This window comes from Rhodococcus sp. NPDC057135 (genome assembly GCF_042670865.1).
GTDB lineage: Bacteria > Actinomycetota > Actinomycetes > Mycobacteriales > Mycobacteriaceae > Rhodococcus_F.
The window spans coordinates 1-51,342 of the sequence record NZ_JBHUUU010000024.1 but is presented as its reverse complement, the minus strand read 5'-3'; the positions used below and the strand labels follow the sequence as shown (position 1 = coordinate 51,342).

Sequence of the window (51,342 nt, the reverse complement as noted above, 5' to 3'; positions counted from 1 at the left end):
CTTCCGAGGTGTCTGCGGCGGCCCTTCTTTTCTGCCACAATCGACCCTATGGAACGCGAACCGGATTGGGCAGAAGTCGACGGCTATCTCGTTTCCACGTTGATAGGTGAAGATCCGGTTCTCGACGCGGCCCTCGCCGCGAATTCCGAGGCCGGTCTCCCGCCCATCGACGTGGCACCGAACCAGGGCAAGCTCCTCAATCTTTTGGCGCGAATGTGCTTGGCGCGCAATGTCCTCGAGATCGGAACACTCGGCGGGTACAGCACAATCTGGCTCGCTCGCGCGGTGGGTCCCTCGGGCCAGGTCATCACGTTGGAATTCGATCCCACCCATGCGGACGTCGCGCGGTCGAATATCGAGCGGGCCGGCGTGGCGGACCGGGTCGACATTCGCGTCGGCGCGGCTCTCGACAGTCTTCCGTCGATCGCGAAGGAGGAGTTGGGACCTTTCGACTTGGTCTTCATCGACGCCGACAAGGAGAACAACACCGAGTACGTGCGGTGGGCTTTGGCCCTCTCGCATCCCGGAACGGTCATCATCGTGGACAACGTGGTGCGTGGGGGACATGTGTCCAACCCGGATATCGACGACGAGCGCGTCAAAGCGAGTCGAGCAGTGTTGGAGATGATCGCGGCCGAACCGAAGCTCGACGGCACTGCCATTCAAACCGTGGGTTCGAAGGGGTGGGACGGGTTTGCCGTTGCAGTAGTGAACGAGTGAGCGCAGACTCGAAGCGGTGAGGATGCTGGGGGCAGCAAAAGCGGCGTGGCGGTGGGTGCGCAGTGCACCCGGTACGTATGTCTGGCTGTTGGCCTTGCTGTTCACCACACTGTTCCTGCGGCATCTGCCCGATAACGTCGAGGAACGATTTCTCGGCAAGCGCTCGACCAATCTGCATCACCTCGCCGAAGACCCGCTACGAGTCCTGTTTTCGAGCGCCTTCTGGCTCGAGGGTGGCGGATGGTTGGGATACCTGGTGCTGTTCACGATCTTTCATGCCACAGCTGAGCGTTGGCTCGGGACGTGGCGGTGGTTGTGTGTTGTCGTCATTGCCCACGTCGGAGCCACGTATATCAGCGAAGGTGTTCTGTACGAAGGTATTCGGCACGGCTACGTGGCGGAGTCCGCGGTCAACACTCTCGACGTGGGTGTGAGCTACGGTCTGGCCGGCGTCATGGGGATTCTGGTGTACCGCATCGTCGATCCGTGGCGGTACTTCTATCTCGCGGGTTTGTTGCTCTTCTACGGGGTACCTCTGATTTTTGCCACCAATTTCACCGCCATCGGTCACATGTCCGCGTTGTTGCTCGGGTTGGCGTGCTACCCGATCACGCGTGCTCGGGCCGGTACGTGGAACCCGATGGACCTGTGGCATTCGCGAAGAATCGCAGGTCTTCCATGAATCGCACCGCGGAAAGTTACCCGCTGGTAGTTTAGCGTCATCGACGAAAGGTAATGACGTGTCTGGCACCGATGGACTGCTCTTCAACCCCCATACTTACGACCCCGCTCAGTTCGATCCTGAGACCCGCCGCCTGCTCCGAGCCACCATCGAGTGGTTCGAGAGCCGCGGCAAGAAGCAACTCCTTCAGGATGACCTCGACGCCGTGTGGGTCTCCGACTTTCTCGAGTTCGTCGGCAAGGAGAAGTTGTTCGCGACGTTCCAGACTCCGGCGGCATTTGCCGACGGTGACGAGAACCGTCGTTGGGACGGTGCACGCAACGCAGCCTTGAGTGAGATATTCGGTTTCTACGGGCTCGCGTACTGGTACGCGTGGCAGGTCACGATCCTCGGACTCGGACCGATCTGGATGAGTGACAACGACGCTGCGAAGAAGCGCGCAGCACAGGAGCTTGCCGACGGTGGTGTCATGGCGTTCGGGCTGTCCGAGCGCGATCACGGGGCCGACGTCTACTCCACCGACATGCTTCTGACTCCCGCCGACGGTGACGTCGTCTTCCGTGCGAGCGGCGAAAAGTACTACATCGGAAACGGCAACGTCGCAGGCATGGTGTCCGTGTTCGGGCGTCGTACGGATGTCGAGGGTCCCGAAGGCTACGTGTTCTTCGTCGCCGACAGCGCACATCCGAACTATCAGCTCGTGGATAACGTTCTGCGCGGGCAGATGTATGTCAGCAACTTCCGCCTCGAGGACTACCCGGTGCGTGAGGAAGACATTCTGCACACCGGCGTCGCCGCATTCGAGGCCGCACTCAACACGGTCAACGTCGGAAAGTTCAACCTCTGCACCGGCTCCATCGGGATTACCGAGCATGCGTTCTTCGAGGCAATCACTCACGCGCAGAATCGAATTCTCTACGGCAACCCGGTCACGGACTTCGCCCACGTTCGCGCCGCCTTCGTCGACGCGTATTCACGTTTGGTCGCGATGAAGCAGTTCAGTGCGCGGGCGGTCGACTACTTCCGCAGTGCCAGCCTCGAGGACCGTCGCTACCTGCTGTTCAACCCCATGACCAAGGCCAAGGTCACCTCCGAAGGTGAGAAGGTGGTCGGGTTGCTGCACGACGTGATCGCGGCCAAGGGTTACGAGAAGTCCACGTACTTCCGCGAGGCAGCACAGATGATCGGCACACTGCCCAAGCTCGAGGGCACCGTTCACGTCAACGTCGGTCTGATCCTCAAGTTCTTGCCGAACTATTTGTTCAACGCGGCGGAGTTCCCGGAGGTCGTCACTCGCGACGACGCCGCCGACGACGAGTTCTTCTGGAACCAGGGGCCTACCCGCGGCGCTGCGAAGATCCAGTTCCACGAGTGGAAGCCCGTCTACGAGAAGCACTCTTCGATTCCGAACGTCGCTCGTTTCTACGAGCAGGCGATCGCGCTCACCGAATTGCTCACTGCTGCAGCGCCGGACGCGCAGCAGCAGAAGGATCTCGATTTCATGCTCAACGTCGGGCACCTGTTCTCCCTCGTCGTGTACGGTCATCTGATTCTCGAGCAGGCCGAGATCACCGGACTCGACGTCGACGTTGTCGATCAGATCTTCGACTTCCAGATCCGCGACTTCTCGGGATACGCGATCGCACTGCACGGAAAGCCCTCGTCGACGCCGGAGCAGCAGCAATGGGCACTGGCCGCGGTGCGTAAGCCCGTGGTCGACGGCGAACGCTTCGACCGGGTGTGGCAGCAGGTCAAGGCGTACGACGGTGCGTACGAGATGCGCGCATGACCGCCCCGGTGACGCGCGAGCAGTTGATGACCGTCGTGGAGGGATCTCCGAAAGCCGTCGGCGCGCATGACCGCTCGACGTGGGTTGCCCTCTTTGCCGGCGACGGGCAGATCAACGACCCTGTTGGTTCGCGTCCGCACAACGGTCAGGCGGCGATCGAAAGCTTCTACGACACGTTCATCGCCCCCAATTCGATCACTTTCCATGTCGAGCGCGACATCGTGTGCGGCCGGACGGTGTGGCGCGATCTGAGCCTCGCTACCGAAATGTCGACCGGAGTCGTTCTCGACGTTCCGATGCACTTGCGTTACGACTTGGTGGGGGAGCCCGATTCCTTGCGGATCGGAACCCTTTATGCGCATTGGGAATTGGCGACGATGTTGAGCCAGCTCGCTACTGCCGGTGTGGCAGGGGTGAAGGCGGCCGCGAAGTTGACCCCGCAGCTGCTCTCGAACCAGGGGATCGGCGGGGCGCTCGGGTTCTCACGCGGCATCTTCGGAGTTGGAGACAAAGGCAAGAAGGCAGCGTCACGGTTCCTCGATGCGGCCGCCGTGGGCCGGACGCCGCCGGTACCCGTCGAGCTTCCGGCGGGCACACAGTTGTCCAACGCAGATGTCAACGCCCTGCTGACGGGCGTGACGAAGAGCAAGATGTTGGTTGCCGGTCGAACTGTGACGGCGAGCGTCATCGTGTGCGGGGAACCAGCCATCGCACTGTTCGGCTTCGAGGCGAGCGGTCATCGCATTAACCGGGTGCGTTTCTTCACCGAGAGCTGATATCGAGAGCCCTCCACATGCAGGTCAGGCTCGGCGCGCCACTCCGGCGCGCCGAGCCTTTCGGGTTCCGGTTGTTGTCAGAGGGCCCCGAGGTCCGCGGACAGCCAATGCTGCGGGTCCATGAAGATCGCTACCTGCTCGCCCAACTGAGATCGTGCGAATTCGAGGTATCCGTCGACCTTGTCCGGAGTCAGGTAGCGCCGCGAGACTTCGACCAGCATCTCGTCGGTGCCCGGAACGATCTTGTCGACGGATCCGCTGACACTGACGTAACGGATTGTCGGGTCAAGCCTTTCGGCCATCAACGAGAAATGACCGGCCGACGAGATGAGCTGCGCTTTTCGCGAATCCTTTCCCGTGAGGATCCACGGTTTGCCGCCGGGTGAGTACAGGTACCAGATCGGGACGGTCAACGGGCCGCGCTCGGGACCGTCCGATACAGACAGCGCCCCGATGTGGGGCTCGGACAGAAACTGTTCACGCTCATTTTCGGAGAGTGCCATTCCTCGAGATTACCGCGACGTTTGACATGGCGTTGTGACTCCGTACACAATCGATGTGCTCATTATGAACAGGCGTTCGCAATACGAACAGATCAGTCCAGGCAAGCAGATCTGAAGCATCGGTGAATGCCCACAAGCAGTGAATGTCGAGGATCCGATGACCGCACCGCATACGCAGTCGAGTTCAACCACCGGTTCGCGTCGGGTGAGTGCCGCAATGTGGGTAGCACCGTTGTGTTGGATCGCTGTGCTCCTGGACGGATTCGACCTGGTCGTACTCGGCGCGGTGATTCCTTCGCTTCTCGACTATGACGCATGGGGATTGAGCACAGGCACGATTACGATGATCTCGACCTTCGGGCTCATCGGCATGACCATCGGCGCCCTCGTCATCGGCACCCTCACCGACGTCATCGGTCGACGCCGCGCACTGCTGTACGCCGTTGCTGCCTTCTCGATTCTCACTCTGTTGTGCGCAATTGCGCCGAACCCCTTCATCTTCGGTCTGCTGCGCTTCCTGGCCGGTGTGGGACTGGGTGGCGCCCTGCCGACGGCATTGGCTCTGGTCAACGAATTCTCGAAGAAGCAAGGCGGCGGGTCTGCGTCGACCATGCTGATGACCGGCTATCACGTCGGCGCCGTTGCCACCGCCGCGCTGGCGCTAGTTGTGATCGAACCTTTCGGTTGGCGAGCGATGTTCGTTGTCGGCGCACTTCCGGCCGTCGTCCTGATTCCGCTCATGCTGCGGTACCTGCCGGAATCTCCGTCGTACCTTCTCGCTCACGGAAAGCGTGCCGAAGCCGAGGAAATCGCTGCCCGCTACGGAGTCGCACTCGAGGCCGCGCCTACGTCTGAAGCTGGGCGCGCAGAAGCTGCCAATCCCGTTCGCGCACTGTTCTCTTCGAAGTTCCTGCGCAACAGCATCGCCATCTGGATCACCAGTTTCATGGGCTTGCTGCTCGTCTACGGATTGAACACGTGGCTTCCGACAATCATGCGTGAGGCCGGATACAACCTCGGGGCGTCGTTGACGTTCCTTCTGATCCTCAATGCCGGCGCCGTCGTCGGACTCTTGATCGCCGGGGGCGTCGCGAACAAGATCGGCCCGCGTACCGCCGCCATCGTGTGGTTCGCCGGAGCGGCATTGTTCCTGGCACTTCTGAGTGTGAAGGTGTCGTTCGGGATCTACGTGATGGTCTTTCTCGCCGGATGCTTCGTGTTCAGTGCACAGGTGTTGGTCTACGCCTTCACCAGCGCCAATCATCCTCCTCAAATTCGCGCGACAGCGCTCGGATGGTCGGCCGGTGTCGGTCGGGTCGGTGCGATCTGTGGCCCGATTCTGGGCGGAGTTCTCCTGGGTGCGGGTTACGCCGTGCCGTGGGGCTTCTACGCATTCGCGCTTGTCGGTCTGCTCGGTGCAATTTCGATCTCCTGCACACGGGTACGCATCTGAAATATCAGTTTCGCAGGTTGGTGCGCTACTGCTATCGTAAAACATGAGTATCAAGAGTAGCGCTATCGTCACGCCGCAGGCACTGCTACCGACGACATCGTCTCGATCCGGTTTGTGGTGGGGCTTGCTCGGAGTGCTGGCGTTCTCGTTCACCGTTCCGCTCACGAGAGTCGCCGTCGCGGATCTCGACCCCTTGTTTGTCGGTGCGGGCCGCGCCGTCGTTGCCGGAGTCCTTGCGATTGTGATGCTTTCGGTAACTCGCGCGACGCTTCCGACGCTTCGGCAATGGTTGCGGATCGCACTCGTGACCGTTGGCGCGGTTCTGGGGTTTTCACTGTTCACCACGTTTGCGTTGCAGACATCGCCGGCAAGTCACGCGGCGGTGGTGATCGGTCTACTTCCCGCGGCTACTGCGGTTTTTGCCGTCGTTCGAGGAAAAGAGCGCCCCAGTCCGGGATTCTGGTGGGCAAGCGCCGCCGGTGCGGTGTCCGTCGTAGGGTTCGTGGCCGTCGCAAACGGTGGACTCGGCTCGTTCCATCTCGCTGACCTTCTTCTGTTCGCCGCGGTTGTCTGTGCAGCGCTGGCATATTCGGAAGGTGCGTTGCTGGCTCGCGAGATCGGCTCGTGGCAGACGATTGCCTGGGCATTGATTCTCGGACTGCCGGTAACGATTGCGTTGACGGTGGTGTCCATGGCACAGGCCCCGGTCTCTGCCGATACGAACTCGTGGCTTTCGTTTGCCTACCTGGGGTGCGTGAGTATGTTTCTCGGGTTCTTCCCCTGGTACCGGGGCCTGGCGATCGGTCCCATTTCCACAGTGAGCCAAACACAGTTGGTTCAACCGGTACTCAGCATCGCGTGGTCGGCGCTGATACTCGGTGAGGCGTTGTCCCCCTCGATCATGGCCGGTGGCCTCGTCGTGATCGTGTGCGCCTGGCTTGCTTTGAAGGCCCGAGTGGCAGCGCCGCGTGCTGTGTCGGCACGCGACGCGCCTACTGCTGCAGTTGGCTCAGAAAAGCGGCCCGCCGCCGAAGGCACTGCGATGTGACGCCGGTTGTTTCCCGTTGGCGTCGGTGATCCCGTATTCGACAGCCGTTTCTGCGGTGATCAGAGTGTGACCGCTGCGCGCGTTCACTTCTGGATCGTTGGCCAACGCGGTGATGACCTGACCGACGAATTCGGGGGTTTCGGCCTCGGCCAGTGAGAAGCCTTCGAAGCTCTCGATTCCGCTCGCTTCCATGCGTTCGTTGCGGATCAATCCGAGCCAGAAGGACAGCGCGGTGACGCCGGTTCCCTTCAATTCGACGGCCATGTCCGCAGCCATCTTGTCCAAGCCTGCCTTCGACATGCCGTACAGCACCGAGTGCAGGTACCCGCGGGTCCCGAATGACGAGATGTTGCCGATCACTCCGCTGCCCCGGGGAACCATCAACTTGGCCGCTTCCACCGAAGCAACGTAATGGGCGCGTAGCCCGATCCCGATCAGCGAATCCCAATCGTCGATCGGCCTCTTCCAGAACGGATCAGCGAAGCCTGCATAGCCGGCCGGGTTGGCCCAGACGTTGTTGACCAGGAGATCGAGGCGCCCGGACTGTTCGTCGGCGATACGGGCAAACAGGTCGACGATCTGCTGATCGTCGCTGTGATCGCACTGCACGGCAATGCCGTGACCACCGCGCTCGGTGATCTCCGCTGCGGTGCGATCGAGCGGGCCGTCGGCGCCGACGGTTCCTCGTGCCGTCACGTACACCGTCCAGCCGTCGCTTCCCAGGGCGAGAGCAATGCCCTTACCGACGCTCCGGCTGGCACCGGTTACGAGCGCAACTTTTCCGTTCGTCGTCATCGCGGCCCACCCAACGAACCCTCGGCGATGTCAGCGTCAGGGGACAGGGGAGTGGTGATCGACCACGTCTCCGTGAAGTGGCATTGACTCATTTTCCACACACCGTCCTCGATCACGTATTTGTCGTCGTATTCCCCGGTCATCAACTTCTCGGTGCGTCCGACGGTGTCGACCTGGCGGAACTGCAGGGTCCATCGACCTACCGCGGAAGTCTCCGAGGTCAGTGCGATATCGGGATGCAATCCGTGATGCATGTCGAGGACCGCGTACCGGCCGTCGACCTTGCGGAGGGCGATCTTCTCGAAGATGTCCGCCATCGGCCCCGCGTCGTCGAACGCGCCGAGACGGCCGTAGTCGATCGACGCTCCGGAACGGATGAAGCTGTTGCGGAACTGAACTGGATCCTTGGCGTCACAAGCTCGCCAGTAGCCGTGCTTGAGCTTCTTGATTTCCTCGATCTGTTCGAGCGCGTCGAGGCGTTGTGCGAGATCCAACGTCGGTCCTTTTCGTCTGGGTTTCCCGGAGACATGTCGGATCGACTGTAGGGTGTCCTCAGTCACATGTGTGTAGTTTTTCCCAGTGACCGGTCAGGAAATGGTGTCGGTTTCGCTCGAGGATTCGTCGCCGGTGAGCGTGATCGCAGTCGAGTCGCTGAAGACGCTGCCCCAGAGCTCGCCGAGGGCCGGATCTTCTTCGGCGTGTTCGGGCGCCATCATTGCGAGCAGATTGTTGATCAGCATCCCGTTCGCGATGAACAAACGCGCTTGCTCGGGCGTGCAGCCGGTGCGCTCGCGCAGCAAGGTGTAGATGCCGGACATGGCGTTCCGGGACACGGCGGCGACATCATCGGTGCTGGTGGCGAAGCCGTGCAACATGACAAGCAGTAGATCTCGGTCGAGAACCAGTTCGCCGTAGGCGGATCCGAGTTCGGCCCAGAACTGCGGATTGCTCGGATCGATCGTGACCGTATCCAATTTGTCGTTGAAGGTGCGCACGATTTCGTCGAGCGCGCGCGTGAACACCGCGTGGAACAGATCTGCCTTGGTTCCGAACATGCGCACGACGTAGGGCTGCGAGACACCGGCTTCCTTGGCGACGGCGTCTGTACTGGTTCCGGAGTATCCGCCCTTTGCGAATGCTCGCGTTGCCGCGGCAAGGACGAGCGCGCGACGTTCCGGTGCGCTCATCCTGCGGGTACGTGGTTCAGCTGCACCGATCGACATGTTGACACGTTATCACCGGATAGCTTAGTTTCGACTTAAGTAATCATTCGATGCCTTAAGGCACCTTCACTCGAGGAATCACGATGACCGTTTTGACGAAGTCCGGATCGGACGCCGCATCCGGGTCGGAAAGCAGTGGAGGACGTAAGGTTCCGATCGCGATAGCGATGGTTGCTGCTTCTCTGCCTATGTTCATGGCCACCCTCGACAACCTCGTGATGACGAGCGCGCTGCCGGTGATCGAGAAGGAACTGAACGCGTCCGTCGGGCAACTCCAGTGGTTCATGAACGCGTACACGCTCTGCTTTGCGACGCTGATGCTTTCGGCGACGACGCTCGGCGATCGGTGGGGGCGCCGCAAGATGTTCGTGTTCGGGATCGGGCTGTTCACGGCGGCATCGATTGCTTCGGCGTTGTCGACGACACCGAGCCTGCTGATCGCGGCCCGAGCTTTTCAGGGCGCCGGCGCTGCCGCGATCATGCCGCTCTCGCTCACTCTCCTCGTGGCAGCGGTACCGGAAGCCAAGCGCGCCATGGCAATCGGCGTGTGGGGTGGAGTCTCCGGACTGGGAATCGCGATGGGTCCAGTTGTCGGTGGAGCAGTAGTCGACGGGTTCTCATGGCAGGGCATCTTCTGGATCAACGTGCCGGTTGCGATCGTCGCTGTTCCTCTCGCGTTGTACGCGCTGCGCGAATCGACTGGTCGCACACAGCCTCTCGATCTTCCCGGTGTCGCGCTCGCCGGGCTCGGCGTGTTTCTGGCGGTATGGGGAATCGTTCACGGCAACGACGAGGGCTGGGGATCCTTCGGAGTGGTGGCGTCGCTGGTGGGTTCCGCAGTTGCCCTGGCGCTGTTCGTTCTTCGCGAGATGAAGACGTCGCATCCGGTGATGCCCCTACGTCTGTTCCGCTCACGCAGCTTCTCGATGGCGAACGTCATCGGTTTGACCTTCTCGATCGGTATCTTCGGGGCGGTGTTCCTGCTGTCGCAGTACCTCCAGATCGTGATGGGCTACAGCCCGTTCCAAGCAGGCCTGCGGACGCTTCCGTGGACGGCAGCGCCGATGATCTTCGCACCTCTCGCCGGTTTTCTGGCACCGAAGGTCGGGCTCCGTTCGCTCCTGCTGACCGGGCTGTTGCTCCAGGCCGGAGCCCTGTTCTGGTTGGCCGCGTTGATCGGTCCGGACGTGACGTACGAGTCGCTGGTTCCGGCGCTGCTCATGGCTGGCATCGGCATGGGCTTGACCTTCGCGCCGAGTTCGACAGCTGTGCTCGTCGACATGGACGAACCCGATCACGGAACGGCCAGTTCGACGAATTCCACGCTTCGTGAGATCGGTGTTGCTCTGGGAATCGCAGTTCTCACCGCAGTTTTCCTCGCCGCCGGCGGTGCGCTCACTCCGCTGGGCTACGGCGATGCGCTGACACCCGCTCTGCGCGTCGGCGGTTGCTTCGTGTTGGTCGCGGTGGTCGCGGCGTGGTTCGTGCCCTCGCATCGCAAGGCCTGAAGAACTGCTGTGCGCCTTTGTTAACCGCCGGGGGTTAATAAAGGCGCACAGCAGTTATATGGTCGGGTCCCCCGGAAACGCTGAGGTGGCCGGAGCGGTTCCCAGTGCGGACCGCCAACCGGCACCGCGGATTGCCGCATCGGTGAGGCCGTCGATTCCGAACGTGCGGAGTTGGTCGGTGTCGACCTGTTCGACAAATGCCCGGTAGGTCACGGCAGTGTCGGCTTCGATCTGTGCAGCCAGTTGTGCCGCAGTAACGGCATCGGTGACCGGGAACGGAATCTCGTAGGCCGCCGCGGCCGTCGGCGGGGTCTCGCCGGCTTCGGTCGAGAGTGCGACCAGAGCATCGCGTCGAGCGCGGTGCGCAGCTGTGTGCGTGGCAACTTCGTTGACGCGGGCAGGGTTCGAAAATGCGGCGACTACCCCGTAAGCGAAGATCGCAGCATTCTCGGATTCGATGGCGGTCAGCAATGCAGAGCTCTCGGATCGACGGGTGTGGGAAGTGATCACGGAAGCAACACCGCAACCTGGGTTGAACACGACGCGCTGATCGAGCCGAGCAAGCCTGCGCGATAGCCGGACATCGTCCGTGCCAGGTCCGCGGCACTGCGCGCCGAATCGGCCAGCGAGGTACTCAGCGTGTCGACGCCCGCAGGAGCGTTCGCGGCCGAGGTTGACGGCGATGCAGTGGTCGTAGCGGCGCCGCCGCCCGCTGCCCGCGCAATCTCGGCGTCGAGTTCGAGTGCATGCGCTGTTCGTTCGGCGCTGATCGTCGTCAGCGAGGCCGACTTGTCCGGTGCAAGAGCGATCGCGGCGGTTGCCGCTGCTGCGTCCGAACGAGCTCTCTCGGCCTGGGCCGTCAGCTGGTCGACTTCTGCAGCCGCCTCCGCTGTGCCGTCGTCGGTGCAGGCGGACAAGGTGAAGGCTGCAGCGCCCAACGCTGCTGCGGTTCCCGTCATCTTGATCGCACTCCGCCGGGAGAGTGGGGTAGTGGTCATGGGCGTCAGCACCAGTCCATCGTGCCAGGTGGTCGGCCGATCGTTCGAATCCGCGGGTCGTGTTCAACTGTGACGTGCGTCGGGCACTCTGGTCACGGAGACGCGCAATGAGCGGTACTCTTGGATGCTTGCAGCATGTGGCACCTGGTGTCTTTTCATGCTCGCAGCCGCCCACGTCGACCGTCGACACAAGTCGGACAATCGACGACAACTGAAATGAGGAGTTCACGAGATGCCGGTGCCATCCAGGGAGAGGGTGATCGAGCTGATCTCCGAACTCGTGCACGCCCAGGGTTACGACGTCGAAGACGTAGTCGTGACCAATGCGGGCAAGCACAGCGCGGTGCGCATCATGGTCGACAGCGATGCCGGGATCGAACTCGATGCCGCCGCAGAGATCAGCAGACTCGTTTCGGAACTCTTCGACAGTCTCGAGGAAATCGGTGAAACGCCGTACACCCTCGAGGTGACCTCGCCGGGAATCGATCGTCCGCTGACGCTCGAGCGTCACTGGCGTCGAGCCCGGGGACGTAAAGCGCGCATCGATCTGGCCGGCGAGACCGTAGTGGGCCGTATCGGAACGTTGAACGACGATTCGGTTGCGGTTGTCATCGGTGGGCGCGGCGGACTGAGCGTGCGAGAGATTGCACTGGCCGACGTGCAGAAGGCAGTCGTTCAGGTGGAGTTCTCCAAGCCCAGCGAGGCGGAGTTGGAACTCGCGGGCGGCATCCCGGAGGGCCGTGCAGTCCCGTCGGATGCGACTGATGTCGGTGTCGACGGCGCTGAAGACGACGAAGCAGAATTAGAAGACGTAGAAAACGAAGAAGGGTTCGACAAGTGAATATCGACATTGCAGCGTTGCGAGCGATCGAAGCCGAAAAGGGTGTCTCGATCGAAACTGTGATCGCCACGATCCAGACCGCGCTGCTGACGGCGTATCGCCACACCGAGGGGCACAAGCAGAACGCTCGGATCGACGTCAACATCAAGACCGGTTCCGTGCGAGTGATGGCGCACGACACCGATGCAGATGGCAACATGATCGGCGAGGAGTGGGACGACACTCCTGAAGGATTCGGCCGGATCGCGGCGACAACCGCACGCCAGGTCATCCTGCAGCGCCTGCGCGACGCCGAGCACGAGCGCAGTTTCGGTGAGTTCTCCACCCATGAGGGTGAGATAGTCGGCGGTGTCATCCAGCGTGACACGCGAGCGAACTCTCGTGGAATGGTCGTCGTTCGCATCGGCAGCGAATCCAATGGCGCAGAAGGGCTGCTGCCGCCGGCAGAACAGGTTCCCGGCGAGAACTACGAACACGGTGAGCGCATCAAGTGCTACGTCGTCGGAGTTGCTCGCGGCGCCCGTGGCCCACAGATCACCCTGTCGCGGACCCACCCGAACCTGGTACGCAAATTGTTCGCCCTCGAGGTTCCGGAGATCGCGGACGGCAGCGTCGAGATCATCAACGTCGCGCGTGAAGCGGGACACCGTTCCAAGATCGCCGTTGCCTCACGCGTGCAGGGACTCAACGCGAAGGGCGCGTGCATCGGCCCGATGGGTCAGCGCGTCCGCAACGTCATGAGCGAACTCGCGGGGGAGAAGATCGACATCATCGACTTCGACGAAGATCCGGCGACCTTTGTCGGCAACGCACTTTCCCCGTCGAAAGTGGTCTCCGTCACTGTCGTCGATCCCGAAGCTCGTGCGGCCCGTGTCATCGTGCCCGATTTCCAGCTTTCGCTGGCCATCGGAAAGGAGGGCCAAAATGCCCGCCTGGCTGCGCGGTTGACGGGTTGGCGTATCGACATTCGTAGCGATGCGGCACCCGCTGGAGATGCGTCCGAGCGGCCCGCCACGTCCAACGGATAACGGTGGAATGCAGTGATCGAGACGGTTCGGCGGTAGAGTGGACAATGGTTCGACGTGAGTCCTCGGATTCTGCGCGCGTGAAACCCGGTTCGCCGGTCAGAACGTGTGTGGGGTGCAGGGAACAAGGGTCGGCTGTCGATCTGTTGAGGGTCGTGGTTGGTGAGCAGGGGCCGGAGGGTTCCCCGCTGATCCCCGACGTATCGCGAAGGCTCCCCGGTCGAGGTGCATGGCTGCACCTGGATCCGAGTTGTCTGAGCCTGGCAGAGCGGCGCCGAGCATTCAGCAGAGCACTGCGAGTGTCCGGAAATCTGGACACGTCCGCTGTCGACCAACTGGTCGACGCAGTTCACACAAAAGCAGTACCTCTCGAGAAGAACAGGCACAAGCACTCATGAGCACACCGTGAAGCACCAACGATGAACGTCCATCGGCGATAACCCGAGGTCGTGCGGGACCCACATCTGTGGGATGCCTCCTGCTCGACCTCATCAGTGAGGAGAGCAGTGGCAGGCAAGGCCCGCGTGCACGAGTTGGCTAAAGAACTCGGTGTCACCAGCAAGGAACTACTCGCAACGCTCAAAGAGCAAGGCGAGTTCGTGAAGTCTGCGTCATCCACAGTGGAGGCGCCCGTCGCCCGTCGTCTGCGGGAGTCATTCCCGTCGGCTGGCGGAGCAGAAACCAAGACCGAGACCGGCGCATCCGCTCCGGCCCGCCCCGCGGCAAAGCCCGGTGCACCGTCGCCGTCAGCTGCAAAGCCCGGCGCCCCGCGTCCCGGCCCCAAGCCGGCCGCACCCGCACCGGCCGCTCCCGCAGCACCGGCACCGGCAGCCCCCGCGGCTCCCGCAGCCGCTGCTCCGGCAGCACCGTCGGCGCCGGTCCCCACCCCGACGTTCAACGCTCCGAAACCAGCACAGCCGGCACGCCCGGCTCCGGCTGCTCCCGCAGCGTCGGCACCGGCAGCCCCCGCGGCTCCGGCCGCACCGTCCACCGGCGCAAAGCCCGGCGGACCGCGTCCGGGACCGAAGGCACCTCGCGTCGGTAACAACCCGTACTCCTCGGCTCCCGCCGAGCGTCCGGCACCTCGTCCGGCTCCCGGCGCACCGCGTCCGGGTGCAGGCCAGGGCGGTTCTCGTCCGGCTCCGGGTCAGGGCGGTCCCCGTCCGGCTCCCGGCCAGGGTGGACCTCGTCCGGCTCCGGGTCAGGGCGGTCCCCGTCCGGCTCCCGGCCAGGGTGGACCTCGTCCGCCTGCAGGCCAGGGCGGACCCCGTCCCAGCCCCGGCTCCATGCCTCCTCGCCCGAACCCGGGTGCAATGCCTGCTCGTTCCGCTCGTCCCGCGCCCGGTGGCGGCGGACGTCCGGGTCGTCCCGGTGGCGCTCCCGGTGGTCGTCCGGGTGGCGGCGGCGGTGGATACCGCGGTGGCGGCGCTCCCGGCGCCGGTGCCGGTGCAGGTGCTCCCGGTGGAGCAGCTCCGGCCGGTGGATTCCGCGGTCGTCCCGGCGGCGGTGGCCGTCCCGGTCAGCGCGGCGCAGCGGCAGGTGCATTCGGTCGTCCGGGCGGAGCAGTTCGCCGTGGACGTAAGTCGAAGCGGGCGAAGCGCGCCGAGTACGAAAGCATGCAGGCTCCCGCAGTCGGCGGCGTCAGGCTGCCACGCGGCAACGGTGAGACCATCCGTCTCGCTCGCGGCGCATCGCTGTCGGACTTCGCGGACAAGATCGATGCGAACCCCGCAGCACTCGTGCAGGCGTTGTTCAACCTCGGTGAAATGGTCACGGCAACTCAGTCGGTCAACGACGAGACGCTGGAGCTGCTCGGCGGCGAAATGAACTACGTCGTGCAGGTCGTCAGCCCGGAGGACGAGGATCGTGAGCTGCTCGACAGCTTCGACCTCACCTACGGCGAGGACGCCGGCGGAGAAGAGGACCTCGAGTCCCGTCCGCCTGTGGTCACCGTCATGGGCCACGTCGACCACGGTAAGACCCGTCTGCTCGACGTGATCCGTAAGGCGAATGTCCGTGAGGGCGAAGCCGGCGGCATCACACAGCACATCGGTGCCTACCAGGTGCTGACCGAGCTCGAGGGCAACGAGCGTCTCGTGACGTTCATCGACACCCCGGGTCACGAGGCCTTCACGGCCATGCGTGCTCGTGGTGCCAAGGCCACCGACCTCGCGATCCTTGTTGTCGCAGCCGACGATGGCGTCATGCCGCAGACGGTGGAAGCGATCAACCACGCCCAGGCGGCCGACGTGCCGATCGTGGTCGCGGTGAACAAGATCGACAAGGAAGGCGCGAACCCGGACAAGATCCGGCAGCAGCTCACCGAGTACGGACTGGTGGCCGAGGAATACGGCGGAGACACCATGTTCGTCGACATCTCGGCGAAGCAGGGCCTCAACATCGACGCACTGCTCGAAGCAGTGCTGTTGACGGCCGACGCTTCCCTGGATCTGCGCGCCAACCCGGACATGGACGCTCAGGGTGTTGCCATCGAGGCGCACCTCGACCGTGGCCGCGGCCCCGTCGCTACCGTGCTCATCCAGCGCGGAACGCTGCGGGTCGGCGACTCGATCGTCGCCGGTGATGCTTACGGCCGCGTCCGCCGCATGGTGGACGAGCATGGTCAGGACGTTCACGAGGCACTGCCTTCACGTCCGGTCCAGGTCATCGGCTTCACGTCGGTCCCCGGTGCAGGCGACAACCTGCTCGTGGTCGACGAGGACCGTATCGCTCGCCAGATCGCAGACCGGCGCAACGCACGTAAGCGCAACGCGCTTGCAGCGAAGAGCCGTAAGCGCATCAGCCTCGACGATCTCGATGCAGCTCTGAAGGAACATTCACAGCTGAACTTGATCCTCAAGGGTGACAACTCGGGAACTGTGGAGGCCCTCGAAGAGGCTCTCCTCGGAATTCCGATCGACGACGAGGTGCAGTTGCGCGTCATCGACCGCGGTGTCGGTGGCATCACGGAGACCAACGTCAACCTGGCTGCTGCGTCCAACGCGATCATCATCGGCTTCAATGTCCGCGCCGAAGGCAAGGCAACGGAGCTGGCGAACCGCGAGGGCGTCGACATTCGCTACTACTCGGTGATCTACCAGGCCATCGACGAGGTCGAGAAGGCACTCAAGGGTCTGCTCAAGCCGGTGTACGAAGAGGTCGAGCTGGGCAAGGCAGAGATCCGCGCCATGTTCCGTTCGTCCAAGATCGGCAACATTGCCGGTTGCTTGGTCACGTCGGGCAGCATCCGTCGCAACGCCAAGGCACGTCTCATCCGCGACAGCAAGGTCGTCGCCGAGACGGTCACCATCTCCTCGCTCAAGCGGGAGAAGGAAGACGCAACCGAGGTTCGCGAAGGCTACGAATGTGGTTTGACCGTCACCTATTCCGATATCAAGATCGGTGACGTTCTCGAGTGCTACGAGCTTCGCGAGAAGCCGCGCGACTGATTATGTCGACACGGGCGTTGGGGCGGACGCACGTGTGTACTAGCTGACATGGACTCTCCCGGACTTGAACATTCAAGTCCGGGAGAGTCCATTCGGCTCTGTCTAGGGGGAAAATGTTTGTAGGGGCACTGGAGTTCGACATCCTTTTCGGGGATGTCCACTCACTCAAGGAAAAGCGTTCGATGCTGTCGCCGATCCTGACGGAACTCCGTCGATTCGGCGTGAGTGCAGCGGAGGCGGGGGAGCAGGGACGCCTGCGTCGTGCGCTCGTGGGCGTCGGTGTGGTCAGCTCGTCCGTCGATCACCTGCACGATGTTCTCGATCATTGTGAACGGGCAGTGGCCGAGCGTCCGGAGATTCAGTTGCTGGCAGTGCGAAGGCGTATCTTCGGCCCGGAAGACTGAGCGTCACCGATCAGTGGCAGTGAGCCACGCTTCCAGACGGCGTACCGAATCGAGTTCGTCGGCAAGGGATTCGGCGTCTCCGGGACCCAGTGTGACGGCGTCCACCGCATCGCGTATTTTTCGCGCAATCTCGGTTTCGCCCAGCGCAATGGCGATCTCGGCGCGAGCGGTCAGCGCTTTCACCAGATCCACCGCGTCGGCGCCAGGGAATCGGCGTAGGCCGACGTCCAGAACCCGAGCGGCAGTGCGATCGTCGTTCTTGAATTCCCGAAGAATGCGGGCGTTGTCGACGACCCTTGCCAACCCTTTCAACGACTTCGATCCGCCGTACTCGAGGTCTTCGGGTTCGTCACGCTGAATGAAGATGATGTTGTTGCCCGAGGGATCGACGACGGTGAACCAACTCTGACCCGGCCGGAAGCGCGTGATTCGAGGCGCGCCCTTGGCGAGGACCTTGCCGTAGCTCGACACGTCCGAGCACGGGAGAAGTGGGACGGTGGTCTCGTTCTCGACTACGGAATCGATATCGGTCACAGGACTCTCCTCGATGCGATCAGGTGGGGCTGATGTGTCGATGCTCACGCCCGATGCACCCGGTTGCCGTGGAGATCGACGACGGCCCTGCCAGCGGTGTGAATGTGGTCGAGGACCTCTGCGTATGGTGATTTGGTTGCCGGGTAGCCGATGGACGAGACTGTTGTCGGTAATAATTCTTGTTAACCAGAACTTTGATCGATCGAGTCACCTCGATTCGAGTGGCCAGGTAGAGGAGACTGACAGTCATGGTAGATCCAGCCCGGGCACGCAAGTTGGCAAAGCGTATCGGAACCATCGTCGCGACGGCGATCGATCACGAGATCAAGGATCCGCGACTCGCATTTGTGACCATCACGGACACCAAGGTCACGAACGATCTGCACGACGCGACGGTGTACTACACGGTCATGGGCGAGAAGGTCGATTCCGCGCCTGATGTGGAAGCCGCAGCCGCAGGTCTCGAGAAGGCCAAAGGTGTTCTGCGCTCGAAGGTCGGTGCCGGAACCGGAGTCCGCTTCACACCGACTCTGACGTTTGTCGCCGATACTGTTCCCGACACCGCGCGTCATATGGAAGAACTGCTGGCCCGTGCCAAGGCCGCCGACGACGAGGTCGCCAAGGCGCGTGAGAACGCTCAGCCCGCCGGAGATGCAGATCCGTACAAGGAGCCGCGAGCAGCTGCAGACGAAGACGAGGCGTCGCCAGATGTTCGTGAAGCCGACTGACGCGCACCGAGAATGACGATCACCGCACTTTCGGACGTCGACCCCTGCGAGGCGAAGTTCGCTCAGGTGGCCGAGGTTCTCGAAGCAGCACACACGGTGACAATTCTCTGCCATGTGCAGCCGGATGCGGACACGATCGGTAGCGGACTTGCACTCGGCCTCGTTCTCGAGCGTCGGGGCGTTTCGGTGCAGGTCGCGTTCAGTCGGCCGTCGGCGCTGCCCGAGTCGATGGGTGATTTCCCAGGTGTTCACTTGCTCGTGGCGCCCACCGATGTTCGGGAAAGCGTCGATGTTCTGGTGACCGTGGATGTCGGGAGCGAGGGCCGGCTCGGTGAGTTGGCGAGTCGACTCGCCGGCGCGAATCGCACGATCGTCCTCGATCACCATCGCTCCAATTCCGAATTCGGAACCATCAACGTCGTCGACGAAACCGCGGCTTCGACGACGGCACTCATCGCACGCTTCTTCGATGCGTGGGGAGTCGCGATCGATCGCGATCTTGCGCACTGTCTCTATGCCGGACTGGTCACCGACACCGGCTCCTTCCGGTGGGGAGGTCCGCTTCCGCACGTACTCGCGGCGCGTTTGCTGGCGACCGGCATCGACGGCGACGCGATTGCGCGCAAGCTGCTCGACACCCATCCGTTCGGGTGGTTGCCGATGCTGGCTTCGGTGCTCGGGTCCGCGGTGCTGGTCCCGGAAGCCGCGGACGGCCGTGGGCTGGTGTACGCGGTGATCCGACGCAGTGACATCGGTGATCTTCGTTCCGAGGAGATCGAGAGTGTCGTCGATATCGTGCGAACCACTTCGGAAGCCGAAGTTGCCGCGGTACTCAAGCAGTCGGTCTCCGGAAGCTGGTCGATCTCGTTGCGGGCAAAGTCGGCGATCGACGTGTCGGCTGTCGCTGAAAGTCTGGGTGGCGGCGGGCATCGGCTGTCGGCCGGATATACCGCGACCACTTCCAGCGACGAGATTGTTGCCGCGCTTGTCGCGGCACTCGGCTGAATCCGCGGCATTGAGCGAATCCGACGCCACCTCGGCGGGATCTTCAGCAGCTGATTTCGACGTCACTGGACGACGAATCTTTTCCCTGGCGTTTCCGGCACTCGGGGTGCTGGCGGCCGAACCCCTCTATCTGTTGTTCGACATCGCCGTGGTCGGCCGACTCGGGGCGCTTCCGCTGGCCGGGTTGGCGGTCGGTGGTCTGATCCTGTCGTTGGTGAGTACGCAGCTGACCTTCTTGTCGTACGGGACGACGGCGCGCGCGGCACGGCTGCACGGAGCTGGCCGCCACCGCGACGCGGTAGGCGAGGGCGTTCAGGCGACCTGGCTGGCGGCCGCGATCGGCTTGGCCTTGGTAGCGATCGTGCAGGTGATCGCCGGCCCGCTGACTTCGGCGGTGGCCGGGACTCCCGACATCGCCGCGGCTGCGGAAAGTTGGCTTCGGATAGCGGTATTGGGTGTTCCGCTCATCCTGGTAGCCCTGGCCGGCAACGGCTGGATGCGCGGGGTTCAGAACACGGTGCGTCCGCTGCGGTTCGTCCTTGTCGGCCTGGGTATTTCGGCGGTCTTGTGCCCAATTCTCGTTCACGGTTTGCTCGGTGCTCCGCGTATGGAGCTCGAAGGGTCGGCTGTCGCGAATCTGGTTGGCCAGAGCGTTTCGGGTGTCCTGTTCGCCTGGGCGCTCTTTCGTGAACCGGTCTCCGCCCGACCGCATTTTGCGATCATGCGGGCGCAGATGCTGATGGGCCGTGACCTGATTCTGCGCAGCCTCGCATTCCAAGCGTGTTTCGTCTCTGCGGCCGCGGTGGCGTCGAGGTTCGGTGCTGCCGTCGTGGGTGCGCACCAAGTTGTCCTCCAACTGTGGAACCTGGTTTCGCTCCTTCTCGATTCCTTGGCCATCGCCGCTCAGACGCTCATCGGAGCGGCGCTCGGCGGCGGATTCGCAGCCGCGGCGAAGAAGATGACCTGGCGGATCACCGCATGGTCGACGGTATTTGCCGTGGTGCTCGCGATCTTCTTTGCCGCTGGCCACTCCGTGATCCCCGGACTCTTCACCTCTGACGCCGAGGTGCTCGGTCAGATGTCGATCGCGTGGTGGTTCTTCGTCGCGATCATGCCCGTAGCGGGAATCGTGTTTGCACTCGACGGTGTTCTACTCGGCGCCGGCGATGTGGTGTTTCTGCGCAACGCGACCATGCTCTGCGCAGTTCTCGGGTTTCTGCCCGCGATCTGGCTCTCCCTCGCCTACGACTGGGGTCTGGCCGGAATTTGGGCAGGGCTTACCGTGTTCGTAGTACTTCGGATGGTCGCGGTGTCGTGGCGAGCGTTTTCCGGCAAGTGGGCAGTGACAGGCCCGGCGACGGCGAGGCGCGGAAGTTCAACTGAGGAAGCAGAGGGATCGTGGCAGCAAAGTTGATGGCGGTGAGCGACATTCATGTCGGTCACAACGGCAACAAGCCGATGACGGAAGAACTGTTTCCGGATTCGCCTGACGACTGGCTCATCCTCGCCGGTGACGTCTCGGAGAAGACGGACGACATCCGGTGGGCGTTGAAGCTCCTTCGCAGCCGATTCGCAAAGGTCATCTGGATTCCGGGCAATCACGAGCTGTGGACGACCGCCAAGGATCCGGTTCAGATTCACGGAGCGCCGCGGTACGAATACCTGGTCAACATGTGCCGCGAACTCGACGTCATCACGCCCGAGGACCCGTTCCCGGTCTGGGAGGGGGACGAGGGGCCGGTCACGGTCGTCCCGATGTTCCTTCTCTACGACTACTCGTTCCTGCCCGCAGGTGCGCGGGACAAGGAACACGGGCTCGAGATCGCGCGGGACAAGAACGTCGTCGCCACCGACGAGTTCCTGCTCTCGCCGCAGCCGTATGCAACGCGCGACGCGTGGTGCCGGGCGAGAATCGAATACACCCAGGCACGGCTGGACGCGCTCCCCGAAGGCACAAGAACCGTTCTCGTGAACCATTTCCCGATGGTCCGGCAGCCGACGGACGTGCTCATGTATCCGGAGTTCGCATTGTGGTGCGGAACCACTGCGACGGCCGACTGGCACGTGAAGTACAACGCGGTGTGCTCGGTGTACGGACACCTGCACATTCCCCGAACCACGTACTACGACGGCGTCCGCTTCGAGGAAGTCTCACTCGGATACCCGCGCGAATGGCGTCGGCGCGGTCTGCCGGAGAAGCTGTTGCGTCAGATTCTTCCCGTGCCGGAGTACCCGCCGGGAACGCTCAACAAGTGGGGTGGCCACTTCAAGGTCACGCCCGAGCAGGAAGCCGAAGTCGAGCGCATGCGCGCCGGACGCTGAGAGGTATCGCTACGTGATCGAACAGATTCTTCCCGGTGGGGTCGCGACGGCCGAGGCCTTCGTCGATCCGCCCGGTCTGGTACCGCATCCCAGCGAGGAGGCATTGATCGGCCGCGCCGTCGAGAAGCGTCGTCGCGAGTTCGTGACTACTCGGCACCTTGCGCGTCAGGCGATGGGCAAGCTCGGTGTTCCGTCTGCTGCCGTCATGCGCGGCGAGCGTGGTGCCCCGCTGTGGCCGCAAGGAGTGGTCGGGAGCCTCGCCCATTGCGACGGCTACCGCGGCGCTGTCCTGGCGTACTCCATGCAGGTCCGCTCACTCGGGATCGACGCCGAACCGCACGGCCCGCTGCCGGACGGGGTGTTGCCCGCGGTCAGCATCGAGGCGGAACGAACGTGGCTGGGTGCCCAGGAGGCCGGCGGTCCGGTGCATTGGGATCGAGTGCTCTTCTGCGCGAAGGAAGCCACGTACAAAGCATGGTTTCCGCTCACCGGGCGTTGGCTGGGGTTCGAGGACGCCCACATCACGTTCGAGACGGATTCGGACACTTCCGGAACTTTCACTTCACGTCTGCTCGTCCCCGGTGAGGCGACGTCCGGTCCGCCGCTCACCTCTTTCGACGGCAGGTGGTTGGTGTCGGACGGGCTCATCCTGACGGCAATTTCGGTGCAGTGAGCGCGACTGGCAGAATCGGCACACGTGTCAGCTCGTGAAAAGCCTTCCTCCGGTCTTGTCGGCGCCGGAATCCTGATCGTCGACAAAGAGGCAGGTATCACCAGCCACGACGTGGTCGCTCGATGCCGCAAATTGTTGAACACCCGCAAGGTGGGACATGCCGGGACGCTGGATCCCATGGCGACCGGCGTCCTTGTTCTCGGCGTGGAGCGTGCGACCAAGTTGCTCGGACTCCTGGCGCTGACCACCAAGGCGTATTCGGCGACCATTCGCCTCGGTGCAGCGACGGACACGGACGACGCCGAGGGTGAGGTCCTGACTTCCGCAGACGCATCGCAGGTGACGGACGCGGAGATCGCGGCGATCGTGGCCACGCTGACCGGAGACATCAAGCAGATCCCGGCGAGCGTGAGTGCTATCAAGGTCGACGGTCAGCGCGCACACGCACTGGTGCGAGCCGGAGAAACCGTCGAACTCGCGCCTCGCCCGGTAACGGTGTCGACTTTCGAGGTTCTGGCGCGGCGAGATGTCCCGGGAGGATTCGTCGATCTGGATGTCGACGTGGAGTGCTCGTCCGGTACGTACATCCGCTCGCTCGCACGTGATCTCGGTCGTGAGTTGGGCGTCGGCGGTCATTTGACGGCACTGCGCCGCACCCGCGTCGGGCCGTTCACTCTCGAACATGCGCGCACGCTCGAAGATCTGGCGCAGCAGCCGGGTGTGAGCCTCGACATCGATCAGGCCGCGCAGACGGCCTTTCCGCATCGGCAGATCACCGCAGAAGAAGCCGAGGCGATCAGCCAGGGGCGCTGGCTCGAGCCGATCGGTATCAAGGGGATCTGTGCGGCCATCGATCCCACCGGTCACACGATTGCGCTCCTGCAGGAGAAGGGTCGACGCGCCAGCTCGGTGATGGTCGTGCGGCCGGCGACGCTGCGCGGATGATCGTTCGCGAGCGTGTCGACGGCGACCTCGACGGTTGCGTCGATGTGCTGAAGCGGGTCCACGAGTGCGACGGATATCCGAGCACATGGCCGCTGAACCCGCACCGCTGGCTCAGTTCGCCCACACTGGTGCAGGCGTGGGTCGGTGAGAGTGACGGCCGTGTTGTCGGTCATGTCGCCGTCGACAGCGAGGTCGGCGGTGCGCCGGCAACCGCGGGATCGACGGCCGTGTCGCGATTATTCGTTCATCCCTGCGTGCGCGGGAAGGGCCTGAGCGGTGCGCTACTCGACGCCGTGACGGATTTTGCCGCCGAGAGGCAGTTGGGACTGGTGCTCGACGTCGTCGATGACGCTCTGCCGGCGATCGCGCTGTACGAGCGTCGAGGTTGGGTGTACGTCGACGAAAGGCTCGCCGACTGGATTCGGGCAGACGGCGTCCGGCCTGTGGAACGTCGATACCGGCTGCCGCTCTGAGCGGTTAGACAAGCCAAATTGCTTGAGCGACTGGGCTTCCCAAGTCGATGGTGTTCGGGCTGTCGCCGAGTCGCACGGATACGGTACCGGCGAAATCGCGGCGCTCCTCGACGGTGATCTCGACATCGAGACTGACGCCGACGGAATCGAAGTACCGGAGCATTTCGGGATCGGAATCGGAGATCCGGGCAACGCGGCCCCGTTCGCCGTTGGCGAAGTCGCTGAGCTGTCGGGCCGGGGGAGTCGGTACCGAACCATCGGTGGCGGGAATGGGATCACCGTGTGGGTCGCGTTCGGGGAAGCCGAGTTTGGCGTCCATCCGGGAGATCATCAAATCGGAAACGGCATGCTCGAGGACTTCGGCCTCGTCGTGGACTTCGTCCCAGCCGTACCCGAGTTCCTGAACCAGGTAGGTCTCGATCAACCGGTGGCGCCGGACCATCGACACAGCAGCGGCGCGGCCGCTGTCCGTCAAGGCGATGGAACCGTAGCGGGCGTGATCGACCAGGCCCTGGTCCGAGAGTTTGCGGATGGCCTCTGACACGGTCGAGGCCGAGACGCTCATCTTCTCGGACAGGAGCTTGGTGGAAACCCGTTCGTGGGACCACTCCTGGATCGTCCAGATGACCTTGAGGTAGTCCTGAGCCACCGACGAGAGCGCGAGCGTGTCGATTGCCGCGTCGTGCGCCGAAGTGTTGTCGCTGTCCGACGCCGATGATGCTTCCGAGGTTCCGGTCTTGTGAGCTGCCACAACGCTTAGCTTAGGCTACGAAATCCGGAACTTCCGTACGTGAGCGGCAGCACAGCGGTGATTCGCTGGGCGGGTCCGAACGTGACCCGCCGCTAGTGGACCCGTAGGCTGCCAATCGTGCTGAGATGGCGTGGTCTCGACGAAGTTCCGGCCGATTGGGGTCGTTGTGTGCTCACTATCGGTGTGTTCGACGGTGTGCATCGTGGGCATGCCCAATTGATAGCGAGAGCGGTTACCGCTGCCCGCAAACGTGGTGTTCCGAGCGTGTTGATGACGTTCGACCCGCATCCCATGGAGGTTGTGCGGCCGGGTAGTCATCCAGCCCAGTTGACGACGCTGCAACGGCGTGCGGAATTGGCTCAGGATCTGGGCATCGACGTCTTCTGCGTGATGCCGTTCACCGCTGATTTCATGAAGCTGACGCCCGAGCGCTACGTCCACGAAATTCTCGTCGAACGCCTGCATGTCGCCGAGGTGGTGGTGGGGGACAACTTCACCTTCGGCAAGAAGGCGCTCGGAAACGTTGATCTTCTGCGTGAGATGGGCGCTCGCTTCGGCTTTGCCGTCGACGGCGTCCAGCTGCTCGCCGAGCATGCGGTGACGTTCTCGTCCACCTATATCCGCTCGTGCGTCGACGCGGGCGACATGGAAGCGGCTACCGAAGCTCTCGGCCGTCCGCATCGTGTCGAAGGTGTGGTCGTGCACGGTGACAAGCGTGGACGCGAGTTGGGATTCCCGACGGCGAACGTTGCATCGCCGATGTTTTCGGCCATTCCGGCCGACGGTGTGTACGCTGCGTGGTTCACGGTGCTCGGCGCCGGTGAGGAACTCGGAACTGTCGTTCCCGGTCGTCGATACCAAGCCGCAGTCTCCGTAGGGACCAATCCGACGTTCTCCGGCCGGACCCGCACCGTCGAGGCATACGTACTCGACACCGAAGCCGACCTGTACGGGCAGCATGTCGCGGTCGACCTGGTTTCGCGGATTCGCGGGATGGAGAAGTTCGACTCGATCGAGTCGCTCGTCACGGCGATGAACCGGGACGTCGAACGCGCACGCGAAATCTTGAGTGAGGATGCAGAGCGCAGCGTGGGTTGAGCCCCTCGTTAGTGGCGGCGGCCACATTCGCTGCCGGCGTGCGAATGCGCCGCATTACTGCTGGTAGGATCTTCTCTCGGTGCGTGCTGCGGTTTGCGGTGGCCGCGCCCGATCTAGTTCCTTTCACGCAAACGTCATTACAGGAGTGAATCAAGTGGCATTGACCACGGAAGAAAAGAAGGTCGTTCTCGGCGAGTACGGCTTGCACGAGACCGACACGGGATCGCCCGAAGCTCAGGTGGCAATGCTCACCAAGCGCATCACCGATCTCACCGAGCACCTCAAGACCCACAAGCATGACCACCACTCACGTCGTGGACTGCTCTTGATGGTCGGTCGCCGTCGTCGTCTGCTGAAGTACGTGGCAAAGACCGACGTCGCTCGCTACCGCACGCTCATCGAGCGTCTCGGCCTGCGTCGCTAGATTTTTTTTACGACGCTGATCGAAAGCAACACGGCACGCTTCGGTTTGCCGAACACTCCGTCAGCCGGCGAAGCCACGCATATACTGGGCTTCGCTGGCTTTCGGCGTTAGCTGCCGCAAGGCAGTTTCCGCTGTCGGCGCACATGCACAGTTGCCTATGCACAGTTGTGCAGAGCGAAGTCAGCACACCGTATGCACCAGAGAACGTGGTGTCGGTTGTCGGTAGTGGTTCTCCGGACCGGGCAAGTGCCCGAAAGCTCCGGCGGACTTCGATCGACGGCCGCCCGAACGTCGTGACGTCCCGAGGCAGAAATCGCTCGCATAGTAGGAGCGTCTGCAATTCAAGAGGGGGACGTCCCTCGGTGCGCAGTTTCCACCAGGAGGGTGGAAACGCCCGCGCGGGTACGGCGAAGACGAGAGGGAAGTGAAGAGAAAAGAATGACAGACAATTCCGTAGTAGAGGTCGACGAAGGCGTGTTCGAATCCACCGCCGTGATCGACAACGGGTCTTTCGGTACCCGCACCATCCGTTTCGAGACCGGACGCCTTGCTCAGCAGGCCGCCGGCGCCGTCGTCGCTTACCTGGACGACGAGACCATGCTGCTGTCCGCCACGAGCGCCAGCAAGCACCCCAAGGAGCACTTCGACTTCTTCCCCCTGACGGTGGACGTCGAAGAGCGCATGTACGCAGCGGGCCGCATCCCCGGTTCGTTCTTCCGTCGTGAGGGACGCCCCTCCACCGACGCGATCCTGACCTGCCGCCTCATCGACCGGCCGCTGCGTCCGTCGTTCGTCGACGGTCTCCGTAACGAGATCCAGGTCGTCGTCACGGTCATGAGCCTCAACCCGCAGGATCTGTACGACGTCGTGGCCATCAACGCCGCTTCCGCGTCGACGCAGATCGCGGGCCTGCCGTTCTCCGGCCCCGTCGGTGGCGTGCGTGTTGCACTCATCGTCTCCGAGGACAACAAGGCCGGCCAGTGGGTTGCATTCCCGACGGTCGATCAGCTCGAGAACGCCGTCTTCGACATGGTCGTCGCCGGCCGCGTCGTGTCCGGCAGCGGTGACAACGCCGACGTCGCGATCATGATGGTCGAGGCCGAGGCCACCGACAACGTCATCGCGAAGATCGCCGACGGCGCTCAGGCACCGACCGAGGCCATCGTCGCCGAAGGCCTCGAGGCCGCCAAGCCGTTCATCGCACGCCTGTGCGCTGCACAGGCAGCACTGGCATCCAAGGCTGCAAAGCCCACGGGTGACTACCCGGTCTTCCCGGCGTACCAGGACGACGTTTTTGCTGCCGTCGAGGCCGCTGCGTCCGAAAAGCTCAATGCCGCACTGACAATCGCCGGCAAGCAGGAACGCGACGACAAGACCGACGAGGTCAAGGTCGAGGTTCTCGAGCAGGTTGCACCGAACTTCGAAGGCCGCGAAAAGGAACTGGGAGCAGCGTTCCGCTCGCTCACCAAGAAGCTGGTTCGCCAGCGCATCCTGCGCGATCAGTTCCGCATCGACGGCCGCGGCGTCACGGACATCCGTTCGCTCTCTGCCGAGGTTGCGATCATCCCGCGCGCACACGGCTCCGCACTGTTCGAGCGCGGCGAGACCCAGATCCTGGGCGTCACCACTCTCGACATGGTCAAGATGGCGCAGCAGGTCGACTCGCTCGGTCCCGAGACCAGCAAGCGCTACATGCACCATTACAACTTCCCGCCGTACTCCACCGGTGAGACGGGCCGCGTCGGTTCGCCGAAGCGTCGCGAAATCGGTCACGGTGCACTCGCCGAGCGCGCTCTCATGCCGGTTCTGCCCAGCGTCGAAGAGTTCCCGTACGCGATTCGCCAGGTCTCCGAGGCTCTGAGCTCCAACGGCTCCACCTCGATGGGCTCGGTGTGTGCTTCCACGCTCGCGCTGCTCAACGCCGGTGTGCCGCTGCGTGCTCCGGTTGCCGGTATCGCCATGGGCCTGGTTTCCGACCAGGTCGACGGTGAAACCCGCTACGTGGCTCTGACCGACATCCTCGGCGCCGAAGATGCCTTCGGCGACATGGACTTCAAGGTCGCAGGCACCAAGGACTTCGTCACGGCTCTGCAGCTGGACACGAAGCTCGACGGCATCCCGTCGCAGGTCCTCGCCGGCGCTTTGTCGCAGGCGAAGGACGCCCGGACCACGATCCTCGAGGTCATGGCGGAAGCCATCGACACCCCGGACGAAATGAGCCCGTTCGCTCCCCGCGTGACGGCCATCAAGGTCCCCGTCGACAAGATCGGTGAGGTCATCGGCCCCAAGGGCAAGATGATCAACTCCATCACCGAGCAGACCGGTGCCAACATCTCCATCGAAGACGACGGCACCGTGTTCGTCGGCGCCACCGATGGACCGTCTGCACAGGCCGCGATCGACATGATCAACGCCATTGCCAACCCGCAGCTCCCCAAGGTCGGCGAGCGGTTCCTGGGCACGGTCGTCAAGACCACCGCCTTCGGTGCCTTCGTTTCGCTCCTGCCGGGACGCGACGGACTGGTGCACATCTCGAAGCTGGGCAGCGGTAAGCGCATTGCCAAGGTCGAAGACGTGGTCAACGTCGGATCCAAGATCCGCGTCGAGATCGCCGACATCGATGCTCGCGGCAAGATCTCGCTGGTCCCGGTCGAAGAGGGCAACGACGAGGCTGCCGCTCCGGCCGCCGACGAGGCTGCTTCCGAGTAGATCTCACTTCGTACTCTGATGCGGCCCCGCGCGGATTTCCGTGCGGGGCCGCATCTGTACTGTCTGTAGACACGAGCCTGTAGATACCTGATTCACCACTTGTACCGAGGACTGCTGAACCTTTTCATGGCAAAGACCACTCCCAACACCACGCGCAGCCGCAGCGCTGTGCTGAAATCGCCGATCGATGCGAAGTCTCCTGAATCGGGAGTGCAGCGCACGGTCCTTCCCGGCGGGCTGCGCGTCGTCACCGAATTCATCCCCGGTGTGCGTTCGGCCTCCGTCGGCGTGTGGGTCGGAGTCGGCTCCCGCGACGAGCAGCCGAGTGTGGCCGGCGCCGCGCATTTTCTCGAGCACCTGCTGTTCAAGTCGACGCCGTCACGGACAGCGTTGGACATCGCGCAGGTCATGGATGGTGTGGGCGGCGAACTCAATGCATTCACGTCGAAGGAACACACTTGTTTCTACGCGCACGTGATCGACGACGACCTTCCGATGGCGGTGGACCTTGTCGCCGACGTCGTGCTGCGCGGGCGTTGCAGAACCGCGGACGTCGACGTCGAGCGGCAAGTAGTGCTCGAAGAGATCGCGATGCGCGACGACGATCCGGAAGACTTGCTCGGCGACGCGTTCCTGACCGCGTTGTTCGGCGATCATCCTGTCGGTCGTCCGATCATCGGTAGCGTCGAATCGATCGAGTCGATGACGCGCAATCAGTTGCATTCCTTCCATGTTCGGCGTTACACGCCGCAGCGGATGGTGCTGGCCGTAGCGGGAAACGTCGACCACAAGCAGGTTGTGACGCTCGCTCGCCGTGCATTTGCCGGGCATCTCGAGCGTGGGGTCAAGCCGGCGCCGCGGCGCGAAGGCACTTTGCGTTTGCGAACGATGCCTGAACTGAGCTTGACCCATCGCGACAGCGAGCAGGTCCACCTTGCGCTCGGGGTTCGTGCGTTCGGCCGGCACGAGGGCCATCGCTGGGCGCTGTCGGTTCTCAATGCCGCAGTTGGTGGCGGGCTGAGTTCTCGTCTCTTCCAAGAGATTCGGGAGAAGCGGGGGCTCGCGTACTCCGTCTATTCCGGCGTCGACACCTTCGCGGACACCGGAGCGTTCTCCGTGTACGCGGGTTGCCAGCCGGAGAACCTCGGGGAGGTCGCCACGGTGATCCGCGAGGTGCTCGCGAACGTGGCGAGGGACGGAATCACCGATGCCGAGATCGCCCGCGCCAAGGGATCGCTGCGCGGCGGATTGGTTCTGGCACTGGAAGATTCAGGCTCACGCATGAACCGTATCGGTCGCAGTGAGCTGAACTACGGCAACCATCGCAGTGTTGCGCAGACGCTCGCGACCATCGACGCAGTCACCTCCGAAGAGGTGCTCGAGGTGGCGCAGGTGCTCTTGACGAGGCCGTTTGCAGCCGCCGTCGTCGGCCCGTACAAGCGGGTTCGTGACCTCCCCGCGTCGGTACGCGGGATCGTGGGCAAGTAGCTCGAACAATCGAAATCGGGGTGTGCAGTTGAAGATCCGTGGTGCAGTGCTCGAAGAGATCGGCCGGGAGCGTCCCTTTGCGGAATCGACCCCGATTTCGATTTCGGAGCTTGATCTCGAATCCCCGGGCCCCGGCGAGATCCTCGTCAAGATCGAAGCTGCCGGGCTTTGTCACTCCGACCTCTCCGTGGTCGACGGGAATCGTGTTCGTCCCGTGCCGATGTTGTTGGGGCACGAGGCGGCCGGTCGGATCGTCGAGCTCGGGGAAGGAGTCGATTCGCTGTCGGTTGGCGCCCGCGTCGTGATGACATTTCTTCCGCGGTGCGGTGATTGTGCGGGATGCGCCACCGACGGGCGGATGCCGTGCACGGTCGGCAGCGCCGCCAACAACGACGGCAGTTTGCTCGGCGGCGCGCAACGGCTGCGGCGCTCCGGTGAGGACGTCAAGCACCACCTCGGCGTATCGGGTTTCGCGACGCATGCGGTGGTCAACGCCAAGTCGGTAGTTGCCGTCGACGACGACATCCCGGCGGAGATCGCAGCCGTCCTCGGTTGTGCTGTGTTGACCGGCGGGGGAGCGCTGCTCAACGCGGCCAGGCCTCGCCCGGCCGACACGGTGATGGTGGTCGGCTTGGGCGGAGTCGGGATGGCCGCCATCCTGACGGCGCGCGCACTCGGGGTCGAAAACGTCATCGGGGTCGACGCACTGGAGTCGAAGTTGGCCCAGGCCCTGGAACTGGGCGCGACCGAGGTCTTCACACCGTCCGGCCTGTCCGAGAGTGGCGTTCGCGCAGACATCGTCGTCGAGGCCGCGGGAAATGCTCGGGCCTTCGAGACCGCGGTGGCTGCGACGGCAGCGGGTGGCACGACCGTCACGGTCGGGTTGCCGGCGCCTGACGCGCGCTCGTCGATCTCACCTCTCGGGCTGGTCGCCGAAGCGCGGACCATCATCGGCAGTTACCTCGGATCCGCCGTCCCGGCTCGCGACATCCCGATCTACGCGCAGTTGTGGCGAGACGGGAAGCTACCGGTCGAGAAGCTGATCTCCTCGCGAATCGAATTGGCCGACATCAACTCTGGTATGGACGAACTGGCGGACGGAAAAGCAATCCGACAGGTCATTATTTTCGACTCGGAGTAGCGCCACGCTGGCGTTATGCAGCGTTTATGCGCCTGCGACGAGATGAAAATCCACGCGAGCCGCCCGGGAAAATCGTTACCTCCTGTAACGCTCCTCTCGTACTGGACGACTACTCGAATGACGTTGCGTGACGCCCCGGGGGTCGGTCGTACGTTTTCCAAAAGCTGATTGGGGAGAAGATATGCCGGTTCGTGGGTTCTTTTCGCGACATCGAATACTGGCGGGTGCAGTAGCGCCCGCAGCGCTCGGCGTGGCCGCGTTGGTGGCGGTCGCAGTTGCCGTGGATTCTCCGCAATCGCAGACGATCGAGACCGAGTTGACCGCGTCTGTCACCGAGTGCCACGACACGGTCGGGATCGGTGTTGCCGGTCGCGGTGACACGCCGGTCGAGGGCACGACGAAGATGCTCGTCGGTGCGGATGGAAAGACACTCCTGCCGGCGGCGCTCACAGACGACTACAGCAGCCATTGGGTAGACGGGGTACTCAAGGCACCCGCCGGTTCGGTCAAGGACGGCTCGTACGCCTCCGTCTACATCGCGTACCCCGCCAACATGGACAGTTACGAAGAAGCCGTGACTACGGGCGCGGACAATACGCGAGCTGTCATGAAGGCGATCAGCGCCGCGTGCCCGAACACGAAGTTCTCGATTGTCGGGTACAGCGAGGGTGCTGACGTCGTGCGTCGCGTCGCGATGGACATCGGCTCGGAGTCGAGTACCTCCGGCATCAATCCGGACAATGTTGTCGGTGTTGTCATCTTCGCCGACGCTGGTCGACTCGCGGGCGAGGGCCCGTTCCCCGGCGCGAAAAACCCCTACACGAATCCTGACGGTTTCAACGAGAAGTATCAGAACGGCAAGAACACCGCTTCCGGATCCGGGGCACTGCCGGGAACCAGCGGAGATTTTGGTGCCTTGAAGGGCAAGGTTGCGTCCTTCTGCTCTGACGGCGACCTCACCTGCGCAGCCCCCGAGAACATTTCACTCCTGATCCTGGCGGCAAACGTCGGTCGGCAGCTCAACGTCGATCAGTTGCAAGCTCAGAATCTGACGCCCGCCACGGGCATGGATATCGCGACGGTGATGGGACGCGTGATGTTCGACGCGTTCAACGACATCTCGAGCAATCCCACCTGGATGCAGAGCGACGAAACCTTCCTCCAGGTCTTGCTGAAGGTGTCCGACCCGGCATACAAGCCTAGCGAGGCCACCACGACGCCGGTCGCGAAGGATTCGGTTTCCACTGAGGAAGTGTCGCCGTTGGCGTACCTGCCACAGAAGTTGTTCAAGGAAATCGTCGGCCTCATCGCCACGAACCAGAACACGATCCCCGTAGTCATGAACGACCCGTACGGCCTGACCTTGGGTCCGGACGTCGGTCACCACTTCGACTACTGGCGTGATTCGGATGTTGGAAACGGAAAGCCCCTGACATCAGCGGAGTACGCAGCCGCGTGGCTGACCTATCTGGCCAAGCAGGCTCAGGACGGCAAGCCGGTCGATTCGTCGGCGAAGCCGACCGCCGAAGAAATGGCGAATGCCATCGATGCCTTGGCTGCCTCACCTTCGGTTACCGACTCGGCCAAGACCACGACAACCACGGGTGCAGCGGTACAACCCGCACCCGCTGGTTCGGAATCTGCACCACCGGTACCCGCGGCTCCGACGACGACATCCGTTGCCCCGGCTGCGACGCCGAGTGTGACTTCAACCGTGGCGCCGTCGACTTCAGTCGAGTCAAGTGCGCCGCCCGCCGCGACCGCGACCGCGACAACGACAACGACAACGACGCAAACTGCGGCCGGGTAACCGTCAGGTTTCCGTTCGTCACACGAATAACGCTGTCACAGGCTGCGATCCGCAATTAGTTGCGGATCGCAGCCTGTTTTCGTGTACGGGTTACGTACAGCGACCGTTGGTGCTTATCGTGGAAGGGAGGTTTCCGGATCACGAATCGTGGGTTTCACCGTGCACGAGCTGTCTATTGCGCAGAGTGTGGTCGAAGCCGTGTGTGAGCGTGCCGGCGAGCGACGAGTATCGAGCGTGCGGCTTGAAGTAGGGCAACTCTGCGCGGTGGTTCCACACTCTCTGTTGTTCTGCTTCGACGTCGTCACCGCGGGTACTCACGCCGAAGGTGCCAGCTTGCACATCGATCAGATTGCAACCAGCGCGCGATGCAAAAGCTGCGGCGTGACGTTCTCGCCGCCCGACATGTTCTTGCTGTGTGAATGCGGCAGTGCTGATGTCGAGGTGCTTGCCGGCCGAGAGTTGCGGATCCTGTCGATGGAAGTGAGCTGAGCATGTGCGCGACGTGTGGGTGCGGGGACACCACAGGACCCCGGGTGTCGGTAGTCGCAGACGGCAAACACGAGCAGGAACAGGGTCATGGGCACGGTCACGGGCATGACCATGAGCATCACCATGAACACAGCCACCCCGACCACACTGTGATTCTCGAGCAGCAGGTGCTTGCCAAGAACGACGGCATTGCCCTGCACAATCGTGAGTGGATGCGGGCGCGCGGAATCACGGCGCTCAACATCATGAGTTCGCCCGGCGCGGGGAAGACGACGTTGCTGGCGCGAACGATCCGCGAACTCGAACGGCAACGACCTGTCGCAGTGATCGAAGGTGACCAGGAAACCCGCCTCGATGCCGAACGGATTCGCGAGACCGGCGCGTCGGTGGTCCAGGTGAACACCGGGGCGGGCTGTCACCTCGATGCCGAGATGATCGACCGCGCACTACGTGCCTTGGATCCCGCAGACGAGTCGCTGCTTCTGATCGAAAACGTCGGAAACCTGGTGTGCCCCGCGCTCTTCGACCTGGGCGAGGAAGGCAAGGTTGTCCTAATTTCGACACCGGAGGGGGATGACAAGCCGAAAAAGTACCCGCACATCTTTGCCGTCGCGGACCTGGTCGTGATCAACAAGATCGACTTGCTCCCATACGTCGAGTTCGACGTCGATGCCTGTGTTGCACAGGCGAAAATCCTCAATCCTGCTGTGCGCGTAGTTGTTTTGTCTGCAACGACAGGTGAGGGCATGAACGAGTGGTACGAGTGGATCGCTAGGCGTTCGGCGATTTCTCCGGTGGCCGTTGACAACTGATCTGCTCGGGTAGTTAATGAAATGAGTGGGTGCCACGCAAGTGGGCCGAGGTTCGACTCCGGTGGCGTCAGCGTTTCGGTGCCGCGGCAATTCGAGGCCATAGCGTGTCAGGCCAGTCGCGGCGCTGAGAGTCAAGGCGCAAGTGCACCCGTGAAAGCTGCTGACATGGACACACAAAAATCGACTGCTGGCACCACGGCGGAACCTGCCTCCGAAAGCGCAGCGACCTCCCGAAGCGCAGCGGCGAAAGCGGAAGAAACTTTGATCCACGTGCTGTGGATCAATGCCGGGCTCAGTTGCGACGGTGATTCGGTGGCGCTGACTGCCGCCACGCAACCCAGTATCGAGGAGATCGCGCTCGGTGCGTTGCCCGGCCTGCCTCAGGTAGCGGTTCATTGGCCGCTCATCGACTTCGAATGCGGACCGCAGGGTGGCGCTGACGATTTCCTGGAGTGGTTCTGGAAAGCCGACCGGGGAGAATTGGAACCCTTTGTTCTTGTTGTCGAAGGATCGATACCGAACGAGAAACTTCACGACGAAGGGTACTGGTGTGGTTTCGGGAACAATCGCGAAACCGGCCAACCGGTCACCACGAGCGAATGGCTCGACAAGCTGGCACCGAAAGCCACTGCGGTAGTTGCTGTCGGCACGTGTGCGACATACGGCGGAATACATGCGATGGCCGGCAATCCGACCGGTGCGATGGGTGTGCCGGACTATCTCGGGTGGACCTGGAAATCGAAGGCGGGCATCCCGATCGTGTGCGTTCCCGGGTGTCCCATTCAGCCGGACAACCTCTCCGAGACCCTGACCTATCTTCTGTACATGGCCACTGACCAGGCGCCGATGATTCCCTTGGACGAATCCCTGCGCCCGCAGTGGCTTTTCGGTGCCACCGTTCACGAGGGCTGTGACCGTGGCGGATACTACGAACAGGGCGAGTTCGCGACGGAGTACGGGTCACCGAAGTGCATCGTCAAACTCGGGTGTTGGGGACCGGTCGTGAAATGCAATGTCCCCAAACGCGGTTGGATCAACGGAGTTGGCGGGTGTCCCAACGTCGGCGGGATCTGCATCGGGTGCACGATGCCGGGGTTCCCCGACAAGTTCATGCCGTTCATGGATGAACCGCCCGGCGGCAAACTCTCCACCAATGCGGTGGGAATGTACGGGTCCGTGATTCACAGTCTGCGCCGGATCACCGGTCACACGTTGGACAAGGAACCGCACTGGCGCGAGCGCGGGTCGAAGTTGCTCACCGGAGCAACGCGTACGTGGTGACCGACCGGATACATTCAAATCAGTTCGTGAGCAACGTCTCTGGGAGGCACTGCAATGACGGCCATCGTTCCCGAACCCACCTCGACTGCGGACCGCGACGGTCTTGTCGAGATGGCGTGGGACCCCATCACCCGAATCGTCGGCAGTCTGGGCATCTACACCAAGATCGACTTCGCCAATCGCGAAGTGGTGGAGTGCCACAGCACGTCGTCGATTTTTCGTGGGTATTCCCTGTTCATGAAGGGGAAGGACCCGCGCGACGCGCATTTCATCACCAGTCGTATCTGCGGCATCTGCGGTGACAATCACGCCACGTGCTCGTGCTACGCACAGAACATGGCGTACGGCGTCAAGCCGCCGCATCTGGGCGAGTGGATCGTCAATCTCGGCGAGGCCGCCGAGTACATGTTCGACCACAACATCTTTCAAGAGAATCTGGTCGCAGTCGATTACTGCGAGAAGATGGTCTCCGAGACGAATCCCGGTGTGCTGGCGCAGGCGGAGAACACGCGCTGCCCGCACGAGGATCAGCATGGTTATCGCACGATCGCCGACATCATGCGGACCCTCAATCCGTTCACGGGTGAGTTCTATCGGGAGGCGCTGCAAGTCTCGCGTTCGACCCGTGAAATGTTCTGCCTGATGGAGGGTAGGCACGTCCACCCGTCGACGCTCTATCCCGGTGGCGTCGGCACGGTCGCAACGATCGAACTGATGACGGACTACATGTCGCGGCTGATGCGGTACGTCGAATTCATGAAGAAGGTCGTGCCCATGCACGACGACCTGTTCGACTTCTTCTACGAGGCGCTGCCTGGTTACGAAAAGGTAGGCCTGCGGCGGACCTTGTTGGGTTGTTGGGGTTCGTTCCAAGACCCCGAGTACTGCAATTTCTCGTACAAGGACATGACCGACTGGGGCCGGAAGATGTTTGTCACTCCCGGTGTTGTTGTCGACGGCAAGCTGGTCACAACAGATCTGGTGGACATCAACCTCGGTATCCGAATCATGCTGGGCTCCTCGTATTACGAGGACTGGAGTGATCAGGAGATGTTCGTCAAAACCGATCCGCTGGGTAACCCGGTCGATCGCAGGCACCCGTGGAATCAACACACCAATCCCCACCCGCAGAAGCGGAACCTCGAGGACAAGTACAGCTGGGTCATGTCACCGCGATGGTTCGACGGAAAAGACAATCTCGCTCTGGACACCGGCGGGGGAGCATTGGCTCGTCTGTGGAGCACCGCTCTTGCCGGCCTGGTCGACATCGGATACCTCGAGTCGACCGGGCACAGTGTGAAGATCAATCTTCCGAAAACAGCGTTGAAGGGTCCGGTCTCGCTGGAGTGGAACATTCCAGAACACGGCAGCAACACTCTCGAAAGGAACCGTGCGCGAACCTATTTCCAGGCGTACGCAGCGGCCGCTGCCCTTCATTTCGCCGAGAAGGCGCTTGTCGAGATCCGTGCCGGCCGCACCAAGACGTGGGAGTCGTTCGAGGTCCCGGACGAGGGTATCGGCTGCGGATTCACCGAAGCCGTCCGCGGAGTTCTCTCACATCACATGGTGATTCGTGACGGAAAGATCGCGAACTATCACCCGTACCCACCGACCCCGTGGAACGCGAGCCCGCGCGACAGCTACGGAACCCCCGGTCCGTACGAGGATGCCGTGCAGGGTCAGCCGATCTTCGAGGAGAACGATCGAGATCACTTCAAGGGCATCGACATCATGCGGACCGTGCGCAGTTTCGATCCCTGTCTGCCGTGCGGCGTCCACATGTACCTCGGCGGCGGTAAGACCCTGGAGAAGTTGCACTCGCCGACGCAGTCCGTGACCGGGGAGTGATCGATGGAACAATCGGCCGACTACTGGCGCGGAGCAGGTGAGCGTATCGAGACGTTGTTGCAGGCCAATGCCGGTGCAGGCCCGGTGGCCAAAGATCGCGCCGAGCAACTGGTGCGTGAGGTCGTGCAGTTGTACGGCGCAGCACTCGAACGCACCGTCGCGCTGGCGAATCCGGCCACGATGGATGCGATGGTTCGCGACGATCTGGTGTCCAGCCTGCTACTGGTGCACGGACTTCACCCGCACGACGTGGAGACCCGCGTCCGCACTGCGCTCGACAGCGTCCGTCCGTACCTCGGTTCGCACGGCGGCGACGTCGAACTGATCGAGGTGGCGGGCGGCGTGGTGCGACTACGGCTGCTCGGGAGCTGTAACAGCTGTCCTTCGTCCTCGGTCACCCTCGAAACCGCCGTTCAGGATGCGGTGCAGGCGGCGGCACCCGAGACCACCGGAATAGACGTCGAAACACCCGACCCGCACGAGGTGAAGTCGGGTGTGATCTCGGTCGAGTCCCTGTTCTCGCACGTACACGCCGACGGGGGAGGTGCGCACTGGGTGGAGGTCCCCGAATTCGCCGAAGTCGACGTGGGCGAGGTCGCGGGGTTCCGGGTATCGGGCACCGATCTGTTGGTCTGTCGCTCCGGTGACGATCTGTACGCGTATCGCGACCATTGCCCGGTGTGTGAGCACTCGATGGCGGGGGCTGTGCTCGAACGCATGATGGGCCGACCTGCCCGAGACGCCGCCGTCCTCACCTGTCCGACGTGCTCTGCCCATTTCAGTGTGTACGGAGCGGGAGCGCGGGTGGGCACCGGCTCCGAGCACCTGGCGCCTGTGCCGGTGTTGATTCGCGACGGGGTGCTCTCGGTCGCGCTTGCTGACGATTCAGCGATACCGGTGACCTAGCCGTGAACGCAGCCCGGTCATGAAAGTCACTGTGGGAGAGGTGCTCACACGAATCGCCTCGACGCGTGCCGTTCCGACCGGACCGCGGTGTGAGATGTGTGCGGCGGGCATAGGCGACGAACACCAACACGTCGTGGACGCACAGGTCCGGAGCCTGATGTGCGTGTGCCGTCCCTGCTATCTACTTTTTGCGCCGGTCGACGCGGACCTTCGATACAAGGCGGTTCCCGATCGGTATCTCGAATTTCCGAACTTCGACCTCGGACCTGGCCGGTGGGAGTCTCTGGAAATCCCCGTCGGCCTGGCATTCTTCTTTCGAAACTCACTCCTCGACAAGTACATAGTCTTCTACCCGGGGCCGGCCGGAGCTACCGAATCCGAGTTGCCCATCGACTCGTTCGAGACTGTGCTCGCGGAGAATCCGGGGCTTTCGCAGATGCGGGCCGACGTCGAGGCGTTGATCGTGTCGGTGCCCACGTCAGGACAATCGCCGAGATGCTTTGTTGTTCCCATCGACGCCTGTTACGAACTGGTGGGACGGTTGCGCACTGTGTGGCGCGGATTCGACGGTGGCCAGGATGCCGCACGCGCAGTGGACGAGTTCTTCGGGCGCGTCGAGGCGCGAAGCAGGTCGGCATGACTGTTCTCGACTTCTCGGTCGACGACGTGGAGGTGGAACCGTACGCGGTTACGCCGAATCTGACGGTGAGATTGAGGATGTCGGAATCCACCGGCGCGACCGTCCGTGCGGTGGCTCTGCGCGCGCAGGTTCGAATCGAACCGCACCGCCGGCCGTACTCAGACGCGGAAGGCGAAGGTCTGCGCGATCTCTTCGGTCCGCGGGAGCGTTGGTCGAGCACTCTGCGCACCTTCCTGTGGATGGAATGCTCCACGGTCGTTCAAGGATTCACCGGAACCACGGTCGCGGCCTTACCCATGGCGTGTACGTACGACTTCTCGGTGACGGCGTCGAAGTACCTGCACGCACTCGGTGACGGAACGATTCCGATCGTGGTTCTACTGAGCGGAACCGTATTCACCGACGGGCAGCGCGGTTTCTCGGTCCAGCAGATCCCGTGGGACAGATCTGCTGCCTACGAATTGCCGGTCGACGTGTGGAAACAGCTGATGGCCACGCATTATCCGGCCTCTGGTTGGGTACGCCTCGACCATGAGACGATTGCCGATCTCGTGCGATTCAAGGCAGCTCACGGCCTCACGGACCTCGATTCAGCCGTGCGGCAGTTGCTGACGGCGAGCCAGGTGCAGCGATGACCCGAACGGAGATGGATCACGACGTTCGGGCCGTGGCCGACGCTGTCCTGTACGAGGGATATCTTCTCTACCCTTACCGGGCCGGCTCGGCGAAGAATCAATCCCGTTGGCAGTTCGGGGTTCTCGGACCGCCAGGCGCCGCCGAGGTCGGAGTCGGCGAGGAACCGTCGATGTCCGCCCAATGCCTGCTCGGCGAATTCGAGGGGAGGGGCCCTGCTGCCGAACCCGTCGAAGTGACTGCGACTGTGAGATTTCTGCATCACCAGTCGCGGACGGTTGAACGACTCGGTGCCGGCGGCGCGTGGATCCCGGTCGATCGGTTGGTAGTCGACGAGCGCGAGTCGATCTCGTGGGACGAAGCCACCGAATCCGAGATCGTGTTGGGTCCGTGGGGTCTGGACGAGCTCGAGGCCGGCGTCGAAGAAACCTTCTGTGCGGCGGGGGTTGTCGACGGAGAGACTTTGTCGGACTCTCGGGGCAGGGTGGTCGGACGGATCGTTCGGACGCGGCTTCCGGTGAATGGCTTCTTGGCAGTGAGCGCCTCCGCCGGGGGCGGACGCACGGTGATTTCCGTGAAGATCATGAACGCCACGAGCGTCGACGCAAGGGACAAGGGCACGGCCACTGCGCAATCGATGCTCGGCACTCACGTCATTGTGCACTGCACAGGCTCGAGGTTCCTGTCGTTGTTCGAAGACGCAGATCACTCGGAGTCGCTGCGGCAAAATCGCTGTTATCCGGTGCTTGCGGGGACCGAGGACCCCTCTCACCCTGGTACGTCGCCCACCGTTCTGGTGTCACCGATCATCTTGTACGACTTTCCCGAGATTGCGCCGCAAAGCGAGGGATCTCTCTTCGATTCGACGGAGATCGACGAAATTCTCACCCTGAGAATCCTCGCCATGACCGACGAGGAAAAGGCGCGGGCGCGGGCAACCGACTCCAAAGCTGCCGACATCATCGACCGATGTGAGCGCTTGACGGACGATGATCTAGCCGGCCTGCACGGTGTGCTGCGAGATCCGCACGCCGGTTCTGATCTGATACCCGAGGTGCCTGACGGCGTGGACTGGTGGACCCCGGAAGCCGACACCAGTGTTCAACCACGCACCGACGCAGTTCTGATCAACGGCGTCCGCGTCTCTGGTGGAAGTACAGTTCGGCTTCACCCCTCACGTCGCGCCGATGCTCAGGACCTGTTCTTCGACGGCCGGATCGCCCACGTCGCCACCATTCATGAAGACGTGGACGGCGACATTCATGTTGGGGTGACACTCTTGGACGATCCGGCCGCCGATCTGCACAACTGGTACGGCCGCTACCTGTACTTCGCGCCGGACGAGATAGAGCCGATTCCGCGAGACAGCGCGAGTTGACGTACTTCAGAGCTATCGGACTTCACAGCTATCGAGAGGAGAACTCGCCATGAGGAACATGGGATTGCTGTCGACGGCACTTCTCGGCGCCACCGCGATCGCAGCCGCGGTCGTTCTGGTGGTGTCGATGCCGGACATCCAGCGTTATCTGCGAATGCGGAAGATGTAAAACGCTGTGCGCGTGCTGATTGCAGGTGTCGGAAACATATTTCTCGAAGACGACGGATTCGGCCCCGAAGTTGTTCGGGCGCTGCAGCATGAGATTCTCCCGTCGGGAGCTCGCTTGGTCGACTACGGGATTCGGGGCGTGCATCTGGCCTACGACTTGTTGGAGTCGTGGGACGCGCTGGTGCTGATCGACGCCTTACCGGTGACCGGAGTTCCGGGGAAGCTCGCGATCATCGAAGTGGACCCCGAAAGTGAAGGTCCGCAAGGAGGTTTCGACGCGCACTCGATGCATCCGAGTTCGGTGTTTGCCAGTCTGCAGGCCCTCGGCGGAACACTCCCGCGGACGTTCGTGGTGGGGGCACACGCGAAATCGACTGGCGACGGAATCGGATTGAGTGCAGAGATGCGTGATTCGGTCGGGCAAGCCGCCTCTGCGGTGATGGCACTCGTCCGGTCGATCGACGTGGATTGTGATGCCACCACATTGGGGCCGGAGGTGTGAGTCATGTGTCTGGGGATTCCGGGACGGGTACGCGAACTACTGGACGGATACGGCGGTCAACTCGCCCTCGTCGACGTGGAAGGTGCACCACGCAAGGTCAACATCGGAATGCTCGACGAAGGCGCCGTCACGGCAGGTGACTGGGTGGTGATCCACATGGGCTTTGCAGTCGAGAAGGTCGACGAGCAGGGAGCACGCCGCGCTCGGGCCGGCCTCGAACTGATGGGCCGTGGTGATCATGACGGTGAGATCGACGACTCCGATACTCGTACGGGCGAGGTCGGGACATGATGATCGCCTGCCGTGTCATCGTTCGCGGCGTAGTCCAGGGGGTGGGATTCCGGCCGTTCGTCCATGCGACCGCCACCGAGCTGGGACTCTCGGGTTCGGTAGGAAATTCTGCGCTCGGTGTCGTGATCGACGTCGAAGGCGACGGAGAGGCAATCGACGCATTTGTCGCTCAGGTGCGAAACCGCCCCCCACCGCTCGCCCGGGTGGAGTCGGTAGAGCGCGAGGACTCGCGGCCGGTAGGTCGTCAGGGGTTTTGCATAATCGAGACGGATGCAGGGTCGGTCGGGCGAACCTTGGCGCCGGCCGACGTCGGGATCTGCAACGACTGTCTCCGCGAACTGACCGATCCGAGCGATCGGCGATTTCGTCATCCCTTCATCACCTGTACCAATTGTGGTCCACGATTCACGATCATCGAGTCGCTGCCCTACGACCGGGCCGCCACGACGATGAAACGGTTCCCGTTGTGCGCGACCTGTGCGGCGGAGTACGTGGATCCCTCGGACCGGCGGTTTCACGCGCAACCGATTGCCTGCCCGGAGTGCGGTCCGACGCTCTCATTCGTGGAACGGGGCACGGACGAGGTGAGCGGCGAGGCCGCACTGCTACGAGCCCGATCGCTACTACGAGACGGGAAGATTCTTGCTGTCAAGGGGATTGGAGGGTTCCACCTGGCCTGCGATGCCCACGATGATCGCGTGGTCAACGAATTGCGTGAACGCAAGCATCGAGCAAGCAAGCCGCTGGCGGTGATGGTGCGAGATGTGCGAGAAGCCGGAGAGCTGGGTGCGGTCGGGGATGCCGAGTCCGATGCCATGTCCTCGCGCGAGCGTCCGATAGTGCTGGTTGCCAAAGCGTCTGGCTATGCGCTTTCGCCCTCGGTTGCGCCCGGCATTCCGGATATCGGAATCATGCTGGCCTACAACCCGATTCAGCACCTTCTTCTGGGTTTGGCCGGAGATGCTGCGGGCCCGGCGGTGTTGGTCATGACATCGGCGAACATCGGTGGAGAGCCGATTCTGTACTCCGACAACGATCTCGATCGATTGGGCGAGTTGGCCGACGGGGTATTGACGCACAACCGTCCGATCTTGATGCCGTGTGACGACTCGGTGATGCGAATAGTGGACAGCCGACGACAGTTGCTTCGTCGCTCGCGCGGATATGCTCCGCTGCCCGTCACCGCGCCGTTCGACGTACCGCCTACCTTGGCGGTCGGGGCCGACCTGAAGAACACCTTCTGTCTTGCAGAGGGCGGATATGTGTGGCCGAGTCAGCACATCGGAGACATGGGCGACCTTGCTGTTATCGACAGTTTTGCTGCGTCGGAGAGTCACTTCGAATCGATCACGGGAGTAGCGCCGCACCAGATTGCCTGTGACGAGCATCCGCGGTATCACTCGTCCTCGTGGGCTCGCAGTCGTAGTGGTGACCGACCGGTGCGCGTCGTCGGGCATCACCACGCACATGTGGCTGCCGTGATGGGGGAGAACGGCCGGGACGGGAGCGAACCAGTTCTCGGAATAGCGTTCGACGGCACCGGTTACGGGGCGGACGGCGCAGTGTGGGGAGGGGAACTACTGCTGGCGACGTACAAGGGTTATCGTCGTCTCGCGCATCTGGGATACGTACCGCTCCCCGGTGGCGATGCCGGAGTGGAACGGCCGTACCGAATGGCGCTCGCCCACCTGTGGCATGCGGGGTTGGACTGGGAATCCGACCTCGCGCCCGTGGCAGCCTGTCCGCCCCGAGAGCAGGCGGTCCTACTTCATCAGTTGGAGACGGGTTTCGGGTGTGTGGACACCTCCAGCATGGGGCGGTTGTTCGACGCAGTCTCCTCACTGACCGGGGTCCGGCAGCGGGTCGACTACGAAGCGCAGGCTGCCATCGAGTTGGAGGGGGTTTCCAGGGGAGTCGACAGCGCCGGTTCGCGGTACACCTTCGACGAGGTGCAGTCGGACGACGATTCGTGGACTGCAGATCCGCGGTCGGTCATTCGGGCTGTTGCCCGCGATCTCCGGGAGAAGGTGCCCGCCGAAGTGATCGGCGCCCGTTTTCACGAATCCGTAGCGCACCTGGTGCTCGAGTGGGCAATTCGTGGTCGGGAATTGGCGGGAGTGGACGAGGTAGTACTCACCGGAGGTGTCTTCCAGAACCCTCTCCTGCTCGTTCGGGCGTGTGCTCTGCTCGGAGCCGCTGGATTCATGCCGCTGACAGGACTGGAGTTGCCACCGAACGACGGCGGTCTCGCCTACGGCCAAGTGCTGGTCGGGAGTTCGTCATGAGGTCAGGAGTTGTGCCATGTGCCTAGCCGTACCGGGACGTATCGAGTCCCTGGAGGAACGCGACGGAACGACGATGTCGGTGGTGAACTTCGGTGGCGTCCGAAAAGAAGTGTGCCTCGAGTACATTCCGGGCGCCCAAGTCGGCGAGTACGTCGTGGTGCACGTCGGATTTGCCATCCAGCGACTCGACGAGGAATCCGCTCGCAGCACGCTGGCGGAATTCGAGCACCTCGGTGTACTCGAAGAGGAATTCGGTGACGGGTTCGAAAGGGCTGCCCGGGCCGCGGGGATCGAACCGAAGGAGAAAGAATCATGAAGTATCTGGACGAGTTCTCCGATCCGGAACTGGCCGGCAAACTGCTGGATCAGATCCGCGCACTGGCCACACGGCGATGGGCGATCATGGAAGTGTGTGGTGGTCAGACACATTCGATCATCAGACACGGCATCGATCAACTACTTCCGCAACAGATCGAGATGATCCACGGACCCGGATGCCCGGTCTGCGTCACCCCGCTCGAGATCATCGACAAAGCTCTCGAAATCGCGGCAAGACCCGATGTCATTTTCTGCTCCTTCGGGGACATGTTGCGAGTTCCGGGGAGTTCGTCGGATCTGTTCCGGATCAAGAGCGCCGGCGGCGACGTGCGGGTGGTGTACTCACCGTTGGATGCACTGACTATTGCCAAGGAGAATCCGGACCGGCAAGTGGTGTTCTTCGGGATCGGGTTCGAGACCACCGCGCCGGCCAACGCCATGACCGTCTATCAGGCCAATCGCCTGGGTATCGAGAACTTCTCGCTACTCGTCTCGCATGTTCTGGTCCCGCCGGCGATGGCCGCGATTATGGACTCGCCAGAGTGCCGCGTGCAGGCATTTCTGGCGGCCGGGCATGTGTGCAGTGTGATGGGAACGTCGGAGTACCCGGCGCTGGCCGAGAAGTACAAGGTCCCGATCGTCGTCACCGGATTCGAGCCACTGGATCTGCTGGAGGGCATCAGAAAGACGGTGCTGCAGTTGGAATCGGGTCGATACGAGGTCGAAAATGCCTACGCCCGTGCCGTCACCGCCGAGGGCAACACCGCAGCGAAGGCGATGCTCGATGACGTGTTCGCGGTGTCGGATCGGACATGGCGCGGCATCGGATCGATCCCGGACAGCGGTTGGCAGTTGGCACCGAAGTATGCGTATTTTGATGCCGAAGAGCGTTTTTCGGTGACCGATATCCATACTGACGAGTCGAGCGTCTGCCGTTCCGGAGAAGTGTTGCAAGGTCTGATCAAGCCACACGAGTGCAGTGCCTTCGGGAAGGAATGCACTCCGCGGAATCCACTCGGTGCCACGATGGTGTCGTCCGAGGGGGCGTGCGCTGCGTACTACCTGTACCGGCGCCTGGAACTTCAGGAGGCGGGTCATGCCGGCTGAGGAGACCGCGGTCGTGGATTTGTCGGCGTGGGTCTGCCCACTGCCGCTGCGTGATTCGCCGAACATCGTCATGGGGCACGGTGGTGGGGGAGCGATGTCCGCCGAGCTCATCGAGCATCTGTTCCTGCCCTCGTTCGGAAGCGCTTCCGATGCAGAACTCGGTGACTCGGCCGTATTCGACGTCGGCGGGGTGCGGCTCGCCTTCTCGACCGACTCGTACGTCGTGAAACCCATGGTGTTTCCCGGTGGAACGATCGGTGACCTTGCTGTCAACGGAACGGTGAACGACCTGGCGATGGCGGGAGCGCAGCCATTGGTGATGTCGACGGCATTCATCCTCGAGGAAGGGACGGCGCTGACCGACATCGCGGGAATCGCGAAGGCACTCGGGCAGGCCGCGCACGTTGCCGGCGTCCGACTGGTGACAGGTGATACCAAGGTTGTCGATGCCGGTCACGGCGACGGAGTCTTCATCAACACCGCGGGAATCGGGATTGTCGCCGATGGTGTGGACATCAATCCCACCCGCGCACAAGAAGGTGACGTCGTGATGGTCAGCGGCGACATCGGCGTTCACGGAGTGGCCGTGATGAGTTGTCGCGAAGGTCTCGAATTCGGGACCGAGGTGCGCAGTGATTGCGCTTCCTTGAACGGCGTGGTCGCCGACATGATTGCCACCGGCGTCGACATCCATGTCTTGCGCGACCCTACCCGGGGCGGAGTTGCCGCGACCCTCAACGAGATCGCTCAGGCGTCGAACATCGGGATTGCGCTGGTAGAGCGAGATCTGCCGATTCCCGCTGATGTGCGCGATGCCTGTGGGCTACTCGGCTTGGATCCGTTGTACGTCGCAAACGAGGGCAAGTTGATCGCTTTTGTTCCACGCGAAGATGCCGACCGAGTTCTGGAAGCGATGCGCGCCAATCCCCTGAGTGTGGGAGCTGCCGTGATCGGAGAGTGCGTGGCCGAACATCGCGGAATGGTGGTGGCGCGAACAGCATTGGGAGGCAATCGGGTAGTGGATTTGCCGGCGGGTGAACAACTTCCGCGGATCTGCTGATGACTGCCGTCGGTATGGACGGGCCGGTGTTGTTCGCTCGTTACGCGTATCCGCCGAACGAGTTGGGTTACTGCGGACCCGACGATCCTTCGGTGCTGCTTCGACAGGCCCACGGCATCTCGGCGAGTGGCGACCGTGACCGCGCTCGTCAATTCGACGGTGCGTGGCCGTACCTCGAGGCATTGGCCGTAAGTGCGGGCATCGACGACCCCCTGGATTCGCGAGTGATCGAAGCTTATTGGGTGGGAGGTGATCTCCTCGACTCTCTCGATTCGGGGAAGTTGTTGCAGCACCTGAGAACAGCCTTCGGTGAACGCGAGAACACCGGGTTCCTCCCCGTCCTCGGGGATCGGGACCGCGCGCTCGCTCACCACAGCTTTCACGTACTTCTGGTGTATCCGTGGGTCAAACTGCTTCGGAAGCGCGGTGAGGTCCCACTGTCGGTCCTCCAGAATTGCCGGATCAGATGGGGAGTGGTCGAGGACGTCGGCGAGGAGCACGCGTTGGTGATTTCCTCCCCGCTCGAGTTCGACGGTGAGAAACTCGCACGCGGCACGCCGGTAACGCAGCGAGTGCGATGGCGCGTAGACGGCCGCTCACTCGCGGCGACGCCCGTCCAGGGCGCCGTGGTGACGATGCACTGGGATTGGCTGTGCGACAACATCACTGCAGAGCAGTCTCTTGCCTTGGATGCGGCCGAAGACTCGGCATTGCAGATCGCGAACCAGCTGATGTAGACCGATATGTGATTGTGAGTCCCATCGTGGCTACGTTCCCTAGGGGTCGACTTCTGTGCGCCCGCGATCGACGTTTTGATCGTTTCGAACTCCCATTCGAGAGCCCCACCGACTTCAAGTAGTCGGTGGGGCGCGACGCAATGGCAAGCACTGTTTCGAGTTCTGCGAAACGGCGTCGAGCAGCGCAGGCTCATAGCTCTCGATTGAGCCCGGACCCGCGGAATAGCGAACAATTCCCGTCGACGTCGTTCGCGCCTCATTCGAAAGGGATGAGAGGCTCATTCCATCTTCCTGGCGCGCTTACGATTCCGGCATGAAACGTGTGTGGGAAGGTGTGCGGCGCTATGGCAAGACGTTGCACTCGGTCGGGCTGTCTGTCGGTCTGGTGTTTTTCGTCCTCTCGATGAGCCCGTCCCTCTTACCGCGCGCGTGGTACCTGCAGGGCGTGGCAACCGGTATTTCCGTCGCCACGGGGTACGGCATCGGTGTGAGCGTGGCGTGGATGATCCGCAAATGCGGAGTCGAACCGACATGGTCGGATCGGATCAAGAGAATTGGTTGGGCCGTACTCGCCGTTCTGGCAGTGATATCGGTACCTCTCTTTCTGATCTTGGGTTCGTGGTGGCAGCAGATCGTCCGTGATCTGGTCGAGGCACCTCGCGTCAACCGGGCGAACTATCTTCTGGTGCTGCTGATTTCGATAGCGGTGTGGTTGATCTTGCTCGAGGCGGTTCGCGGTCTGCGGTATCTCACCAGAAGTCTCGCTGCTGTTGCTCTGCGGTTTGTTCCCAAGGAAGCGGCGAAAGTCGCAAGTTTGGTCGTCGTCTTCGCGTTGGCGATCTTCGTCGTCAACGGCGCCCTCTACAACGGGCTCATCGCGTTCGCGAACTGGAGTTTTTCCGGCGCGGACAACGACACACCGGATGGTATCGACCAGCCTTTGATCGCCGAACGCAGTGGTTCGCCGATGTCTGCCGAGGCATGGGATTCACTGGGCAAGGAAGGACGTACCTTCATGGGTAGCGGGCCGTCTGCGGACAAGATTGCCGCGGTGACCGGCCGAGACGCGAAGCAACCCATCCGCGTGTACGCCGGCCGCGAGTCGTCCGATTCCGTCGACGGCGTCGCACAGCGGGTCGTCGACGAACTCGAGCGCACCGGCGGCTTCGACCGTGCCGTCCTGGCAGTGGTGACCACCACCGGCCGCGGCTGGGTCAACGACGACGTGGCGTCCGCTTTCGAATACGTCCAAGGCGGCGACACCGCCATCGCGGCGATGCAGTACTCGTTCCTTCCCAGCCCTTTGGCATTCATCGCCGACCGCGAAACCCCGATGGCCGCAGGCCGGGCGCTGTTCAACTCTGTCTACGCGAAGTGGATCGATCTGCCGCTCGACAAGCGCCCCAAGCTTGTCGTTTTCGGCGAGAGCCTCGGATCGTACGGGGGACAGGCCGCGTTCGCGGGAGCACAGGACATGGCGACACGTGTGGATGGGGCGTTGTGGTCGGGCACTCCGAACTTCACCGCTCAATGGCAGGAGATCACGGGCAGTCGTGACTCCGGCTCACAGGAAGCCGTGCCGGTGATCGACGACGGGCAGTCGATCCGTTTCGCTGCCTATCCGGAGGATCTCGAACTGGATGCGCCGTGGAACGACTCTCGCGTCGTGTACTGGCAGCATGCCAGCGACCCGATCGTCTGGTGGTCCTTCGACCTGCTTCTGAACAAACCGGACTGGCTTGCCGAGCCTCTCGGCCGTGATGTCGATCCGGGAATGACGTGGATACCGTTCGTGACGTTCTGGCAGGTGACACTCGACATGGTCTTCTCGGCTGACGTCCCGCCTGGTCATGGACACAACTACGGTGCCGAGGCAGCGGACATGTGGGCGCAGATCCTGCACCCCGAGAACTGGTCTCAGTCGGACACCGACGCGATTCGCGACGCCTTGACGAACAACTTTCAACCCACCAAGTAGTAGTGCGGAGTACGGACCTCGTGACGGACTCTCGTCGTTGGACCGGGAGTACTCGCTATTGATCGTTCTATCACTGTTTGTCAGCTATCTAACAAGGAGCGCGATGCATTCATCAAGAACACTCGTAGCTGCGGTGGCGCTGAGCGCGATGACTGTATTTGCCGGGGCTGGGTCCGCGGTTGCCGCGCCGGCATTCGGATCTGTCGATTTCGGTTCGTCGAGCGGATCCGGATCCGAATCGGGTTCTGCCGCTTTTGGATCCGGCGGACCGGACGTCGAGCATCCGGTGTCAACCTGCTTCTGGTCCGTGCCGATCAATCCCGAGCGCGCGGACCCCCAGCTCAATTACGCATTTCCTGACACCGCGGCGATCTATTGGGCGGCGCAGTTCACAATCCCCGAGGATGCCGAGTTGGTTATCCGAGGGCAGTATGCGCATGCGCGCTATCAGTCGTTGAACTCGTACAACGCAGCAACCGCTATGCCGACCGCCGTCCTCAATGACATTTCGACTGCTCCGGACGCAGGCTCGCGCAATACCTATCTTCCCGGTGCCGATCGAGCGAACGAAGGTGCCAGGTCGTACACGGCTTCCGTCCTCAACGAGGCCTCGCCTGCTGAGCCGAAACCCAACACCTTGTATGCCGGTGTGCCAGGTCAGGACCGGATAAGCCTGCTTTATCGCATCTACCTGCCGGACAACGGGCGTGATCTCACCGGCGGCGTAGGACTGCCTGAGCCAGAGCTGCACCTTCCCGGTGGTCAGGTGCTGCGGGGGCAGGATCTGTGTTCAGCGGTCGGTGCGGACAACGGAATCTTGAAGCCGGCTTCGCTGCCGTTGGACACGTACAAGGCATTGCGTGACCAACCGGGCAAGCCTGCGACATTCCCTTCCGAGCAGGCACCAGTCTGGCGGGCGTACTACAGCGCCGAGTTCACGCTCGGCTGTACCTATCTCGGCAAATGCGTTGGCACACCTCAGCGGGTGGGCGGGCAGTACTCCAACATCGACAACAGCTACGTCACAGCCGAAGTCAACCGTGGGTTCGGCGATGTTTTAGTACTTCGGGGAGAGTTGCCGAGGACTCCGAAGACGACAACCGGCGCAAAGAACCTCGACAGCGCAGTCGACATGCGGTTCTGGTCGATGTGCAGCAATGAATCGCTGGCGACGACGAAGGTAGCGACGTGTCTGTTCGACGAGCAGATGGCCACTGATGCGGAGGGTCGCTACACGATTGTCGCGTCGCTGCCTGAAGACCGACCCGCAAACGCTACGAAGGAATGTGGGGTGTCCTGGCTTTCGCTCTCGCCGGCCGGTGATGGTGCAGGGCATCTCGACGATTCCCTCTTGATCATGCGGAACATGTTGCCGGCCAAAGACTTCAGTCACGCCGCGCACGATACCAAGACGCCCGGCGACGAGAAGGCCGTGATGGGACAGTATTTGCCGGACGGGCAATATACGTCCAAGCTCGCGTTCGAGGAGAGTGGCTGCGCGAAGTAGGCCGACTGAGTCTACGAGTGAGTTCAGCACCTGAGATTGTGTCTGGGTATTCCTCATTTACGGTATCGGCCGCGCTCGGTTGCGAGC

51 protein-coding genes are annotated in these 51,342 nt (G+C 62.6%); 43 read left to right on the top strand and 8 right to left on the bottom strand.

Translation table 11 applies throughout. The annotated features are described in order from the left end of the window. Nucleotides 1-48 precede the first annotated feature (48 nt). From ACFT1A_RS29915 to ACFT1A_RS29900, 4 genes are read left to right on the top strand one after another with little or no spacing between them, the layout of a single operon-like run. On the top strand, nucleotides 49-720 hold the full coding sequence (locus ACFT1A_RS29915) for an O-methyltransferase (protein ID WP_378449965.1): 672 nt from the start codon (nucleotides 49-51) through the stop codon (nucleotides 718-720). Nucleotides 721-742: 22 nt separating this feature from the next. Further along, entirely contained in the window at nucleotides 743-1,402 is a 660-nt protein-coding gene (locus ACFT1A_RS29910; RefSeq protein WP_378449968.1) for a rhomboid-like protein, read from the top strand. Between the two features lie 58 nt (nucleotides 1,403-1,460). Then, a complete protein-coding gene (locus tag ACFT1A_RS29905) occupies nucleotides 1,461-3,191 on the top strand; it encodes an acyl-CoA dehydrogenase family protein (protein ID WP_378449964.1) in 1,731 nt (576 codons plus the stop codon). Beyond that, nucleotides 3,188-3,967, top strand: coding sequence for a nuclear transport factor 2 family protein (locus ACFT1A_RS29900; RefSeq protein WP_378449963.1), 780 nt, complete (start codon nucleotides 3,188-3,190; stop codon nucleotides 3,965-3,967). The genes ACFT1A_RS29905 and ACFT1A_RS29900 overlap by 4 nt, the downstream gene beginning before the upstream one ends. Before the next feature lie 77 nt (nucleotides 3,968-4,044). Here ACFT1A_RS29900 and ACFT1A_RS29895 read toward each other — a convergent pair whose 3' ends face one another. Then, the gene (locus ACFT1A_RS29895) at nucleotides 4,045-4,470 is read right to left on the bottom strand and encodes a pyridoxamine 5'-phosphate oxidase family protein (protein WP_378449962.1); all 426 of its coding nucleotides are present in this window, start codon (nucleotides 4,468-4,470) and stop codon (nucleotides 4,045-4,047) included. Between the two features lie 157 nt (nucleotides 4,471-4,627). Between ACFT1A_RS29895 and ACFT1A_RS29890 the strand changes: the two genes are divergently transcribed. Both ACFT1A_RS29890 and ACFT1A_RS29885 read left to right on the top strand, forming a co-directional pair. Continuing rightward, entirely contained in the window at nucleotides 4,628-5,923 is a 1,296-nt protein-coding gene (locus ACFT1A_RS29890; RefSeq protein ID WP_378449961.1) for an MFS transporter, read from the top strand. Between the two features lie 43 nt (nucleotides 5,924-5,966). Then, nucleotides 5,967-6,971: a DMT family transporter gene (locus ACFT1A_RS29885; protein WP_378449960.1), complete on the top strand. Its 1,005-nt coding sequence runs from the start codon at nucleotides 5,967-5,969 to the stop codon at nucleotides 6,969-6,971. Here ACFT1A_RS29885 and ACFT1A_RS29880 read toward each other — a convergent pair. The 3 genes from ACFT1A_RS29880 to ACFT1A_RS29870 form a co-directional block, all read right to left on the bottom strand. Beyond that, a complete protein-coding gene (locus ACFT1A_RS29880) occupies nucleotides 6,933-7,766 on the bottom strand; it encodes an SDR family NAD(P)-dependent oxidoreductase (RefSeq protein WP_378449959.1) in 834 nt (277 codons plus the stop codon). The genes ACFT1A_RS29885 and ACFT1A_RS29880 overlap by 39 nt on opposite strands. After that, nucleotides 7,763-8,260 (bottom strand): nuclear transport factor 2 family protein, encoded by a 498-nt coding sequence (locus ACFT1A_RS29875; RefSeq protein WP_019748058.1) that lies wholly within the window; start codon nucleotides 8,258-8,260, stop codon nucleotides 7,763-7,765. The genes ACFT1A_RS29880 and ACFT1A_RS29875 overlap by 4 nt, the downstream gene beginning before the upstream one ends. A gap of 93 nt (nucleotides 8,261-8,353) precedes the next feature. After that, a complete protein-coding gene (locus ACFT1A_RS29870; RefSeq protein ID WP_378449958.1) occupies nucleotides 8,354-8,989 on the bottom strand; it encodes a TetR/AcrR family transcriptional regulator in 636 nt (211 codons plus the stop codon). 83 nt (nucleotides 8,990-9,072) lie between these two features. Between ACFT1A_RS29870 and ACFT1A_RS29865 the strand changes: the two genes are divergently transcribed. Further along, nucleotides 9,073-10,497, top strand: coding sequence for an MFS transporter (locus ACFT1A_RS29865; RefSeq protein WP_378449957.1), 1,425 nt, complete (start codon nucleotides 9,073-9,075; stop codon nucleotides 10,495-10,497). A gap of 54 nt (nucleotides 10,498-10,551) precedes the next feature. On the opposite strand, the gene ACFT1A_RS29860 is transcribed toward ACFT1A_RS29865, so the two are convergent. Both ACFT1A_RS29860 and ACFT1A_RS29855 read right to left on the bottom strand, forming a co-directional pair. Then, nucleotides 10,552-11,007: a ferritin-like domain-containing protein gene (locus ACFT1A_RS29860; RefSeq protein WP_378449956.1), complete on the bottom strand. Its 456-nt coding sequence runs from the start codon at nucleotides 11,005-11,007 to the stop codon at nucleotides 10,552-10,554. After that, the gene (locus ACFT1A_RS29855; protein ID WP_378449967.1) at nucleotides 11,004-11,456 is read right to left on the bottom strand and encodes a hypothetical protein; all 453 of its coding nucleotides are present in this window, start codon (nucleotides 11,454-11,456) and stop codon (nucleotides 11,004-11,006) included. Before ACFT1A_RS29855 ends, ACFT1A_RS29860 begins: the two co-directional genes overlap by 4 nt. A 271-nt stretch (nucleotides 11,457-11,727) precedes the next feature. Here ACFT1A_RS29855 and rimP point away from each other — a divergent pair, with 271 nt between their 5' ends. The 5 genes from rimP to ACFT1A_RS29830 all read left to right on the top strand — a co-directional run bounded on the left by rimP (nucleotide 11,728) and on the right by ACFT1A_RS29830 (nucleotide 17,214). Beyond that, on the top strand, nucleotides 11,728-12,336 hold the full coding sequence (gene rimP, locus ACFT1A_RS29850; protein WP_378449955.1) for a ribosome maturation factor RimP: 609 nt from the start codon (nucleotides 11,728-11,730) through the stop codon (nucleotides 12,334-12,336). Then, entirely contained in the window at nucleotides 12,333-13,364 is a 1,032-nt protein-coding gene (nusA, locus tag ACFT1A_RS29845; RefSeq protein WP_283303835.1) for a transcription termination factor NusA, read from the top strand. The genes rimP and nusA overlap by 4 nt, the downstream gene beginning before the upstream one ends. Before the next feature lie 44 nt (nucleotides 13,365-13,408). Continuing rightward, nucleotides 13,409-13,759, top strand: coding sequence for a YlxR family protein (locus ACFT1A_RS29840; protein ID WP_095970750.1), 351 nt, complete (start codon nucleotides 13,409-13,411; stop codon nucleotides 13,757-13,759). 108 nt (nucleotides 13,760-13,867) lie between these two features. Then, nucleotides 13,868-16,810 carry a translation initiation factor IF-2 gene (gene infB / locus ACFT1A_RS29835; protein WP_378449954.1) on the top strand — a complete coding sequence of 981 codons (2,943 nt, stop codon included), beginning with the start codon at nucleotides 13,868-13,870 and terminating at the stop codon, nucleotides 16,808-16,810. 113 nt (nucleotides 16,811-16,923) lie between these two features. Continuing rightward, on the top strand, nucleotides 16,924-17,214 hold the full coding sequence (locus ACFT1A_RS29830; RefSeq protein ID WP_003942205.1) for a DUF503 domain-containing protein: 291 nt from the start codon (nucleotides 16,924-16,926) through the stop codon (nucleotides 17,212-17,214). Nucleotides 17,215-17,217: 3 nt separating this feature from the next. On the opposite strand, the gene ACFT1A_RS29825 is transcribed toward ACFT1A_RS29830, so the two are convergent. Then, nucleotides 17,218-17,748 (bottom strand): hypothetical protein, encoded by a 531-nt coding sequence (locus ACFT1A_RS29825; RefSeq protein WP_378449953.1) that lies wholly within the window; start codon nucleotides 17,746-17,748, stop codon nucleotides 17,218-17,220. 248 nt (nucleotides 17,749-17,996) lie between these two features. On the opposite strand from ACFT1A_RS29825, the gene rbfA reads away from it, so the two are divergent. The 7 genes from rbfA to ACFT1A_RS29790 are packed head-to-tail and all read left to right on the top strand — an operon-like array spanning nucleotide 17,997 to nucleotide 23,894. Further along, nucleotides 17,997-18,476, top strand: a complete 480-nt coding sequence (gene rbfA / locus ACFT1A_RS29820; RefSeq protein ID WP_230813034.1) for a 30S ribosome-binding factor RbfA — start codon at nucleotides 17,997-17,999, stop codon at nucleotides 18,474-18,476. A 12-nt stretch (nucleotides 18,477-18,488) separates the two neighbouring features. Further along, the gene (locus ACFT1A_RS29815) at nucleotides 18,489-19,481 is read left to right on the top strand and encodes a bifunctional oligoribonuclease/PAP phosphatase NrnA (RefSeq protein WP_378449952.1); all 993 of its coding nucleotides are present in this window, start codon (nucleotides 18,489-18,491) and stop codon (nucleotides 19,479-19,481) included. Nucleotides 19,482-19,491: 10 nt separating this feature from the next. Then, nucleotides 19,492-20,895: an MATE family efflux transporter gene (locus tag ACFT1A_RS29810; RefSeq protein ID WP_378449966.1), complete on the top strand. Its 1,404-nt coding sequence runs from the start codon at nucleotides 19,492-19,494 to the stop codon at nucleotides 20,893-20,895. After that, nucleotides 20,880-21,803 carry a metallophosphoesterase gene (locus ACFT1A_RS29805; RefSeq protein WP_317555025.1) on the top strand — a complete coding sequence of 308 codons (924 nt, stop codon included), beginning with the start codon at nucleotides 20,880-20,882 and terminating at the stop codon, nucleotides 21,801-21,803. The genes ACFT1A_RS29810 and ACFT1A_RS29805 overlap by 16 nt, the downstream gene beginning before the upstream one ends. A 13-nt stretch (nucleotides 21,804-21,816) precedes the next feature. Next, a complete protein-coding gene (locus ACFT1A_RS29800) occupies nucleotides 21,817-22,476 on the top strand; it encodes a 4'-phosphopantetheinyl transferase (RefSeq protein ID WP_378449951.1) in 660 nt (219 codons plus the stop codon). 24 nt (nucleotides 22,477-22,500) lie between these two features. After that, nucleotides 22,501-23,421, top strand: a complete 921-nt coding sequence (truB, locus tag ACFT1A_RS29795) for a tRNA pseudouridine(55) synthase TruB (protein WP_378449950.1) — start codon at nucleotides 22,501-22,503, stop codon at nucleotides 23,419-23,421. Further along, nucleotides 23,418-23,894 (top strand): GNAT family N-acetyltransferase, encoded by a 477-nt coding sequence (locus ACFT1A_RS29790; protein WP_378449949.1) that lies wholly within the window; start codon nucleotides 23,418-23,420, stop codon nucleotides 23,892-23,894. Before truB ends, ACFT1A_RS29790 begins: the two co-directional genes overlap by 4 nt. 4 nt (nucleotides 23,895-23,898) lie before the next feature. Here ACFT1A_RS29790 and ACFT1A_RS29785 read toward each other — a convergent pair whose 3' ends face one another. Then, nucleotides 23,899-24,645, bottom strand: coding sequence for a metal-dependent transcriptional regulator (locus tag ACFT1A_RS29785; protein ID WP_283303847.1), 747 nt, complete (start codon nucleotides 24,643-24,645; stop codon nucleotides 23,899-23,901). A 117-nt stretch (nucleotides 24,646-24,762) separates the two neighbouring features. Here ACFT1A_RS29785 and ACFT1A_RS29780 point away from each other — a divergent pair, with 117 nt between their 5' ends. From ACFT1A_RS29780 to ACFT1A_RS29665, 24 genes are all read left to right on the top strand, one after another. Then, complete coding sequence (locus tag ACFT1A_RS29780; protein ID WP_378449948.1) at nucleotides 24,763-25,743, top strand: bifunctional riboflavin kinase/FAD synthetase; 981 nt, start codon at nucleotides 24,763-24,765, stop codon at nucleotides 25,741-25,743. A 154-nt stretch (nucleotides 25,744-25,897) separates the two neighbouring features. Continuing rightward, entirely contained in the window at nucleotides 25,898-26,167 is a 270-nt protein-coding gene (rpsO, locus tag ACFT1A_RS29775; protein ID WP_003942254.1) for a 30S ribosomal protein S15, read from the top strand. A gap of 438 nt (nucleotides 26,168-26,605) precedes the next feature. Beyond that, a complete protein-coding gene (locus ACFT1A_RS29770) occupies nucleotides 26,606-28,876 on the top strand; it encodes a polyribonucleotide nucleotidyltransferase (RefSeq protein WP_378449947.1) in 2,271 nt (756 codons plus the stop codon). A 126-nt stretch (nucleotides 28,877-29,002) separates the two neighbouring features. Next, on the top strand, nucleotides 29,003-30,364 hold the full coding sequence (locus ACFT1A_RS29765; RefSeq protein WP_378449946.1) for a M16 family metallopeptidase: 1,362 nt from the start codon (nucleotides 29,003-29,005) through the stop codon (nucleotides 30,362-30,364). A gap of 28 nt (nucleotides 30,365-30,392) precedes the next feature. Further along, entirely contained in the window at nucleotides 30,393-31,505 is a 1,113-nt protein-coding gene (locus ACFT1A_RS29760; protein ID WP_378449945.1) for an alcohol dehydrogenase catalytic domain-containing protein, read from the top strand. A gap of 181 nt (nucleotides 31,506-31,686) precedes the next feature. Then, nucleotides 31,687-33,315: a cutinase family protein gene (locus ACFT1A_RS29755; RefSeq protein WP_378449944.1), complete on the top strand. Its 1,629-nt coding sequence runs from the start codon at nucleotides 31,687-31,689 to the stop codon at nucleotides 33,313-33,315. Nucleotides 33,316-33,474: 159 nt separating this feature from the next. Further along, entirely contained in the window at nucleotides 33,475-33,804 is a 330-nt protein-coding gene (hypA, locus tag ACFT1A_RS29750) for a hydrogenase maturation nickel metallochaperone HypA (protein WP_283303994.1), read from the top strand. Between the two features lie 2 nt (nucleotides 33,805-33,806). Continuing rightward, nucleotides 33,807-34,616, top strand: a complete 810-nt coding sequence (hypB, locus tag ACFT1A_RS29745) for a hydrogenase nickel incorporation protein HypB (RefSeq protein WP_378449943.1) — start codon at nucleotides 33,807-33,809, stop codon at nucleotides 34,614-34,616. 165 nt (nucleotides 34,617-34,781) lie between these two features. Next, complete coding sequence (locus ACFT1A_RS29740; RefSeq protein ID WP_378449942.1) at nucleotides 34,782-35,897, top strand: hydrogenase expression protein HypE; 1,116 nt, start codon at nucleotides 34,782-34,784, stop codon at nucleotides 35,895-35,897. Between the two features lie 54 nt (nucleotides 35,898-35,951). Beyond that, nucleotides 35,952-37,745 carry a nickel-dependent hydrogenase large subunit gene (locus ACFT1A_RS29735; RefSeq protein WP_378449941.1) on the top strand — a complete coding sequence of 598 codons (1,794 nt, stop codon included), beginning with the start codon at nucleotides 35,952-35,954 and terminating at the stop codon, nucleotides 37,743-37,745. 3 nt (nucleotides 37,746-37,748) lie between these two features. Further along, the gene (locus ACFT1A_RS29730) at nucleotides 37,749-38,651 is read left to right on the top strand and encodes a NifU family protein (protein WP_378449940.1); all 903 of its coding nucleotides are present in this window, start codon (nucleotides 37,749-37,751) and stop codon (nucleotides 38,649-38,651) included. 19 nt (nucleotides 38,652-38,670) lie between these two features. After that, nucleotides 38,671-39,291, top strand: coding sequence for a DUF5947 family protein (locus ACFT1A_RS29725; RefSeq protein WP_378449939.1), 621 nt, complete (start codon nucleotides 38,671-38,673; stop codon nucleotides 39,289-39,291). Next, nucleotides 39,288-39,926, top strand: a complete 639-nt coding sequence (locus tag ACFT1A_RS29720) for a DUF6084 family protein (protein ID WP_378449938.1) — start codon at nucleotides 39,288-39,290, stop codon at nucleotides 39,924-39,926. The genes ACFT1A_RS29725 and ACFT1A_RS29720 overlap by 4 nt, the downstream gene beginning before the upstream one ends. Continuing rightward, on the top strand, nucleotides 39,923-41,302 hold the full coding sequence (locus ACFT1A_RS29715) for a hypothetical protein (RefSeq protein WP_378449937.1): 1,380 nt from the start codon (nucleotides 39,923-39,925) through the stop codon (nucleotides 41,300-41,302). Before ACFT1A_RS29720 ends, ACFT1A_RS29715 begins: the two co-directional genes overlap by 4 nt. A gap of 49 nt (nucleotides 41,303-41,351) precedes the next feature. Next, the gene (locus ACFT1A_RS29710) at nucleotides 41,352-41,471 is read left to right on the top strand and encodes a DUF6893 family small protein (protein ID WP_374227973.1); all 120 of its coding nucleotides are present in this window, start codon (nucleotides 41,352-41,354) and stop codon (nucleotides 41,469-41,471) included. Between the two features lie 6 nt (nucleotides 41,472-41,477). Further along, nucleotides 41,478-41,972, top strand: coding sequence for a hydrogenase maturation protease (locus ACFT1A_RS29705; protein WP_378449936.1), 495 nt, complete (start codon nucleotides 41,478-41,480; stop codon nucleotides 41,970-41,972). A 3-nt stretch (nucleotides 41,973-41,975) separates the two neighbouring features. Beyond that, entirely contained in the window at nucleotides 41,976-42,263 is a 288-nt protein-coding gene (locus ACFT1A_RS29700) for a HypC/HybG/HupF family hydrogenase formation chaperone (protein ID WP_378449935.1), read from the top strand. Beyond that, complete coding sequence (hypF, locus tag ACFT1A_RS29695) at nucleotides 42,260-44,548, top strand: carbamoyltransferase HypF (RefSeq protein ID WP_378449934.1); 2,289 nt, start codon at nucleotides 42,260-42,262, stop codon at nucleotides 44,546-44,548. The genes ACFT1A_RS29700 and hypF overlap by 4 nt, the downstream gene beginning before the upstream one ends. Before the next feature lie 16 nt (nucleotides 44,549-44,564). Further along, the gene (locus ACFT1A_RS29690; protein WP_030535597.1) at nucleotides 44,565-44,864 is read left to right on the top strand and encodes a HypC/HybG/HupF family hydrogenase formation chaperone; all 300 of its coding nucleotides are present in this window, start codon (nucleotides 44,565-44,567) and stop codon (nucleotides 44,862-44,864) included. After that, on the top strand, nucleotides 44,861-45,973 hold the full coding sequence (gene hypD / locus ACFT1A_RS29685; RefSeq protein WP_378449933.1) for a hydrogenase formation protein HypD: 1,113 nt from the start codon (nucleotides 44,861-44,863) through the stop codon (nucleotides 45,971-45,973). Before ACFT1A_RS29690 ends, hypD begins: the two co-directional genes overlap by 4 nt. Beyond that, the gene (hypE, locus tag ACFT1A_RS29680) at nucleotides 45,963-47,033 is read left to right on the top strand and encodes a hydrogenase expression/formation protein HypE (protein WP_378449932.1); all 1,071 of its coding nucleotides are present in this window, start codon (nucleotides 45,963-45,965) and stop codon (nucleotides 47,031-47,033) included. Before hypD ends, hypE begins: the two co-directional genes overlap by 11 nt. Beyond that, on the top strand, nucleotides 47,033-47,770 hold the full coding sequence (locus ACFT1A_RS29675) for a DUF6390 family protein (protein ID WP_378449931.1): 738 nt from the start codon (nucleotides 47,033-47,035) through the stop codon (nucleotides 47,768-47,770). The genes hypE and ACFT1A_RS29675 overlap by 1 nt, the downstream gene beginning before the upstream one ends. Before the next feature lie 313 nt (nucleotides 47,771-48,083). After that, on the top strand, nucleotides 48,084-49,748 hold the full coding sequence (locus ACFT1A_RS29670; RefSeq protein WP_378449930.1) for an alpha/beta hydrolase: 1,665 nt from the start codon (nucleotides 48,084-48,086) through the stop codon (nucleotides 49,746-49,748). Between the two features lie 103 nt (nucleotides 49,749-49,851). Continuing rightward, a complete protein-coding gene (locus ACFT1A_RS29665) occupies nucleotides 49,852-51,255 on the top strand; it encodes a hypothetical protein (protein ID WP_378449929.1) in 1,404 nt (467 codons plus the stop codon). Nucleotides 51,256-51,342 lie beyond the last annotated feature (87 nt).

What these genes read in the sequence shown, in the direction of transcription:
- ACFT1A_RS29915 (WP_378449965.1), top strand. Translation starts at nt 49, where the DNA reads ATGGAACGCGAACCGGATTGGGCAGAAGTCGACGGCTATCTCGTTTCC.
- ACFT1A_RS29910 (WP_378449968.1), top strand. Translation starts at nt 743, where the DNA reads ATGCTGGGGGCAGCAAAAGCGGCGTGGCGGTGGGTGCGCAGTGCACCC.
- ACFT1A_RS29900 (WP_378449963.1), top strand. Translation starts at nt 3,188, where the DNA reads ATGACCGCCCCGGTGACGCGCGAGCAGTTGATGACCGTCGTGGAGGGA.
- ACFT1A_RS29895 (WP_378449962.1), bottom strand. Translation starts at nt 4,470, where the DNA reads ATGGCACTCTCCGAAAATGAGCGTGAACAGTTTCTGTCCGAGCCCCAC.
- ACFT1A_RS29890 (WP_378449961.1), top strand. Translation starts at nt 4,628, where the DNA reads ATGACCGCACCGCATACGCAGTCGAGTTCAACCACCGGTTCGCGTCGG.
- ACFT1A_RS29885 (WP_378449960.1), top strand. Translation starts at nt 5,967, where the DNA reads ATGAGTATCAAGAGTAGCGCTATCGTCACGCCGCAGGCACTGCTACCG.
- ACFT1A_RS29880 (WP_378449959.1), bottom strand. Translation starts at nt 7,766, where the DNA reads ATGACGACGAACGGAAAAGTTGCGCTCGTAACCGGTGCCAGCCGGAGC.
- ACFT1A_RS29870 (WP_378449958.1), bottom strand. Translation starts at nt 8,989, where the DNA reads ATGTCGATCGGTGCAGCTGAACCACGTACCCGCAGGATGAGCGCACCG.
- ACFT1A_RS29865 (WP_378449957.1), top strand. Translation starts at nt 9,073, where the DNA reads ATGACCGTTTTGACGAAGTCCGGATCGGACGCCGCATCCGGGTCGGAA.
- ACFT1A_RS29855 (WP_378449967.1), bottom strand. Translation starts at nt 11,456, where the DNA reads ATGACGGGAACCGCAGCAGCGTTGGGCGCTGCAGCCTTCACCTTGTCC.
- rimP (WP_378449955.1), top strand. Translation starts at nt 11,728, where the DNA reads ATGCCGGTGCCATCCAGGGAGAGGGTGATCGAGCTGATCTCCGAACTC.
- ACFT1A_RS29840 (WP_095970750.1), top strand. Translation starts at nt 13,409, where the DNA reads ATGGTTCGACGTGAGTCCTCGGATTCTGCGCGCGTGAAACCCGGTTCG.
- ACFT1A_RS29830 (WP_003942205.1), top strand. Translation starts at nt 16,924, where the DNA reads ATGTTTGTAGGGGCACTGGAGTTCGACATCCTTTTCGGGGATGTCCAC.
- rbfA (WP_230813034.1), top strand. Translation starts at nt 17,997, where the DNA reads ATGGTAGATCCAGCCCGGGCACGCAAGTTGGCAAAGCGTATCGGAACC.
- ACFT1A_RS29815 (WP_378449952.1), top strand. Translation starts at nt 18,489, where the DNA reads ATGACGATCACCGCACTTTCGGACGTCGACCCCTGCGAGGCGAAGTTC.
- ACFT1A_RS29790 (WP_378449949.1), top strand. Translation starts at nt 23,418, where the DNA reads ATGATCGTTCGCGAGCGTGTCGACGGCGACCTCGACGGTTGCGTCGAT.
- ACFT1A_RS29770 (WP_378449947.1), top strand. Translation starts at nt 26,606, where the DNA reads ATGACAGACAATTCCGTAGTAGAGGTCGACGAAGGCGTGTTCGAATCC.
- ACFT1A_RS29765 (WP_378449946.1), top strand. Translation starts at nt 29,003, where the DNA reads ATGGCAAAGACCACTCCCAACACCACGCGCAGCCGCAGCGCTGTGCTG.
- ACFT1A_RS29755 (WP_378449944.1), top strand. Translation starts at nt 31,687, where the DNA reads ATGCCGGTTCGTGGGTTCTTTTCGCGACATCGAATACTGGCGGGTGCA.
- hypB (WP_378449943.1), top strand. Translation starts at nt 33,807, where the DNA reads ATGTGCGCGACGTGTGGGTGCGGGGACACCACAGGACCCCGGGTGTCG.
- ACFT1A_RS29740 (WP_378449942.1), top strand. Translation starts at nt 34,782, where the DNA reads ATGGACACACAAAAATCGACTGCTGGCACCACGGCGGAACCTGCCTCC.
- ACFT1A_RS29735 (WP_378449941.1), top strand. Translation starts at nt 35,952, where the DNA reads ATGACGGCCATCGTTCCCGAACCCACCTCGACTGCGGACCGCGACGGT.
- ACFT1A_RS29730 (WP_378449940.1), top strand. Translation starts at nt 37,749, where the DNA reads ATGGAACAATCGGCCGACTACTGGCGCGGAGCAGGTGAGCGTATCGAG.
- ACFT1A_RS29725 (WP_378449939.1), top strand. Translation starts at nt 38,671, where the DNA reads ATGAAAGTCACTGTGGGAGAGGTGCTCACACGAATCGCCTCGACGCGT.
- ACFT1A_RS29720 (WP_378449938.1), top strand. Translation starts at nt 39,288, where the DNA reads ATGACTGTTCTCGACTTCTCGGTCGACGACGTGGAGGTGGAACCGTAC.
- ACFT1A_RS29715 (WP_378449937.1), top strand. Translation starts at nt 39,923, where the DNA reads ATGACCCGAACGGAGATGGATCACGACGTTCGGGCCGTGGCCGACGCT.
- ACFT1A_RS29710 (WP_374227973.1), top strand. Translation starts at nt 41,352, where the DNA reads ATGAGGAACATGGGATTGCTGTCGACGGCACTTCTCGGCGCCACCGCG.
- ACFT1A_RS29700 (WP_378449935.1), top strand. Translation starts at nt 41,976, where the DNA reads ATGTGTCTGGGGATTCCGGGACGGGTACGCGAACTACTGGACGGATAC.
- hypF (WP_378449934.1), top strand. Translation starts at nt 42,260, where the DNA reads ATGATGATCGCCTGCCGTGTCATCGTTCGCGGCGTAGTCCAGGGGGTG.
- ACFT1A_RS29690 (WP_030535597.1), top strand. Translation starts at nt 44,565, where the DNA reads ATGTGCCTAGCCGTACCGGGACGTATCGAGTCCCTGGAGGAACGCGAC.
- hypD (WP_378449933.1), top strand. Translation starts at nt 44,861, where the DNA reads ATGAAGTATCTGGACGAGTTCTCCGATCCGGAACTGGCCGGCAAACTG.
- hypE (WP_378449932.1), top strand. Translation starts at nt 45,963, where the DNA reads ATGCCGGCTGAGGAGACCGCGGTCGTGGATTTGTCGGCGTGGGTCTGC.
- ACFT1A_RS29675 (WP_378449931.1), top strand. Translation starts at nt 47,033, where the DNA reads ATGACTGCCGTCGGTATGGACGGGCCGGTGTTGTTCGCTCGTTACGCG.
- ACFT1A_RS29670 (WP_378449930.1), top strand. Translation starts at nt 48,084, where the DNA reads ATGAAACGTGTGTGGGAAGGTGTGCGGCGCTATGGCAAGACGTTGCAC.
- ACFT1A_RS29665 (WP_378449929.1), top strand. Translation starts at nt 49,852, where the DNA reads ATGCATTCATCAAGAACACTCGTAGCTGCGGTGGCGCTGAGCGCGATG.